The following is a 56492-nucleotide window of genomic DNA, read 5'->3' as shown; positions in this document are numbered from 1 at the left end:
GCTACAAGCTCTTGCCCGAGCGCAAGCGCGAGGCGCACGAGGCGCATCTGCCCGACGATCATGAGCACGACATCTACGACACGAAGTTCTACGGGCGCCTGCGCGGCTGGGTGACGTGGTGCATCGAGCGGCGGTTCGTCGTGCTGGTGGTGACCGTCGTGCTGTTCGTGATCGCGCTCGCGGGTTTCACGCTCGTGCCGCAGCAGTTCTTTCCGAGTTCGAACCGGCCGGAACTGCTCGTCGACGTGCGGCTGCAGGAAGGCGCTTCCTTCGAAGCCACCCTGCGCGAAGCCAAGCGTCTGGAAAAAGCGCTCGAAGGCCGTGCTGAAATCGATCACGTGGTGAGTTTCGTCGGCACGGGTGCGCCGCGCTTTTATCTACCGCTCGACCAGCAGTTGCCGCAGCCGAATTTCGCGCAGTTCGTCATCACGGCGAAGACGGTGGAGGATCGCGAGAAGTTGTCGCAATGGCTCGAACCGGCGCTGCGCGACAAGTTCCCCGCGATCCGCACGCGCCTCTCGCGGCTGGAGAACGGGCCGCCGGTCGGCTATCCGGTGCAGTTGCGCGTTTCCGGTGACGACATCGCGACGGTGCGCAAGATCGCCGAGCAGGTCGCCGCCGACATGCGCGCCGACGGCCGCACGACCAACGTGCAGTTCGACTGGGACGAGCCGTCCGAGCGCTCGGTACGCTTCGAGGTCGATCAGAAGAAGGCGCGCGAACTCGGCGTCACGTCGCAGGACGTGTCGAGCTTCCTCGCGATGTCGCTCTCGGGATACACCGTCACGCAGTATCGCGAGCGCGACAAGCTGATCGGCGTCGACTTGCGCGCGCCGCTCGCGGAACGCGTCGATCCGTCGCGGCTCGCGACGCTCGCGATGCCCACGCCGAACGGCCCGGTGCCGCTCGGCACGCTCGGGCGCGTCGTCAACGATCTCGAATACGGCGTGATCTGGGAGCGCGACCGGCAGCCGACCATCACCGTGCAGTCGGACGTGAAGGCGGGCGCGCAGGGCATCGACGTCACGAACGCGATCGACAAGAAGCTCGATACGCTGCGCCCGACGCTGCCGGTCGGCTACCGGATCGAGGTCGGCGGGCCGGTCGAGGAAAACGCGAAGGGGCAGACGTCGATCAACGCGCAGATGCCGATCATGGTCATCGTCGTGCTGACGCTGCTCATGATCCAGTTGCAGAGCTTCGCGCGCGTGATGATGGTCGTGCTGACCGCGCCGCTCGGGCTCATCGGCGTGGTCGCGGCGTTGCTCGCGTTCGGCAAGCCGTTCGGCTTCGTCGCGATGCTCGGCGTGATCGCGATGTCGGGGATCATCATGCGCAACTCGGTGATCCTCGTCGATCAGATCGAGCAGGACATCGCCGCCGGCCACAAACGTTTTGATGCGATCGTCGGCGCCACCGTGCGGCGCTTCCGGCCGATCACGCTCACGGCCGCCGCCGCCGTGCTCGCGCTGATCCCGCTCTTGCGCAGCGACTTCTTCGGCCCGATGGCGACCGCGCTGATGGGCGGCATCACGAGCGCGACCGTGCTCACGCTGTTCTATTTGCCGGCGCTCTACGCGGCGTCGTTCCGCGTGAAGGACGACGAGCGCGCGAAACCGGGCGAGGATGCGCCGGAAGGAGTCGAACCATGATGAAGACAGTTGCCTCGCGAGCGGCCGGTTTGGCAACGCTTGCCCTCACCTTCTCGGCGTGCTCGTTCGGTCCGAGCGGCAATCCGCCCGCGATGCCGCAACCCGAGCATTACGGCGCGATTGCGCAGCCGGAGCGGACGGTCACGGCGCAAGGGGCGTCGCAACGGTTCGTCACGGGCGCCAAGCCGGTGCCCGAGTGGTGGAAGCGGTATCGGTCGGACGGGCTGGATGCGCTCGTCGACGAAGGTCTGCGCAACAGTCCGAACCTCGCCGCCGCTGATAAAAGTCTCGCCGCGGCGCGCGAGCAACTGAAAGCGCAGATCGGCTCGTCGCTGCTCCCTTCCATCGATGCCGGCGCGCAGACCTCGCGGCAACGCGGGCTCGGCGTGCCAGACTTCGGCCCGCCGACGGCCCTCTACAACCTCTTCGTCGGCCAGATCCAGGCGCAATACACGTTCGACCTCTTCGGCGCGGCGCGTTATGAGAATGCGTCGCTGGCGGCGCAAGTCGACCAGCAGTCGTTCCAGCTCGATGCCGCCCGCCGCGCGCTCGCCGCGAACATCGTGACGGGCGCGATCGGCGCGGCTGCGTTGCGCGCCGAAATCGACACGACCGAGCGTCTTGTTGCCCTCGCCGATGACGATGCCCGCGATGCGCGCCGTCGTTACGAACTCGGCTCGGCATCGCGTTCGGAGGCGTTGAATGTGGAGCAGAACGCGGCGTCGCTTGCCGCGTCGTTGCCGGGCTTGCGCGCGCAATGGCTCGCGACGCGCCATGCGCTGGCCGTGCTGCTCGGTCGCACGCCGGACCAGGCGCCCGACGATCTCGACTTCGCGAGCCTCGCCGTGCCGGAAGACGTGCCGGTCGTGGTGCCGTCGGAGTTGCTCGCGACGCGCCCCGACATCCGGGCCGCCGATGCCGCCGTCAAGGCGGCCGCCGCGCAGGTCGGCGTGGCGACGGCGCAGTTGTTCCCGAGCTTGTCGTTGTCGGCGTCGATGGGCAAGGGCGGCTTCAGCTGGCCGACGGCGCTTTCCGGCGCGGGAGCGTTGTGGAGCATCGGCGCGTCGCTGTCGCAGCCGATTTTTCACGGCGGCGCCCTGCTCGCCCAGCGGCGCGCGGCGCTCGACACCTACGACGCCGCCGTGCTCCAGTACAAGCAGACGGTGCTCGCGGCGTTCCAGAACGTCGCGAACACGCTGGCGGCGCTCGAACAGGACACTCAGGCGCTCGCCTCGAGCGATACCGCGAGCCGCGCGTCGCAAGGCGCCTTCGACGATGCCGCCGCCCGCGTGCGCCTCGGCGCGATCCCGCCGCGCGCGGCTCGCGCAAGCGAGCAGCAGTACCGCAATGCGCAGTTGAACACGATCAGGTATGCGAGCGCGCGGCTTTCGGATACGGCATCGCTCTTTCAGGCGATGGGGTCGCCGGTGGGTGTTGCGCAGACGGTATCGAAATCGGAATAAGCCGCGTAGGCGAGCATCCTGTGTAATCGCTCGGAACTAGGAAACATCGTTGTAGCCGCTGCGGCTGAATGGGCCTGCGATCAGTGCGACGTTCCGCTTCTGAGCATCGCGAAAGTTGTCCCCAGCCGATGGGGACCAGTCTGTTGAAAAGGTTCTGACAACGACCGTAAGCGCCTGATCCATAAGGCAATATTGGTGACGCTCGAAAGCGATGCATCGACGTTCAGTGAGGGATAAGTTATCCCCTTCGAATGTTGAGAGGGCTGTGGACAAGCTTGGGGCTAGTAGCCTATGCCGTTGATTCACTTCGGTAAAACGAGGGCGGCGCGGTTTGGAGCAACGGCGTACGCGCTTTAAAGGACGCTGGGTTGTCCGCAGATATTGCGACTTTAGCCGTAGATGAATCACACCCCCATGATGCAGAGGCCCGCCACATAAGGCCTTGCAGGCGGTGTGTGGGAAAAATTTCGTTCCCACCGCCCCGGAATTGGACGACGCATCGCCCATGTTGTACGGTCGGCCACGCCCTACAATCAGTTGGGCGTTGTGAGTCCAACGCGCCCCTCTCGCTACCCTCAACTCCCCTTATACTGCGCCGCGCTAGCAGGCGTCGGCGACAAAGCCTTCGGCGCCGCAGCCTTGGGCGCCGAAGCCCCACCCTGATCCGCCGGCATATAAGAAGGCGCCGCCTTCGCCTTCTGCTGCTGCCCTGCGGGCGGCGCATTCGGCGCGGTACGAATATCCGCAAGCATCTGCTGACACGGAAGCGGTTTGTTGTTACTCGGCGCGATCAGCGGAATCAGCGCGGCGAACGGGTTGATCAGCCCGAGCCCGACCGCCGCCGCGCCGCGCACCGCGAGCGCACCCGCACTCACCCCCACATGCGGGTCCTTGAACGTCCCCTTCACATACAGCGGCGAGCGCAGCGAAAAAATCCGCAAGCCCTTCGTATGCGGATGAATACCGAGATCCATCGCTTCGGTCTTCAGGTCGATGGTGCCATCGACGTTGATCACGGCGTCGTCGGTATCGAGGGCGAACACGCGCGAGTCCAGCACGCCATCGGTCACCACGAAGTCCGCCGCCGCGCAGTTGATCTTCACGTCGCGCTTGCCCCACAGTTTTTCGTAGACCACGTTCGCCACGTTCAGCCCGGCCGCTTCCATGTACAAGCGGCTCACGGTGCCATCGGTGATCAACGCCTTCACTTCCCCATTCGATGTCGCCGCAAGCGCCGCCGGCGAATTGCCCGTCGCCGAAAGCGCCGCGTCGCCGTTCACTTCGCCGAGCGCCGACTGCATCGTCTTCACGTTCGGAAAGAGCTGCTTCAACTTCAGGTGACGCGCCTGCGTCGAGATGCGGCCCTTGAGCGGCATCGCGCTGCCGTCGAGGTGGATATTCGACGCAAGCGACCCGCCCGCCACGCCAAATTTCAGCGGCTCCAGCGACAGCACGCCGTCCTTCATGATCACGTGCGTATAAAGATCGGTGATCGGCAGGTCCGGGTCCTTGATGATGCGGCGGCCGGTGAACTTCACATCGGTATCGATCGCCTTCCAGCGGTCGGTCTTGAATTCTTCCGTCGGCAGCGCTTTGCTCGACGGCTGTTTCTTTTCCTCGCCGCGCTTCGCCTTGCTCGCGTTGGAGTCGGCACCGATGATCGGCGCGAGATCGGAGAATTGCAGCAGTCGCGACACCAGTTCGCCCGAGAGCAACGGCCGCGGCTTCCGGCCCGCGTACACCAGCGAGCCGTTGATGTCGCTACCGCCCACGCGCCCGGTGAAATTCTCGTACTTGAAGACGCTGCCCTCTTTCCGGAACTGACCGACGAGCCGCCCTTCGGTCGCATATGGCGGCGTCTCGGGCAGCGTCACGCCGGTGATCGGATAGAGATGCGCCATGCTGACGCCCTGCAGCCACAGCCGCAGATCGAGCGCGGCGAGATGCGCCGGATCGGTCACGGTCCCGACGAGCGCGATATGCGTATCGCCGATCCGCACATCCGCCTGCACGGGGAACGGGCGCGCTGCGTCCTGCACGGCCAGCACGCCGCCGACCTTGCCCTCGCCCGACACGGCCGTCTTGTTATACGTGCCCTTCAACGTCCAGCCGATGCCGTACGGCGGCACCGGCGGCTTCGGCCCTTCCTTGGTCGTGATGCTGTTGGCCGCCGACGTGCTCGCCGGATTCGCTTTCTCGCCGCTCGCGGCCGCAGCGGCGGACGCAGCCGATGCCGCCGATGCCTCCGATGCCGCCGCAGCGGTCGCCTGTTTGTCGAGCTTTTGGGCACCGCTCTTGCCCACCATTTCCGCCGACGATTTCCGCGACGCCTCCTCCTGCTGCTTCATGACCTCGCCGATCGGCACGGCCTGCCCGAGCGTATCGACGACAGCCTGCATATCGGCTTTCGTGACTTCATCGGCATAGGCGATATTGCCTTTGGCGAACGCGATGTCGTGCAGCCGCAGATTCCACGTCGACGGCTCGGTCGATTGCTTGAACTTGAACGTCCAGTTGTTGCGGTTATCCTTCAGGCGCTCCAGATCGACCGCGGGATTGACCAGGTTGATGCTCGGAATCACGATGTCGTGGGCGAGCAGCGGCAAGAGCGCTACCTGAAAATTGATCTCGTCGAGCGTCGCGAAGTAGGGTTGCTTCGCCCACTCGGGATTCGCCACGGTGATTTTCTGCGCGGTAAAGCGTGGCCATGGCACCCAGCGTTTCCAGCCGGTCTCGGTGACTGGCCGCTGCCAGCCGAGTTTCAGATCGCCGGTGATGTGAAATTGCCGGCCGATGGCTTGCGAAACCTTGTCGTCGACCCACGGACGCGCGCGGTTCCAGTCGAAAGTCAGGAAAACGACGACAAGCACCGCGACCAGCAGCGCCAAAATGCCAAAAAACCACGCGACGATTTTTCCGATTTTCCTGCCTTGAACCATGACAGCTCCGACGTTATTTCTCATTGGGCTACGCGCAGCACGTAGCGTGCCCGGCAATACGTGGCGTACTTGCACAGCCGATTCGACGTAAGATCCCTCACCTCACCCGATCCATGATTCCGATGCCCGACTCTTTCGCATCGTCCTCGACACGCGGCGCGCTGGTCGCCGCCTCCGGCATCGAGCGCCGCGACCCGGCGCGCCACACGACCCTGCTTTTCGCAACCGATTTCACGCTGCACGAAGGCGACCGTGCCGTCATCACCGGTCCGTCCGGGTCGGGAAAGAGCGTTTTCCTGCGCGCGCTGGCGCTGCTCGATCCCGTCGATGCCGGCCGAATTCTCTGGCGTGGCAACCCGATCGCGCGGGCAGGCGTGCCGGCTTACCGGCGACGCGTCGCGTATATCGCGCAACGACCCGCGATGCTCGACGGCTCGGTCGAGGACAATCTGCGCTATCCGTTCGGGCTCAAGATCTATCGCGATGTGCATTTCGATCGCGCGGCGGTGGCGCGGCTCGCGTCGGCGGCGAGCCGTGGAGAAGATTTCCTCGACAAGCGCGCGAGCGATCTGTCGGGCGGCGAGGCGCAGATCGCCGCGCTGATCCGCGTATTGCAGCTCGCACCCGACGTGCTGCTGCTCGACGAGCCGACCGCCTCGCTCGATCCCGCGTCGGCGCGCGAAATCGAGGCGCTCGTCGACGCATGGTTCGCCGAGCACGCGGGGCGCGCGAGCATCTGGGTCTCGCACGATCCCGAGCAGGCGCGGCGCGTAGGCGCGCGGCAACTCGCAATGGTCGCCGGAAAACTGACCGAGGGCACGCCATGAACGGTTATCAGAATCTGAGCCTCGTCGATATCGGATTCGCGGCGGCGCTGATCGTCGTCAATGGGGCGCTGTCTGTGGCGCTCAAGCTCGATCTGGAACGCAAGCTCGCGTGGGCGGCGGTGCGCACAGTCGTGCAGTTGCTGCTGATCGGCTATGTGCTCGGCTGGGTCTTCGAATTCGACCGCTGGTATGTCGTGCTGCCGCTGATGGTCGTAATGACGCTGATCGCGGGATTTTCGGCGTCGAATCGCGGACGACGAACGTACGCGGGGCAGCGCGTGGACAGCATCGCGTCGATCTGGGCGAGCGCGTGGATCGTCGGGGCGTTTGGGCTCTTCGTCGTGATTCGCATCCACCCGTGGTACGAGCCGCAATACGCGATTCCGATCCTCGGCATGATTCTCGGCAATACGCTGACGGGCGTGTCGCTCGGGATCGAGCGGATGACGGAGGAACTGACGGCCGGACGCGGCGCGGTGGAAATGTCACTGGCGCTCGGCGCGACGCGCTGGGAGGCGGCGCAGGGGCCCGCTCGGCAGGCCGTGCGCGCAGGCATGATTCCGACGCTCAACCAAATGGCGGTCGTCGGGCTCGTCAGCTTGCCGGGGATGATGACGGGGCAAGTGCTCGCGGGGCAATCGCCGTTGCAGGCGGTGAGGTATCAGATCGTGATCATGTTTCTGATCGCGGCGGCGTCGGCGCTGGGGACGGTCGGGGCGGTGGTGATGACTTATCGGCGGCTGTTTTCGCCAGAGCATCGGTTTTTGGCGGGGAAGCTGGTGGAGCGGGCGAAATAGAACAGGAACGGCAAAAGTATGTCGAATGTCGCTCACACTACGAGCTGAAACATCGACGATGAAAAGATGAAAACGACTGGGAACGAAGAGAAAATGCGCAGCGAAAACAATGCGCCCGAATGGCGCCGCCCGACGAAAAACCCCCGCGAAGGCTGGGCCGGAGCCAGCGAAGCCATCGCGCGCGAAGGCGATGACACGCTCTTTTTGGACGAATGTCCCAATGACAACGACGCCGAACTCACGTGGTAAGCGGGCAAGACCACGTCGGCCCACAGCCCTTTACTCCCCCCGATAAGCGCTCTCCAGCCCCGCAATATCAAGCTTCACCATCTTCAGCATCGCCTGCATGACCCGTGTCGATTTCGCCGGGTCTTCGTCCTGCAGCATCTTCCCGAGCGACACCGGCACGATCTGCCACGACACGCCGAAGCGGTCCGTCACCCATCCGCACTGCTGCGGCTGGCCGCCCTCGACGAGCTTCTCCCAGTACCCATCGACTTCATCCTGCGTCTCGCATTTCACAAAAAACGAAATAGCCGGCGAAAAAGTGAACGCCGGCCCGCCGTTGAGCGCCATGAATTCCACGCCGTCCAGCTCGAACGATACGGACAGCACGCTCCCCTTCTCCCTCGGCCCCGCTTCGCCATAACGCATCACATCGCCGATGCGTGAATGGCGAAACACGCCGGTGTAGAACTGCGCGGCCTCTTCGGCGCGCCCGTCGAACCAGAGGCAGTTGGCGATCTTTTGCATGGCAGTTCCTCAACGGATATGCGTCGGCAGCTTACTGAAACATCTTCGACATCGCTTCCTGCATCTCGGCGGGCGTCACGTCGCGCTTGTGCGTCGCGACCGACCAGCGATGTCCGAACGGGTCCTCGACCTGCCCGTAGCGGTCGCCCCAGAACATGTCGGCGACGGACATCGTCACTGTCGCCCCGGCGGCGACGGCCTGCGCGACGGCGGCATCGACGTCCTCGACGTACATGTGGATCGTCACCGGCGACCCCTTCAGCGACTTCGGCCCGAGCGCGCCGCAATCCGGCATTTCATCGACGAGCATCAGCGTCGAATCGCCGATCTTGACCGACGCGTGCATCAGCTTGCCGTTAGGCGCGGGCAACCGGACCAGTTCGACGGCATTGAACGCCTTGACATAGAACGCGATGGCCTCGGCCGCCCCCGCGCACACGAGGTGCGGGGTCAGCGTGTGCATGTCTGCGGGGATCGGCTTGACGGCGGGTGTGGACATGACGGCAACTCCTGTAGAGAAAGGTCGGAAATAGTCGGGATGCGCCCCAGTGCGTTGCCAGGCGCTCCAACACTACGACGTTCCATTCTCCGCAAAATCGACAACCCCGCGACGCCTCCCGCACAAAATTCCACGAGACGGGGCCGGATCACTCGTCGGCGGGCTTTTTTGCGAGCGTATAGATCAGCGCTTCGAGGCGCGCGAAGTTGACGGGCTTCGTCAGGTGATCGTCAAAGCCGGCTTCTCGGCAGCGCCGGATGTCCTCGTCCATGCCGTAGCCGGTGATCGCAACCGACGGCCGCCCCGGCTGCAATCCTTGCCACGCGCGCGCGATATCGAGCCCGCTGCCGTCGGGCAAGCCGATGTCGCTGACGAGCAGGTCGAACGGATCGTTCTTCGCGAACGCAAGCGCCTCGGCGACGGTCGTCGCGACCGACACCTTGTGGCCGAGCACTTCGAGCACCTCCGCCATCGCCGACGACGTGTACTCGTTGTCCTCGACGAGCAGCACGTTCAGCGACCGCACGATATCGTCCGTCTGCGTGGTGGCGTGCGGCGAGCTTTCGTACTCGGGTTCCGCTTTCGCGAGCGGCAGTGTCAGCGTGAAGCGCGCGCCCTTGTCGCGCCCTTCGCTTTGCGCCGTCAGCGTGCCACCGTGCTTCTGCGCGAGCGTGCTGGCGATCGCGAGGCCGAGGCCCAGGCCGCCGAACGCGCGCGTGATCGAATCGTCGGCTTGTTCGAACGCCGAGAAGATGCGCGGCAACGCCTCCGCACTGATGCCGATGCCGCTGTCCTCGACAGCCACTGCAATCGTCGATGCATCAGGGTTCCACGTCCGCACTTCGATTCGTCCGTCGGCCGGCGTGAACTTGACCGCGTTCTTCATCAGGTTCCAGACGATCTGCTGCAGGCGCGCGGCATCGCCGAGCACGAGCGACGCCGCCGCCTCGAAGCGCGTCTCGAGCGCAAGCCCCTTCACTCGCAGGTCGGAGATGGACATGTCGAGCGCGCTCGTCATCAGCGTATCGAGCGCGACGTTCGTGAAATTGAGACTCAGCTTGCCGCGCGCGATGCTCGTCAAATCGAGCAGATCGTCGATCAGACGGGCCTCCAGCTCGACGTTGCGGCGGATCAAATCAAGCGTCGGATGCGCGTCTTCCGGCAACTGGCGCTTCATTTCGAGCAGCCGCACGGCGGCGAGGATCGGCGTGAGCGGCGTGCGCAGTTCGTGCGACAGCACCGCGAGAAAATGGTCCTTCGCGCGGTTCGCGGTCTCAGCCTGCTCCTTCGCGAGCCGCAGCGCGTCGGCGGCCATGTGGGCGTCGGTCGCGTCGCGGATGATCTTCGAATAACCGATCAGTTCGAGATGCTCGGTGCGGATCGCCGTTGTCACGCCCGAAGCGAAGAACGAATGGCCGTCCTTACGCCAGAGCCAGCGGTCGTCGCTCGCGCTGCCCTCGCGGCGCGCGGTGGCGAGTTCCTCTTCGAAGACGCCGCCGTCGCGATCTTCCGGGCTCAGGAACACACTCGCCGAGCGGCCGACGACGTCCTGTGCCGGATAACCCAGAATCCGCTCCGACGCCGCGTTCCACGTGCGGATGCAGCCTTCCTGATCGAGTGTGATGACGGCGTAGTCCTTCAGCGCGTCGACGAGCAGCCGAAAGTGCGTCTCCGTTTCGCGCAGCACGCGTTCAACCGCGATGCGCTGCTGACGCTCCGCGCTTTCGCGCAGAGCACGCCGCACGACGGCCGGCAACCGCTGCAAGCGTTGCTTCAACACGTAATCGGTCGCGCCGCGCTTGAGCATCTCGACCGCGTGCTCTTCGCCGAGCAGCCCCGACACGAAGATGAACGGCGTATCGGGCGCGCGTTCGATCGCGATCGTCAGCGCTTCGATGCCGGAAAAGGTCGGCATGACGAAGTCGGCGAGGATCACGTCGAACGTCTTGGATTCCAGTTGCGCCACGAATTCGGCTTCGTCGTAGACAACCTGCGCATCGACCGCGTAGTCGGCGCGTTCAAGCTGGGCGAGCGTCAGCTCCGCATCGAGCGTGTTGTCTTCGACAAGAAGCAGGTGCAAAGGCTGCATGGTCTAGACGGCCTGGCAGGAAAAAGCTCGCGCGAAAGCGCAGTCGATGATCACCGGCATGCGCGTCATTCGTTCACCGGCGGGCGGCGAAAGCGCATCGAGCCCGGCGGCGGTTCGTTGAGTACGGCCCAGAATACGCCCAGATCGGCGATCGCTTCGACGAATTCCGAAAACTCGACGGGTTTGACCACATAGGCGTTCACGCCGAGCTCATAGCTGCGCACGAGATCCTGCTCTTCCCGCGACGACGTCAGCATGACGACGGGGATGCTCTTCAGCGTGCCATTCGAGCGGATGATTTCGAGCACTTCGAGGCCGTCGATCTTCGGCAGCTTCAGGTCGAGCAGGATCACAGCCGGGTTGCCCGGCACGCGAGCGGTCCAGTTGCCTTCGCTCAAAAGGTAATCGATGGCTTCCTGACCGTCGCGCGCGATGATCACTTCGTTCGCAAGCTGGCTCTTGTCGAGCGCGACGAGCGTGAGCTCGAGGTCGTTCGGGTTGTCTTCGACGAGAAGGATGGGTTTAAGCATGGTCCGGTTTTGACGATGGTTCGGATGCGGCGCGCGGCTTGCGCCGCGCGCCCGTTACTTTCTTGAACACGAGTGGTAGCGAGAAATAGAACGTGGCGCCCTCGCCAACGCTCCCTTCGGCCCAGGTCCGGCCGTCGTGCCGCTCGATGATGCGGCGCACGTTGGCAAGTCCGATGCCGGTGCCGTCGAATTCTTCGGCGCGATGCAGCCGCTGGAACACGCCGAATAGCTTGCCGACGTATTTCATGTCGAAGCCGACGCCGTTATCGCGCACGCCGACGATGGTTTCGGTTGCCGTTGTGTCCGCGAATATCTCAATTTTCGCCGATTCTCGCGTGCGCGTATATTTCACCGCGTTCGAGAGCAGGTTCCGCAGCGCGAGTTGCAGGAACGTGGCGTCGGCGGTGACGCTCGGCAAATCGCCGATCACCCACTCGACGTCGCGCCCGGCGGTATCCGGCGCGAACTCGCCGACGACCGACTTCAGCAACTGGTTCATGTCGACGGTGCCGGGGCGCAGCGCCGCGCGGCCCATCTGCGAGAACATCAGCAGGTCGTCGACGAGCGTGCCAGCGAAGCGCGCCGACTGCAGCATGTTATTCAGAAAGCGCAGGCTCCGGTCCGACATGCGCTCGCCTTCCTGCTCACGCAAGAGGTCGCCGTAGCCCGCGATGTGCCGCAACGGCGCGCGCAGGTCGTGCGAGACCGAATACGAGAACGCTTCGAGTTCCTTGTTCGCGCGCGCGAGTTCCGTCGCGAACTGCGCGCGTTCCTCCGCGTGCCGGAGCACGACGTTGAGCATCGCCGCGCGAAATTCACTCGCGATCTCGATTTCGACCGGCCGCCACGCTGGCGACAGATTGCGCACGGTTTCCACCCACGGGCTGAAGTCGGTGCGCGGCGCGTTCGCACCGTCGGCGGCGCGCAGCTTGATCGGCTCGCCCGCCCATTCGATCGTGCGGATCACCTCGGGCCGGAACCACAGCAAATAATTGCGGAAGATCTGCGAGACCGGAACGGCCAGCACGCCGCACGCGGTCTCGGTGTGCTCGGCGGCGCGCGGCCAGGCTTGCGGGAGCGCGTCGGTCGCGTAGATGCCCGTCGTGCTCTCGGCGAGCCACAGCGTGAGCGCGCGGATCGTGTCCTCGTCGGGCGTGGCGCCGAAGAGCGTCACCTTGTCGTCGACGACGATCGCCGCACCCGTCGCCGACGCGAAGCCTTGCATGTCGTCGGGCGCGGCGCGCAGGCCTTCGACGAAGTCGTCGTGCTCGCCCATCGCGCTGATCAGATGCGACACCGTGCGGCGCAGGCTGAGCAGATAGTTGGCCTCGGCACGCTCTTCCTTCGCCTCGATCTGCAGCGACAGGATATGCCCCAGATGCTCGACCGCCATCCGTACTTCGAACGGCACGAGGCGAGGGTCGTGATCGTGGCAGGAAATCAGGCCCCACAAGTGCCCGCGCACGACGATCGACACCGACATCGACGCATGCGTGCCCATGTTGCGCATGTATTCGAGATGGACGGGCGAAAAGCTGCGCAGCGTCGCGTAGCTGAGATCGGTCGGGCGGCCGGTGACGGGGTTCACCGCCGGCACGAGGCGCGCAGGCGTGTAGTCGACATTCGCGACCAGCCGGATGCGGTTGCGCAGATACAGCGCGCGCGCCTGTCGCGGGATGTCGGACGCCGGGAACCACTGGTTCAGGAACGACGCGTAGCTGTCGTCGCGCTCTTCGGCCAGCACGTTGCTGCGGCCCTCTTCGTCGAATCGATACAGCATCACGCGCCCGAAACCCGTGATCGCGCGCACTTCCTGCACGGCGAGGCGCGCGAGCTCGGCGACGGTCGCGACGTCCTGCAGGCTGCGCGTGAAGGTGCGCACGAGCGGATACATCGCGGCGAAGATGTCGTCGTGCAGATGGCGCGCGACTTCCAGCTCGACGATCAGATTGCCGTCATGCCGATGCAGCGTGACGTCGAATTCTGCATCGCTTTCGACGGCGGCCGCGTCGTGCAGCGGATTCTCGACGACGCCCAGATAGAGCGGCGCCGCTTCGAGTTCCGCCGTCGATGCCGCTTGCGCAAGGCGCTCGGCGCTTGATTGGCCGAGCAGCACGCCGATCGGCTGGCCGAGCAGCGCCTCGACCGGCTGGCCGGTGAGCGTCGCGAGGTTGTCGCTCGCCTGGAGGATGTGGAGGTCGTCGGAGACCGTCAGCAGATAGCCGTGCGGCTGGATGCCGCCGGGGATGTGGATCGGCTCGGCGTCGCAGTCGCCGTTCGCGACCCCCGATTCGAGCGTGCGGCGGCGCGCTTCTCCATCGGGCAGCGGTGCGAAGGCGGGACGGCCCTTCGATGGCGCAGGCGAATCCGTGCTCATGCGAGCGCTCCCGGCGCGACACGCGCGCCAGCGAGCCACGCGTGCAGGCCATCGAAGGTCTCGACGGCGGCAGCGACGGCGTCATCGTATTGACCGGCGGAGACGGTCGCGGCGGCCGTCTCGCGGAACGCTTTCCACATGCTGCCCGTGCGCGGGCCATAGCCGTCGAAATAGGCGTTGCCCCGGCCGTGCGTCAGGCCGAAGAGGCCCGCGACGTGCGGCGCGATGAAGCGGCCGCCGAGCGTCGAACCTTCCATCACGTACATCGAGCCGAAGACGCGGGCGGTCGTATCGAGTGCGGGGAGCGTTGCGCTTTCTTTCGCGAGCGGCACGGCGGCGGCGCGATGCTGATCGCCCGTCAGGACGGCAAGGTCGTCGGCGAGCCAGGCGGCCTTGCGGCGCGCGTCGAAAAACGCCTGCAGATGCGCGGGCAGTCGCGCGCCCACCGCGTCCTCCCACACGGCGACGTAGCCGAAAAAACGTTCGAGCAGCGCGACGTATTCCTCGCGCGACCAGTCGTTGCGCATCAGGTCGAGCGCGTTTTCGAGCCGCGTGTGGCACGCGGCGGTTTCATCCTTCAGACGGAGCAGGAGATCGTGTTGCATGTTCCATTCGGTTTCGATGCCTTGGGCTGACATCGGGTTTTGTCCACTACATCTCACGCTGGACATGAAGCACTTTTGCCATGAGACAGGCGCGGTAGCGCAGAGATTTCCGACTGCCGATTTCCTGCAAAGCGCCGCCCATCGCAGCAGTCTTACGTTTTCGTAACACCACTCATCGCCGATTCATTCTACGCAACGGTCGCGCCCTTTGCCACGCACTCACGAATTGTCCGGGTCAACCGGCTCGCTCTTGTCGTCGCTGTTCACGTTCGCATGCTCGTCGCGCTGGGTGCTCTTCTGGTACTCGTCGCCGCCGCGCCGGTCCGTATCGACCAGTCCGCGCTCCACATCGCGATGCGCCTGCTCACCCACGCTGCGCGTGCCCTCCTCGTTCTGCGACTCGACGCTCTGATCCGCTTCGTGCGGCAAAGGTGTGTCGTCCTCGGGCTTTTGTTGATCGGTTGTCGATTGCTTCATGTGAGCCTCCACTTTTGTATTTACTTGCCCGCGCCATCGAGGCCCAGGCGCTTTTTCATCGCGACGGTCAGGCGCTGCCGCTTCTTGCCGTAACCTGCCCACGGATCAGCGCCGAGCGCGTCGAGCCGTTCGTGGACGTTGCGGATGTTCCACTGATCGCCGCTTTTGATTTCATCGAGTTCGTTCCAGTCAATCGTCACCGAAGCGCCCATCCCCGGCCGCGCTCGCAGCGAGAACGCGGCGACTGTGCTTGAGCCCCGGTTGTTGCGCAGATAGTCGACGAAAATCTTGCCCTTGCGGTTCTGCATCCCCATCTTCGCGGAGAAGAGCTTCGGCAGCGTGTTCGCCATGTGCTGCGCGACGGCCTGCGAAAAGCCCTTCACCTCGTCCCAGCCGGCCTGCTTCGCGATCGGCACGACCACGTGAAAGCCCTTGCCGCCACTCGTCTTGCAGAACGACTCCAGCCCGAGCTCGGCGAGCAGTTCCTTCGTGAGCCGCGCCGCCTCGATCATGCGCGGCCAGCCGACGCCCTCGCCCGGATCGAGATCGAAGACCATGCGGTCGGGCTTCTCGATATCGACTGCGACGGCGTTCCACGTGTGCAATTCGACGGTGCCCATCTGCGCCGTACCGACGAGCGCCCCGGCCGATTCGATCGTCAGGAGCGGCGGATGCCCGGGATCGACGTCGGGATGCTGCGTGATGTGCGGGATCGCGAGCCGCGCGCTGTGCTTCTGGAAAAAGAGTTCGCCAGCAATGTCGTCGGGGGCGCGCACGAGCGAGACGGGGCGGTCCTTTAGATGCGGCAACATCCATTCGGCGACCGACTCGTAATATTCGACGATATCGATCTTGCGGATGCCGCTCGTTTTGTCGAGCACACGCTCCGGGTGGCTGATCTTCACGCCCGCGACGGTGGTGGTGTCCTTCCCGGCCGCTTTCTTCGCGGCGGTTTTGGCAGCGGCGCCGGTTTTCTTCGCCGCTTTCTGCGCCTGCTCCGCTTCGACCTTCTGCGCCGACTTCGGCTCTTCCTTGACGATCTGCCGCGCCGGCTTGTCGTCACGCAGACTCACGAACGATGCTTGCCGCACGATGCGCTCCTTGGTCCATTCAGCGAAATTGCATTCCGCGACGAGTTCCGGCTTCACCCAGTGCACGGGCGTACGGCTGCGCTCGATCGGCTCGCGCGCGAACGGCATCTTCGCGGTCTCGCGCTTGTCGAGTTCCTTCTTGATGTCGCGCAGCGTCGATTGGTCGAAGCCTGTACCAACGCGACCGGCATATTGCAGCTTGCCCGTCTCATCGTGGACGCCGAGCAGAAGCGCGCCGAAATGCCCGCGACTGCCCGCCGGCTCCGAATAGCCGCCGATCACGAATTCCTGGCGCCGCCGGCACTTGAGCTTGATCCACGAATTGCTGCGGCCCGACACGTAGGTGCTGTCCTGACGCTTGCCGATGATCCCTTCCAGCGCCATGTCGCACGCGCTTTTGAGCAGATCGTCGGCCTTGAACGCGAAGTCCTGTGAGAAGCGCAGCACCGGATCGTCGACGGGTTCGATGAGCGCTTTCAGGATCGCGCGCCGCTGCACGAGCGGCACGTGGCGCAGGTCATAGCCGTTGAGAAACGGTACGTCGAACCAGTAGACGACGATGTCCTGCGGCCGTCCCACATCGAACGCGTTTTGCAGCGCCTGAAAATCCGGCAAACCGCGATCGTCGAGCACGACTGCCTCGCCGTCGAGCCACGCACTCTCGATATCGAGCTGCTCCAGCGACTTGACCTGCTTGCCGAATTTCGCGGTCCAGTCGTTGCCGTTGCGCGTCCACATCTGCACCGCTTTCGATGCCGCCGCCGACCGGTCGATGCGCGCCAGCACGCGATAGCCGTCGAACTTGATCTCGTAGGTCCAGTCGCCGCTGGGCGGTGCGGCATCGACGAGGGTGGCGAGCTGCGGCTTGAACGTCGCGGGGAGCCTGGCCTGGACCGCCCCTTCGACCGACGGTTCGTGCGACAGCGTGCGCAGTGACGCCGTGTTGCGATTGGCGACGATGTCGGGGCGATCGTCTTTCGTCGGCTTCTTTACCGAAGACGTTTTCTTCGCCGCCGTCTTGCGCTCCGTGCGCTCGACGACCTCGCCACGCTTGTTGCGCGCGCCGAGCGAATCGGTCAGCACGCTGCCCGGGCGTTTGAGCAGGACGTCGTAATCGGTTTCGTTGCGGGCGTCTTCATCGCGTTCCTTGATCAGGAGCCATTGTTCCTTGTCGCCGTTGCCGCGCATATGGCTCTTCACGAGCGTGAAACCGCCGTGCAGCTTTTCGCCGTCGAGCCGGAACTTCAGCTTGCCCTTCGCGTACGATTCGGCCGCTTCTTCGATCGTGCCCGTCTGCGGTTCCCACGTACCGCGATCCCACACGATCACGCTGCCCGCGCCGTAATTGCCCTCGGGAATCACGCCTTCGAACGAACCATAGTCAAGCGGATGGTCCTCGACGTGAACGGCCAACCGCTTCACCGACGGATCGAGGCTCGGACCTTTCGGCACGGCCCACGACTTGAGCGTGCCATCGAGTTCGAGACGGAAGTCGTAGTGCAGACGGCGCGCGTCGTGCTCCTGAATCACGAACGAGAGCGCGTGGGCTTTCGCCTTCGATGCCCTGGCCTTCGCAGCGTTCTTTCTAGCCGCCTTCTTCGACGCGACCGCGCCCGACGGCTCGGACGTCTCGTCGAAGCGGCGCATGCGCTGGTAGGTTTCGAGTTTTCCTGGCATTGGTCGGTTGCGCTCGTTCAGGTGCTATGCGCGCTTGCGGCGTGTTGCGGTCTTCCGGGCGGGGCGCGCGGGAGTCTTTGCTTCCTCGTCATCGTCTGCTGCGGCCGCCGCGCTGCGCTTCGTCGCGGGCTTGCCTTGTTTAAGACTGCGCTTGAGCAAATCGGACAGATCCAGAATCTCCGCCGACGACTTGCCCTCGCCCTTGTCCTCCACTTCCGCCACTTCGGCCGTCTTGCCTTCGTGCACCTTCCGGTCGACGAGCGCCATGATGTCTTCGCGGAACGTGTCGTGATACTTGGCCGGGTCCCAACTGTCGCTCATGTCTTCGATCAGGCGCTTCGCCATGTCCAGTTCCTTGGGCGTGACGCCGGCCTTTTTGGTGTCCTCGGGCGGGAACTTGAACTGGTCGAAGTCGCGCACTTCGTCGGCCCAGCGCAGCGTGTTCAGCGCGAGCGCAGGACCAACCGGGATCAGTGCGGCGAGATGCTGCTTGTTGTGCAGCACGACGCTCGCGATGCCGATCTTGCCCGTGTCCTTCAGCGCGTCGCGCAGGAGCGCATACACTTTTTCGCCCTTGCGGTCTGGCGCGAGGTAGTAAGGCGTATCGAGCGAGAGGAACGAGATTTCCGGGGCCTCGATGAATGCGAGAATCTCGACCGTCTGCGTCGATTCAGGATTGGCCGAGCGGATTTCCGCGTCGGTCATCACGACGTATTTGCCTTTCTCGTATTCGAAGCCTCGGACGATGTTATCGCGCGTGACTTCCTTGCCGGTGTTCTTGTTGACCTGCTTGTAACCGATGGGGTCCATCGACCGCTTGTCGAGCAGATTGAAGCCGACTTTCTCAGACTGCGTCGCCGGATAGAGTTGCACGGGCACGTGGACCAGCCCGAAGCTGATCGCGCCTTTCCAGATCATGTGCGGCATCGCGATTCCTCGCTCGAACCTGTGTCGGTGCGCGTTGGGTTGTCGTGAAGGGCTGCAATCGGGCAGCCCGGGGCGTTCGGAACCCCGCACGAAACGTGCCAGAGAATGAGGGTCGTGGAGGCGCGGTGGGCTGCGCGGAAATGGCTGTCAGGCTGTAATGATTGCCGTTTTTCAGGCAATTTCGTCCGATGCCTCGCTGCTTGGTGACTTTGCCGGTCTTTCCGAAGGTTACTCGGAGAGGATTAAAAAACAGACCGTTAGTTGCATATAAAAAGCAAAAAAGACCTCCCCGAAGGAAGGCCCGATCTGCTCTGGTTATTTGCGACTCGCGCTGACGGTCAGTTGTGTGCCGTCGCTGAGCGTGACCATCTTGGAACCGCCTGTCGTCGGCATCGTGAAGCGCACGATCTGCGAAAGACGCGTCTCGACCGGACATTGCAACGCCTTGCCGCCCACCGTGACCTTGCTTGTCCCCTTCGGCGCGCGCGCCTGGAAGCTGAGTTGAACGTTTGCCGAACCGTTATCAGCGACCACCGATGCGAAGCGGATCTGCACCTGCCGCACCGCCGCGCCTTCCGCGTTGCGCGCGAGACTCGACACGTTCGGGCAATCGTCGGGGACCGGCTGCGCGCCGCCGGGCGCCGCGCTCTGCCAGGTGAAGTCGTCCGTCTGGCCGGAGCGGATCGTGCGCGTTTCCTGTTCGTTGCCAAACGTTTTCGACGCCATCTTCACGGTGTATTTGATCGGTCCGTCGTTGGCGGCTTCTTCCTGGACCTTGATGCCGGGCGTGGCGAACGCCGATGTGGAAAGAAAAACGCCGCACACCGCGAGCGCCGCGAAACCGGCTCGAGAGCGACAAACGTTCAGACGACGATTCATGCCGGCACCTCCGAAGTGGGTCGTCACGCGAGACGGGTCTGCGCCAAATCGCGCTGCCCGTAGCCGTGAGCCGAACCAGTCTAGCGCGGCGCACGCCTGGCGGCCCTAGGGATAACCCGCGTCGGCCGTCAGGCATATGAAAAGCGCTGATGCCGGTCAAAAACCCGTCAAAACGAGCTTGCCGATCGCACGCCCGTCCTCCAGCAGGCGATGCGCCTCGCGCAGGTTCGCGGCCTCGATGCGTCCGAGGTCGCGGCCGAGCGTCGTCCTGAGCGTGCCTGCGTCGATCAGCCGCGCCACTTCCGACAACAGCTTGTGCTGCTCGATCATGTCCGGCGTGCCGAACATCGAGCGCGTGAACATGAATTCCCAGTGGAACGCGGCGCTTTTCGCCTTCAGGAGCCCGATGTCGAGCGGCTCGCTGTTTTCCACGATCGAACAGATGTGGCCCTGCGGCTTGATGACCGCGGCGGCGGCTGGGAAATGCTTGTCGGAGTCGTTGAAGATCAGCACGTAGTCGACTTGCTCGTGGCCGATCGCTTTCAGTTGCTGCGGGATGTCGTCGAAATGGTTGACGATGTGGTCCGCGCCCAGATCCGCCGCCCATTTCGCCGACTCCGGACGCGACGCGCTCGCGATCACCCTCAGCTTCGCGACCTTCTTCGCGAGCTGGATGCCGATCGACCCCACCCCGCCCGCGCCACCGACGATCAGTACCGACTTGCCCTCGTCCGCGCCTTCCGGCGAGACGCCGAGGCGTTCGAACAGCGCTTCCCACGCGGTGATGGTCGTGAGCGGAAGCGCGGCCGCGCAGGTGAAATCGAGCGATTTCGGCTTCGCGCCGACGATCCGCTCGTCGACGAGATGGAACTCGCTGTTCGCGCCCTGCCGCGTGATGCTGCCCGCGTAGTAGACGGCGTCGCCCGGCTTGAACAGCGTCGCGTCCGGGCCGGCCGCTTCGACGATGCCCGCCGCGTCCCAGCCGAGCACGCGCGGCGTCTTTTCGACAGTGTCCTTCGGCGCGCGAACCTTGGTATCGACCGGGTTCACGGCGATTGCCTCGATTTTCACGAGCAGGTCTCGGCCGGTGGGCACGGGTTTGTCGAGTTCGATGTCGATCAGCGATTCGGGGTTCGAGATCGGGAGATAGCGCGTCAGGGCGATGGCTTTCATGGTGGCTCCGATAGATGTTCTGGAGTCGATCCTAAGCCGATCTTTCCTCTTTGAAAACCGTCATAATCGCTGAAACATTATTCGGCAAAACAAGAAAATGACAGTCCCCGGCGATACTTCCCGCCTCGATCTCCTCGACGTCGCGCTATTCGTGCGCGCGGCTGCGCTGGCGAACGTATCGTCGGCGGGGCGCGAGTTCGGGTTGTCCGCGGCGGCGGCGAGCGCACGGCTCGCCGCGCTCGAACGCACGCTCGGCGCGCGCCTTCTGCATCGCACGACGCGCCGCGTGAGCATGACGCAGGAAGGCGAAATCTTCGCCGCGCATGCGCGGCAACTGCTCGATGCCGCCGATGCCGCCCGCGCATCGGTCGGACGTGCGCTCGCCGAGCCGCACGGACGACTGCGCGTGACGATGCCGTCGTCGCTTGGGCGGCAGCACGTTTCGCCGCTGATTCCCGCGTTTTTGCGACAGTTTCCGGGCGTGTCGCTCGAATTGCGGCTGACGGACCAGCTCGTCGATCTCGTCGACGAAGGCATCGACCTCGCGATCCGCATCGGCGCGCTGAAGGATTCGACGCTCGTTGCCCGCAAGCTCGCGACCAACCGGCGCGTGCTCTGCGCGTCGCCGGCGTATCTGGCCGCGCATGGCACGCCGCGCCATCCGGCCGATCTCGCGCAGCATGAATGCGTGATCCTCGCCGATCAGCGCAACTGGGCCTTCGTCACGCCAGCGGGCACGATCGACGTGCGCGTTTCGGGGCGGCTCGTGACGGACAACGGCGAGGTGATCCGCGATGCGCTCGCGGCGGGCTTCGGCATCGGCCTCAAGTCGACGTGGAGCGTCGCGCCATTGATCGCGAGCGGTGAACTCGTGACCGTGCTCGACGACTATCCGCTCGCGGAAACCGTCGCGATCTGGGCGGTGTATCCGAGCCGCGCGTTCGTGCCGCCGAAGACGCTCGCGTTCATCGACTTCCTGACCGGGCGCTTCGGCGAGCCGCCTTATTGGGATGTCGATCCGGCGCGTGTGATGCGTTGAATCCGGTCAAACGAGCGCAACAGGAACGCTGACGAATCCGCGAAAGCGCGCCCGCGCCGCGCGCTTCGGCTCGCCGGCCACGCGATATTCCGGAAAGCGTTCAATAAACCGCCCGATCGCAATGCGCGCCTCCAGCCGCGCGAGCGACAACCCCGCGCACTGGTGAATCCCGAAGCCGAACGCGAGATGCCGGTTCGGCTCGCGGCCGATATCGAAGCGATCCGGCTCGGGAAACTGCGCAGGATCGCGATTGGCCGCGCCGATGCACAGTGTCACCGGCGTCCCGCGCGCGACGGGCGTGTCGCCGATCGACGTATCCGCGGCCGCGATCCGGTTGCCGAGCTGGTTCGAACTCTCGAAGCGCAGGCACTCCTCGATCGCGCTGTCCAGAAGCGCCGGCTCGCGCCGCAGCCGCTCGCGTTCGCCGGGCCAAGCCGCGAGCAGCACGAGACCGTTGCCGATCAGGTTCGTCGTCGTCTCGTGGCCCGCGTTCAGGATGAAGATGCAGTTGTGCAGCAGTTCGGCTTCATCGAGACGCTCGCCGTCGGCTTCGCCCTGGATCAGGCGCGTGAGCACGTCGTGTTGCGGATCGCCGGGACGCGCCCGGCGCTTTTTCACCAGCACCTTCAGATATTCGATGAATTCGCTCACCGCGCGATTGCCGCGCGCTTCCTGATCCGCCGTCAGCGAGGGCTCCAGCGCGCCGAGAATCGCGAGCGACCAGTCGCGCAGCGGTTCGCGCTCGTCGTGCGGCACGTCGAGCAGGTTGCCGATCACTTCGACCGGAATCGCCGACGCGAAACCGTCGATCAGGTCGAACTGGCCGCGTTCCTGTGCGCGATCCAGCAGGCCGTCGACGAGCGCGATCAAACCCGGCTCCATCGCCGCGATCGCGCGCGCCGTCAACGCGCCCGCGATCAGCTTGCGCACGCGCGTGTGGCGCGGGGCGTCGTTGAAGACGAGGCTCGTCGTGTGATGCGCGTAGAGCGGCGTCGATGGGCCGTACTTCGGGCCGAACTCGACGGTCTTGTCGGAACTGAACGCCTTCGCGTCGCGATACACGGCCTGGATGTCGCGATAGCGCGTGAGGAAGAGCGAACCGTCCGGCATGCGCTTCACCGGTTCGTGCGTGCGCAGCGCGTCGTAGACCGGATACGGATCGGCGTAGAACGAGGCGTCGAGGCGGCGCAGGTCGAATGCCCGAGCGAGTTCGACAGCGGGTGCGGCGGAATTCATCGATGTCTCCGGTTCGATCGTTTTTGCGCATCATAGCGGCCGTGCGCGCAGGTCCGCCATCGGTCCGCACCATTACAATGGATGGTCTCGCCTCCACGCATTTTTACAGCGCTCTCCATGAACCTCGTCGTCCAAAGCCCTTCCCCGATCGCCGACGCGCATCTCAAGCCGCTCGCCGCCCTCGCCCGCTCGACGCAAACCGCGCGCGCCGACGACACGCTCGTGCGCTTCATCGGCGCCGATCCGCTGCAGCGCCCCGACATCGACGCGTACTGCGGCACGCACGCGCTCGACTACGCGTTCGTCGCGCCAGGCGCGGGTCTTGCGGATTTCGGCCTCGTCGCGATGGACATGGATTCGACGCTGATCACGATCGAATGTATCGATGAAATTGCGGACTTTTGCGGACTGAAGGCGGAAGTCGCGGCGATCACGGAAGCGTCGATGCGCGGCGAGATCAAGGACTTCAACGAAAGCCTGACGCGCCGCGTCGCGCTGTTGAAAGGCCTCGACGCGAACGCTCTGGAACGCGTTTATGAGGAACGGCTGCACCTGTCGCCGGGTGCGGAGACGATGCTCGCGGGAGCGCGCGCGGCCGGGTTGAAGACGCTGCTCGTCTCAGGCGGCTTCACGTTCTTCACCGAGAAGCTGAAAGCGCGCCTCGGCCTCGATTTCACGCGCGCAAATACGCTCGAAATCGTCGACGGGAAGCTGACCGGAAAGGTGATCGGCGAGATCGTGAACGCCGAGGTCAAGGCGCGAACGCTGCGCGAAACGTGCGCGACGATCGGCATCGATCCGCAACGCGCCATCGCGATGGGCGACGGCTCCAACGACCTGAAGATGATGGCGGAAGCAGGGTTGTCGGTGGCGTTTCGGGCGAAGCCGGTGGTGCGGGAGGCGGCAAGCGTGGCGTTCAACTTCGTCGGGCTGGACGGCCTGCTACGTTTGTTCTGACGCCTCCCTCATATTGAACGCGCTTTTAAGCGAACGCCTTCCCCATCGCCCGTTCGATATCGCCGCGCAAATCGGCCTCATCCTCCAGTCCGACGAAGAACCGCACCAGCACGCCCTCGTGCGGCCACTTCACCGCGGTGCGCATCGCGCCGATCTTGTAAGGCATCGCGAGGCTGTGCGAGCCGCCCCAGCTCCAGCCAATGTCAAACAACTCCAGCGCTTCCACGAACGCATCGACCTGTTGCGCGCTGTAGCGCTTGTCGAACACGAACGAGAAGAGCCCGCCCGCGCCGCCCTTGAAATCGCGCGCGTAAAACTCGTGCCCCAAACAATCGTCGATGGCCGGATGCAGCACCGCCGCGACTTCCGGACGCGTCTTCAGCCACTGCGCCAGCGCCAGCGCGGTGCGGTCGTGCGCGGCGTAGCGCAGGGTCATCGAAGGCAGGCTGCGCAAGACGAGCGAGCAGTCATCCGACGACACGCCGATCCCCAGACGCATCCGCGCGCGCTTCAACTTCATGTGCAACTCGCGCTCGACGGTGATCGTCGCGCCCATCAAAATGTCGCTGCCGCCCGACTGGTACTTCGAGAGCGCCTGCACCGAGATATCGACACCATGCTCGAACGGTTTGAACGCGAGCCCCGCCGAATACGTGTTGTCCATTGCCGTGACGATGCCGCGCGCGCGGGCCACCGCCGCGATCGCGGGCACGTCCTGCACTTCCATCGTCACCGAGCCGGGCGCCTCGACCCAGATCAGCTTCGTGTTGCTCTTGATCAGGTCCGCGATACCCGCGCCGATCATCGGATCGTAGTAGGTCACTTCGATGCCGTAGTCGGCGACGAGCCAGTCCGCGTGCTCGCGATTCGGCGAATACGCGTTATCCGGCACGAGCACGTGGTCGCCCGATTTCACGAAACCGAAGTACACGTTCGATATCGCCGACAACCCCGACGGCTGCAACAGCGCGTGTTCGCCGCCCTCGATCGCGGCGATGCGCTGGGCGAGCGTGATCGTCGTGGGCGTGCCGTGCAGGCCGTAGCGCCACTGCGAGTCGTCGCTCCAGACAAGCTGGCGCATCGCGGCGAGGTTCGGAAAGACGATCGTCGATGCGCGCGTGACGGGCACCGGGAACGCTTCGAAACCAGGAGTCAGGTTGTCGTCGGGATGAACGATGCGGGTCTGTTGTCCGTGCTTCGGTGCCTTGTTGCTGGAGTCGGTCATGGCGTGATGGATTCTGATTACTAGGAGAAAAAACGCCATCGAACAAAGTTCGATGGCGTGTCACGTTTCATTCGATGCAACGCTGCACTGCGCGCCGGTTATTCGCCGATGATCACGTTGCTCGTGCCGCCGACGGCATTGCGCGGCGGAGCTTTCACCGCCGGGGGCGCAGGTTCCAGCGAAGGCGCAGCGGCTTTCGGCTCGCGGTTGGCCGGCACCGTCACGCCCGCCACCGCCGGGCGCAGGTCGAACGGCTGCGGGTCGGAATCGTCGGCATTCATGCGCTCGCCCGAGACACTGCCGTCCGACGCGAACTTGCCGATCCAGTTGCCGGTGATGTGCGTGCCGTCGTTCGATTCCTCGATTTCGAGCGCGTCGCCGTCGCGATCACCCGCGACCAGGATCACCGACGGACTGCCCACGAACTTGTATTCGCCATGAATCCCCGACGCCTCGTCGGTTTTCGCGCCGAGCTTCATCTCGACCTGACGGCCGCCGAGCGTGCCCACATAGCGCGGAAAGCGCGCGTATTCCGGGTTCGGCGCGAGCGGCTTGACGGGCGGCAGCGCGAGCGCGGCGATCGCCTTGTTCGCGCCGATCACGTCGTCGGTTTTTTCGGTGGCGGCCGAAGATGAGCCTCCCGGCGGCATCGGCGAGTTGCAGCCCGCGAGGAGCGATAACGCCGCAAGCGCCGCTATCACGCCTAGTCTTGCCTGACCGATTGCCACCGTGTGCTTCTGCATCATCCGTTTGTTTCCTTGGCTCAAATGCGCTCGAAGATCGCCGCAATGCCCTGTCCGCCGCCGATGCACATCGTCACCAGCGCATAGCGCCCGCCGATGCGCTGCAACTCATACAACGCCTTGACCGTGATCAAGGCGCCGGTCGCGCCGATCGGATGGCCGAGCGAGATGCCCGAGCCGTTCGGATTGACCTTCGACGGATCGAGCTGCAATTCGTTCGTGACCGCGCACGCCTGCGCGGCGAAAGCCTCGTTGGCTTCGATCACGTCGAGGTCGGCGACGGTCAGCCCCGCGCGCTCCAGCGCCTTCTTCGACGCCGGCACCGGGCCGATGCCCATGAACTTCGGATCGACGCCCGCGTGCGCGTAAGCGACCAGGCGCGCGAGCGGCTTCGCGCCGCGCTTTTCCGCGACGCTGCGCTCCATCAGCACGACAGCCGCCGCCGCGTCGTTGATGCCCGACGCGTTGCCCGCCGTCACCGTGCCGTTTTCCTTCGCGAACACGGTCTTGAGTTTCGAGAAATCATCGATAGTCGCGTTCAGGCGGACGTGTTCGTCCTGATCGAAGACGGTGTCACCCTTCTTCGAGGCGATCGTGATCGGCAGGATCTGGTCCTTGAAATAGCCTTCCTTGATTGCGTTCGCCGCGCGCCGGTGCGATTCCAGCGCGAGGGCGTCCTGTGCTTCGCGCGTGATGCCGTACTTGCCCGCGACGTTTTCCGCCGTCACGCCCATGTGGATCTTGTCGAACGGATCGTTGAGCGCGCCGAGCATCATGTCGATGACGCGCGCGTCGCCCATGCGCTGGCCGAAGCGCGCCGACGGCATGATGTAAGGCGCGCGGCTCATGCTTTCCGCGCCGCCGCCGATCGCGATATCGGCGTCACCGAGCAGGATCGACTGCGCCGCCGAGACGATCGCCTGCAATCCCGAGCCACACAGGCGGTTGACGGTCAGCGCGGGCGCGTGCTGCGCGACGCCGCCGTTCAGCGCCGCGACGCGCGCGAGGTACATGTCCTTCGGCTCCGTATGGACGACGTTGCCGAACACCACGTGCCCGACGTCCTCGCCCGACACGTTCGCGCGCGACAGCGCCTCACGCACGACGCGCGCGCCGAGATCGGTCGGGGCGAAGTCTTTCAACGCGCCGCCGAAGTCACCGATTGCCGTCCGCACACCGCTCACCACCACGACTTCACGTTGCATTTTTGTCTCCATCATTGGTTTCTGATACTAATCATCTTATCACTCGGCCAGCGCCCGTTCGACCGTCGCGCGATCGGGAATCGGAGCCACAGCGCCGAAGCCCTGCGTCGACAGCCCGGCCGCCACGTTGGCGTAGCGCGCGGCCGCGAACGGATCGTCGCCCGCGACGATCCGCGCGATGAACGCTCCGCCGAAGCAATCGCCCGCGCCAGTGGCATCGACGGCCTGCACCACGCGGCCCGGCACGACGCGCCGCTCGTCCGGCGTCGCGATATACGCGCCCTCCTTGCCGAGCTTCAGCGCCACGACCTTCGGCCCGAGCTCGAGCAGGAAATCGACGATGGCGTCCTTGTCCGTCAAGCCCGTGAGATCGGTCACGTCGTCCCAGCTCGGCAGGCAGATGTCGGTCGCGCGGATCGCTTCGAGCATCACCGCGCGCGCCCGCGCGAGCGGCCACAGCTTCAGCCGCAGATTGGTATCGAAGCTCACCTTCACGCCGTGGCTGCGCGCGTGATCGATGGCGGCGAACGCCGCGTCGCACGCCGACACGCCGATCGCGAGACTGATACCCGACAGATGCACGACCTTCGCCGCGGCGATTCCCTCGAGCGGCAAGTCTGACGCGGCGTAACGGCTCGCCGCCGAGCCCGCGCGCAGGTAGTCGAAACGATGGCCGTTCGCGCCGTGCGAGACAAAATAAACGCCGGTGGGCGCGTTGTTGTCGATTCGAACCGTCGACGTATCGACGCGCTCCGTGCGCCAGAGGTCGAGCAGCAACTGCCCGAACTGGTCGTTGCCGACCGCCGACACGAACCCCGCCGACGCGCCCTGTCGCGACGCCGCGATCAGGAAGTTCGACACGTCGCCGCCGAAGCCTTGCAGGTAAGTCGGCTCGCCAGCCGTCGACTGATTGAATTCGATCATCGCCTCGCCGAGCGCGAGGACTTGCGGCGTGTCGGACATGGTTACACCTCACCCCAGAGATCGTGGCCGTCGGCGCCGGAGATTTTCACCGACACGAAATCGCCCGCCTTGTAACGCTTCGACGCCTTCGTCGCCGGCGCGATGTACACCACACCGTCAATTTCCGGCGCGTCCGCCGCCGTGCGCCCGACGCCGCCTTCGGCGCTCACTTCGTCAACAAGCACTTTCAGCGTCTTGCCGACCTTGCGCTTCATGCGCGCCGCCGACAGTTCCTCCGCCAGTTCCATGAAGCGCGCGCGGCGCTCTTCGCGGACTTCGTCGGGGAGCGCGCCGTCGAGTTCATTGGCGGTCGCACCTTCGACCGGCGAGTACGCGAAACAGCCCACGCGATCGAGGTCCGCCACGCGGATGAAGTCGAGCAGCGTCTGGAACTGCTCTTCCGTCTCGCCGGGGAAGCCCGCGATGAACGTGCTGCGGATCGTCAGGTCGGGGCACATCTTGCGCCACGCCTGCACGCGCTCGAGCACCTTCTCGGCGTTCGCCGGGCGCTTCATGCGCTTGAGCACTTCCGGATGCGCGTGCTGGAACGGCACGTCGAGATACGGGAGGACGTGACCCTTCAGCGCGCCTTCGGCCATCATCGGAATGATTTCGTCGACGCTTGGATACGGATACACGTAGTGCAGGCGCACCCACGCGCCGTATTGCGCGGCGAGTTCACCGAGCGCGCCGACGAGGTCGGTCATGCGCGTCTTGATCGGCTTGCCGTTCCAGAAGCCGGTGCGGTACTTGACGTCGACGCCGTACGCGCTCGTGTCTTGCGAGATGACGAGCAGTTCCTTCACGCCCGACTTGAAGAGATTCTCGGCTTCGAGCATGACGTCGGCGACCGGGCGCGAGACGAGATCGCCGCGCATCGACGGGATGATGCAGAACGTGCAGCGGTGATTGCACCCTTCCGAAATCTTCAGATACGCGTAGTGGCGCGGCGTGAGCTTGATGCCGGCGGCCGGGACGAGGTCGGTGAACGGATCGTGCGGCTTGGGCAGATGCGTGTGGACCGCGTTCATCACTTCGTTGGTCGCGTGCGGGCCGGTGACGGCCAGCACCTTCGGATGCACTTCCTCGATGAGGCCCGTGCCGCTCGCGCTCTTCTTCGCGCCGAGGCAACCGGTCACGATGACCTTGCCGTTTTCGCTCAGCGCCTCGCCGATGGCGTCGAGGCTTTCCTGCACGGCTTCGTCGATGAAACCGCACGTGTTGACGACGACGAGATCGGCGCCGTCGTAGGTGCCGGAGATTTCGTAGCCTTCGGCGCGCAGCTGCGTGATGATCTGCTCGGAATCGACGAGGGCCTTAGGGCAACCGAGCGAGACGAAGCCGACCTTGGGGGCGGCCGTCGACGGCGTGATGGGGGAGGAAGTCTGCGGCATGGGGGATGGTCCGGCGGATCGCGGTAACGTAACCCCATATTGTACTGCGTGGCTGGATTCGGGCGCCTGCGCCGATCCGTCGCGCAACCTGCGGTGCCTGAAGCGCTGCTCGCCGGCTGATCGGCGCCATGCCGACCGCCTGATCGTCGTCGCCCAGCACCGCCCGCAATGCAAGGTCGATCCTTATTTTTCTGGATTCGGGCTCAGGACCGGACGACAAGGAGCCTGGCCCGGTTTTGACACCGGGCGGCTCCTGTCGATCACGCGCGAAGCTTTACTTCATCACCACTTTCACATCGAAGTACTTGGCGGCGAGCTTGTCGATCGTGCCATCGTCCTTCAGTTCCTTCAGCGCCCGGTTGAGCGACTCCTTCAGCGCCTTGTCGTTCTTGCGCACGCCGAACCCCACGCCCGCGCCGAGCAGCTTCTCATCCGACACAGCCGGCCCCGCGAATGCGAACCCCGCGCCCTGCGGCATCTTCAGAAAGCCCTTCGACGCCGCCTCGGCATCTTGGAACGCCGCATCCAGCCGGCCCGACGCGAGGTCCGCATAGATTTGATCCTGCGCCTGATACGACTGCACATCGACGCCCGCCGGCGCCCACTTGGCCTTCGCGTAGGTCTCCTGGATCGACCCTTGCAGCACGCCGACATGCTTGCCCTTCAAACCATCGACGGTCGGCTGGATGGTGCTGCCCTTCTTCGCGATCAACTGGTTCGGGATCGTGTAGATCGGATCGGTGAAATCGATTGCGGTCTTGCGCTTGTCGGTGATCGTCATGTCCGAGTTGATGCCGTCGAACTTGCGCGCCTGCAGCGCCGGGATCAGGCCGTCGAACGAGTTTTCGATCCACACGCACTTCACCTTCAGCTTCGCGCAGACGGCATTGCCGACGTCGATATCGAAGCCGATCAGTTCGCCGCTCGGTGACTTCGACTCGAACGGCGCATACGACGCCTCGACGCCGAAGCGCATTTCCTTCATGTCGGCGGCGTGCGCGCCGAATGCCGCGCTGGCAGCGAACGCCAGGACAGCGGCCTTGTGATTCAGCCCAAACAGATGCTTCAACTCGGTTTCCTCCAGTGATTATTGCGTCTCGTCCGCGGTCTTCTTGCGACCGTGCACGGAGCATCACAGCGCAAAAATCGCGGCTCAAATGCGCCGCGCCGCGATGGTGCATCGCAACAGACGAGGGGGCGGCGATTGTAGCGCGTGGCTGCAGGCATGCAGCTGCGCAACGTTGGGGATCAGGCGGCAAAAACTGGCAAGCGCGTGTCGCTCACGCGCAAGTGAAAGCGTGGCTCAAGCGAGGGAGGCCAGCGTATCCGCGGTCGTATCGACGACGAGCAAACCCGCGCGCAAACCCGGCTTCACCTTCGGATTCGGGAACACGATGCGCTCCTCGTCGTGCGTCACGCGATAGCGATAATCGCCGTCGCGCGCGAGTTCGGTGCCGCGTGCGAAGGGCGTGAAATTCGGCACATCGCTCGCGACGTCCAGGACGAACTGGTCGCTCTGCTTGTCGATCTGGCCGACGACCGTAAACACGCGGATCGGCCGCTCCGCATCGGCTGTGCCCTCCCCCGCGATCAACCGGCGCAACGCCCGATCCGATGCGGCAAAGCGCGCGAGATCGTTCTGTCCGAACGGCCGCACCTTGCCGAGCTCCAGCGTGCACGACAACGCGCCCGCGCGCTCGGCGGTGAAATGCGTGAATGTGTTCGATTTCTCGCGATGCAGCAGTACGGCTTCGAGATGCGCGTCGCGCAGCCAGTCGAACATCGCGCGGGCGAGCGGCGCGCCCGTGTGCGGCAAGAGTGCGAACTGCTCGAACACCGATGCGCGAATCGCCGTGTGCATGTCGATGTGCCATTTCGGATGCGTGACATCAGTGAAGAACGCGAGCGACGCCGCTTCGAGTTCGGCGGCGCGCGGCGCTTCGCGGCTCGACGGCAGCGCCAGGTGACGGCCGTTGAAGAGGCGGTTGAGGTCGTCGTCAAGATAGCGATCGGCGATCCGCATCGCCGCGATATTGCCGAGAATCACGAGCACGCGCGCGGTGAGCTTCGCCGCGCCGCTCGCGATGTCCGCGACGAGCGTCGAGAGGATTTCGATCGGGGCGGTTTCGTCGCCGTGCACGCCTGCGGAGGCGATCACGCTGTGCGTCGCGTCGTGTTGCGGTTCCAGGCAGAGGATGCCCTCTCCGAGCCACGTCCAGCGCACGCCCGAAGGCGCGACACCTTCGCTCAACGCGGGACGCCTTCCGTCGAGCACGAACGTGAGGAAATCGGCGAGCATGGCGCCCTCAGCGCTGGAAATCATAGATCGAACCGAGGCGGAGGATCGTCGTCAACTCGTCGAGCGCCGTGCGCGACTGGTCGAGCAGTTGCGGGTCCGCGAGATCGGCGGGCGCGAGCTGGTCGCGATAGTGCGTATCGATCCACGCGTCGAGGCGCGCAAAGAGCGTGTCGTTCATCCACACGCCCGCGTTGACGGCCGCGCGTTCGGCGTCGTTCAGCACGACGCGCAAACGCAAACACGCCGGGCCGCCGCCGTTCTTCATGCTCTCGCGCAAATCGAAGACGAGCACTTCGTCGATCGGCGTCGAGCGCGTGGCAAGCGAATCGAGATACTTCGCGACGCGCGCATTCTCGCGGCATTCCTGCGGCACGACGAGCACCTGGCGGCCATCGGCGCCAGTCAGCAACTGGCTGTTGAACAAATACGACGAGACCGCATCCGCGACGCTCACTTCGTCTTCCGGCACTTCGATCGCGGTGAACTTCGCGCCCTGCGCGTCGAGCTTCGAGCGCAGTTCATCGTAGACCTTCGGCTGGTCGAGGAACGCGCGCTGATGGCAGAACAGCGTCTCACGATTGCCGACCGCGATCACGTCGTTGTGAAAGACGCCGGCATCGATCACGTCGGGAAGTTGCTGCGCGAAGACGGTCGAGCGTTCGCCCAGTCCGTGCAGGCGCGCCACTGCGCGGCTCGCTTCGAGCGTCTGTCTTGCCGGATAGCGCTGCGGCTGCGGACCCTGACCATATTCGCTACGGCCATACACAAAAAATTCGACGCCCCGCGCCCCGTACTCGCTGCAGAAACGCGTGTGGTTCGCGGCGCCTTCGTCACCGAGCGCCGGCGTGCCCGGCAACGCATGATGAATGCGAAAGCGCGCTTCGTCAGCGAAGATAGCGCAGAGCGAGCGGCGCGTCTCGCCGTGCTCGATCGCGCGATGCAGCTTGCTCGCGAGATTGGCCGGCGTGAAGTGCACGCGCTCGTCCGACGTATCCGCCGAAGGGCTCACGGTCGCCGCGTTGGCGGTCCACATCGCGGATGCCGAACTCGCCGCCGCGAGCAGTTCGGGCGCCTCGCGCGCGGCGCGTTCGATCACGCTCGTGTCGCTGCCGGTGAAACCCAGTTCTCGCAGCAACTTCAGCGATGGCCGTTCCAGCGGCGGCAGCACGCCCTGATGAAAACCGAGATCCGCGAGCTGCTTCATCTTGCGCAAGCCCTGCTTCGCCGCGGCCTTCGGATTCGCCACCGACTTCTCGTTGTTGCGCGACGCGACATTGCCGAACGACAGCCCCGCGTAGTTGTGCGTCGGGCCGACGAGCCCGTCGAAGTTCGCTTCGAATGCTTGCATCGTGAATCCTTGCCAGTCCGTGGTCTTCAGAATGTGAGGCCGGGCGAGACGCTCGCGGGCATCTGCAATTGCGCGCTTTCGACGGAAGCCATCGGATACGAGCAGTAGTCGGCTGCGTAGTATGCGCTCGGCCGCTGATTCCCCGAGCGTCCGATGCCACCGAACGGCGCCGCCGACGACGCGCCATTGGTCGGCCGGTTCCAGTTGACGATGCCCGCGCGGATCGTGCGCTGGAAGTGCAGCCAGGCGGCTTCGTCGTCGGCGAGGAGACCGGCGGAGAGGCCGTAAGCGGTATCGTTCGCGCGCTCGATGGCTTCGTCGAACGACTTGTAGCGCGTGACCTGCACCATCGGGCCGAAGTGCTCCTCGTCGGGGACGTCGCGTGCGTTCGTCACGTCGAGGATCGCGGGCGAGACGAGGCCGAGACGCGCGTCGCGCTGTTTCATCTCAAGCACGGCCACCGCGCCTTGCTCGATCAGTTGCGCCTGCGCCGCGACGAGCTTCGCCGCCGCACGCGCCGAAACCACCGCGCCCATGAACGGCTGCGGATCGGCATCGAATGCGCCATACTGGATGTTCGACGTCACTTCCGTGAAGCGTGCCATGAAGCGCTCGCCGAACGCATCGTCTGGAACGAAGAGGCGTCGTGCGCACGTGCAGCGCTGCCCCGCCGACAGATACGCCGACTGGATCGTGTGATGCACGGCCGCATCGATGTCCTCGACCTGCGCGACGACGAGCGGATTGTTGCCGCCCATCTCCAGCGCGAGCACGATCTCCGGGCGTCCGCCGAATTGCTTGTGCAGCAGCGTGCCGGTGTCCGAGCTGCCGGTGAAGAAGAGACCGTCGATCTGCCGGTGATTCGCGAGCGCGACGCCCGTGTCCTTCTCCCCCTGCACGAGGTTCAGCACGCCGGCGGGCAGTCCGGCCTGCATCCACAGGTCGACCGTCGCGGCGGCCACGCCCGGCGCCAGTTCCGACGGCTTGAACACGACCGCGTTGCCCGCGATCAGCGCGGGCACGATGTGGCCGTTCGGCAAGTGACCGGGAAAATTGTACGGCCCGAACACGGCCACGACACCATGCGGACGATGCCTCAGCACCGCGACGCCATCGGCCATCGGCGCGCGCTTTTCGCCGGTGCGTTCGTTGTACGACTGCACGGATATCTCGACCTTCGCGGCCATCGTCGCCACTTCGGTGCGCGCTTCCCACAGCGGCTTGCCGGTCTCGCGGCCGATCGTGCTGGCCAGCGCTTCCTTGTTGTCGTTGAGCAGCGTGGCGAACTTCCGCGCGATGCCGACGCGTTCGTCGAACGGCAGTGCCGACCACGCGACAAACGCGCGGCGCGCGGCGGACACAGCGCGGTCGACGTCGGATGCATCGGCGCTCTTGCCTTCCCACACGCGTTCATCGGTCGCGGGATTGTGCGAGGCGAACGGCGCGCCACGGCCTTCGATCCACGCGCCATCGATATACAGCTGATTCGAGAGTTTCATATGCTTGGGTCCAGGTTACTTCACGCGCGGTTGCGACGCGAGCACGCGCACCATGTCGCCTTCTTTCACACGCAGCGCGGCGGCTTCGTCGGCGGTGAGCAGGAACGTACCGTCCTCCGGCACACCCATCGTCGCACCGACGCGAAAATCGTCGAGCGATGTGTTAGATACGAGGCTGCGCGCCTCCGTTTCCGGCGTCCGTTCGCCGAGCCGCACCGTAACCAGCACGCTTTCGCGCACCGTGCGCAAGTCGGCGACCTGGCATTCGAGCACGGGACCCGCATCGAAGATATCGACGTGGTTCTCGTAGCGCAGCCCCTCGGCTTCGAGCATCTTGCGCGCGGGCGCCGTGTCCTTGTGCGTCACGCCGACCGCCTTCTGCGCCTCTTCAGGCAACAGGTCGAGATACACCGGATAGCGCGGCATCAACTCGGCGAGGAACGACTTCTTGCCGTGCGAGCTGAGATAGTCGGCTTCGTTGAAACCGATCTGGTAAAAGTGCGAGCCGACCGCGTTCCAGAACGGCGATTCGATGCGCTCGTCGAAATGGCCGCGCAATTCCGCGCACAGCCGCTGCGGAAAGCGCTCGCGAAACTGCGCGATGAACATGAAGCGCGAGCGCGACAGCAAGCCGCCCACTCCCGCCGTGCGATAACGCGGGCTGAGGAAGAGCGAACACACTTCGGCGTAACCCGTCAGGTCGTGCGAGATGTTGAGCAGCGACATCTTCGTCCACACGCCCAAATCCTTGCTCGCATGCACGACCGTCGATACGCGATAGTTGTAGAACGGCTGTTCGAGCCCGACTTCTGTTTCGATGCCGCAGACGCCCGCGACATCGCCCGTCGCCGTGTCTTCCATCACGAAGAAGTAGCCTGCTTCGTACGGCTCGGCGGTGCCCGCCAGCGTGCGGCGCGCGCGTTCGACGCGAGCGGTCAGCGCATCGCGGTCGGGCTTGAAGGTGGTGAGTCCGGGGCCGGTCTCGTGGGCGAGCGCGACAAGCGCATCGACGTCCCCGGGCTGCACGCAGCGCACGACGATCATTGCAATTCTCCCGAGGCCAGATGCAACGGCACGCAGCGCACCGTATCCTTTTCGTTGACGCCGAGCGCCTCGCGCATCGGCGCGGTGAGCGTCGCGCCATCGGCACGCGTGGGCGGCAGGGTCGCGAGCGCGCAGCGAAACGAATGCGCGCCGCCCGCCGCCACCAGATACTGCATGCCCGACGGCGCCGCGCCTTCGTATACCGTGCGCATCTCGTTGGTCGTGACCGACGCGCTGCGCTCCACCGCGATGGTCAGTACCGGGCCGGCATCGAAGATATCGACGAAACGATCCGGCTCGAAGCCTTCCTCCAGATGGATGTCATAGGCGAGCAGCGCGCCTTCGGCCGGTTCGCCCAGCACGCGCTGCGCTTCGGCGGGCAGAAGCGGCACGTAGAGCGGATAGCTCGGCATCACTTCCGCGATGAACGTGCGGCTGCGTCCGCCCGACTCCAGTTCGACCTGCTCGAAGTCGCGCCCGAAGAACTTGCGCCCGACCGCTTCCCAGAACGGCGAGACGCCCGCGTCGTCGGTGACGCCGAGCATCAGCGAGAACACTTCGTTCGAGAAGCGCTTGCGGTTCGCCGCGATGTACAGCATGCGCGCGCGCGAGAGCAGATGCGCCGCCGCGTCCTGGCTGGCTTCGTCGCGCAGGGCGGGATCGATGTAGAAGCCCGTCAGACGGCTCTTGCCCGTCAGTTCATGCGACATCGTGAGCGCGTGGATCTTGCGGTTCACCTTGAGTTCGCGTGAGGCGTGAATCAGCGCGTCGTTACGAAACGCGTAGAACGGCTCCGAATACCCCGCCGATGCCACGATGCTCGACGTGCCATGCAGCGTGCCCGTCTCCGAATCTTCAAGCACGAAGAGATAGAACTCCTCGCCCGGAAAATCGACTTCCGCGCGAAACGAATCCTCGGAGAGCGCGACGCGCGTTTCGAGCGCGCGGCGGTCGCGCGGCAGCGAGTGCAGCACGGGGTGCGCCGCGCGTGCCATCCGTTCGAGCGCGTCGAGATCGGAGAGTCTTGCCGGTCGGACGAATAGCATCATCGGTTCCAGTGTCTTGAGGTTGCTCTACTTGAATCAGCGCGCCGTTTCAGCGACGCCGACCACTTCGCCGATCGCCTTCTCGATACGCGTGAAACCTTCGTCGAGATCGGCCATCGGCATGACGAGCGACGGCGCGAAGCGCAGCACGTTCGGTCCCGCGATCAGCATGATCACGCCGTTCGCGGCCGCCGCGTTCAGCACGTCCTTCGCGCGATCCTTGAAGGCATCGGTCAGTTCGGCGCCGATCAAGAGGCCCTTGCCGCGGATTTCCTTGAAAATCGAGAAACGCTCGTTGATGCGCGCGAGATGCGCCTTGATCGCCTCACTGCGCTCTGCTACGCCCGCGAGCAGCTTCGGGTCGCTGATCAGCTCGACCACCTTCTCCGCGATCGATGCGCCCAGCGGATTGCCGCCGTAAGTCGTGCCGTGTACGCCGACCTTGAAGTGCGCGGCGATGTCGTTCGTCGTCAGCATCGCGCCGATCGGAAAGCCGTTGCCGAGCGCCTTCGCGGTGGTGAGGATGTCGGGCGTGACGCCGTACTGCATGTACGCGTAGAGCGAACCGGTGCGGCCGACGCCCGTCTGCACTTCATCGAAAATCAGCAGCGCGCCGTGCTGGTCGCACGCTTCGCGCAAGCCTTGAAGAAACGCGGGATCGGCGGGCAGCACGCCACCTTCGCCCTGGATCGGCTCGACGATCACCGCGCACGTCTTCTCGCCGATCGCTTCACGCGCCTGCGCGAGATCGTTGTACAGCAAGTGGCGGATGCCTTGCGGCTGCGGGCCGAAGCCTTCCGCATACTTCGGCTGGCCGCCGACGCTCACGGTAAAGAACGTGCGCCCGTGGAACGACTGCGTGAACGAGATGATCTCGATCTTGTCCGGACCGAACTTCTCGATCGCGTAACGGCGCGCGAGTTTCAGCGCGGCTTCGTTCGCTTCGGCGCCGGAGTTCGCGAAAAAGGCGCGATCGGCGAAGGTCAGGTCGGTCAGGCGTTTCGCGAGACGCAACACCGGCGCGTTCGTGTAGCCATTGCCGATATGCCAGAGCTTTTCGCCCTGCTCGTGCAGCACTTTCAGCAGTTCGGGATGCGCGTGGCCGAGCGCGGTGACGGCGATGCCGCCGGCGAAGTCGACATAGTCACGGCCATCGGTGTCCCAGACACGCGAGCCGAGGCCGCGATCGGGCACGAAATTCGCCGGAGCGAAGACGGGGACCATCACTTCGTCAAAAGTGCCGCGCGTTACGTTGATATCGGTCATGAGCTACTCCTTTGTCTGGTTCGTGCTGCTGCTGCGTTACTGTCGATATTAGGTAATGTCGCGGGTTTCGTCTTGCGCGTTCGCGACATGGTTTGTGGAGTTACCAGCGTCAGCGAGACTCCAGCAACGCCCCGCCGCGCGGCTCGTCACTTCCCTGACCGCGATGTTTCTCGATCCAGTTCCGGCGTTCCTCGCGCGGCGTGACGCCGAACCGGTCGCGATAAGCGTTCGAAAAATGCGCCGCCGATGAAAACCCGCACGCGAGGCTGATCTGCACGACCGATTTGCTCGTGCGCTGCAATTGAGTGCGCGCCTTGGTCAAGCGCAAGTTGAGGTAATACTTCGACGGCATCGCGCCGAGATACTGGCGGAACAGGCGCTCCAGTTGCCGCCGCGAAATTCCGACTAGGCCCGCGATTTCATCGGTCGCGAGCGGGTCTTCGATATTCGCTTCCATCAACTGCAACGCGTCGTTGAGACGCGGATGCCGCTCACCCGGCGCCGTCACGAACGGAATGCGCTGACGCTCCTCGCCCGCGCGCAACACGCCGATCCCAAGCGAATCCGCGATCCGCTCCGACAGGTCGCGCCCGTGATCGCGCGCGATCATCGCGAGCATGAAATCGACGGTGGCCTGCCCGCCCGCGCAGGTCGCGCGGTCGCGATCGATCTCGAAGATCTGCTGCGTGACGATGGACCGCTCGAACTGCTCGGCGAATTGCTGGAACGTCTCCCAATTCACCGCGACGCGATACGCGCTCAGTTGCCCCGCCATCGCGAGCCACCACACGCCGTGGTGAATGCCCGTGACGAGCGGCGTGCGCGTCGCGACGCGCGCGAGGCTCGCGAGAAAGAGCCGGTAGTCGGCGAATTGCTGGTAGCGCTCCGAGACGACGATCAGCCAGTCGCACTGGATGGCGTCGCCGAACGCGGCGTCGGCGGGAAGCTGCGCGCCGCCCGCGAGCGGCACGGGACGGCCGTCCCAGGAACAGATGGTCCAGTCGTAGAGCAAATGGCCGTCGATTTCGTTCGCGAGATGCAGGCTGTCGACGATCGGACCGATGCCGCTCATCGAACACGGCGGCAACGCGACGATCGCAACCGTGATTGGCTTCGACGAGGCGCCCGGATTGACGCTCACCGGCTTATTTCAGGCTGCCGGAGAGGAACTGCTTGAGCCGTTCGCTTTTCGGCGAAGTGAGAACCTCGGCAGGGGCGCCTTCTTCCTCGGTGCGCCCCTGATGCAGGAACATCACGTGATTCGACACATTGCGCGCGAAGCCCATTTCGTGCGTCACGACGATCATCGTGCGCCCTTCTTCCGCGAGCTTCTGCATCACCTTCAGCACTTCGCCGACGAGTTCCGGATCGAGCGCGGACGTGGGTTCGTCGAAGAGCATGACGTCGGGATGCATCGCGAGCGCGCGGGCGATCGCGACGCGCTGCTGCTGTCCGCCCGATAGGTGCGACGGGTACTGCTTCTCCATCCGCGGCGCGAGACCGACTTTCTCCAGATAGGTGCGCGCGCGGTCCTCGGCTTCCTTCTTCGAGAGACCGAGCACGTGCATCGGCGCTTCCATCACGTTCTCGATGGCCGTCATGTGCGACCACAAGTTGAAATGCTGGAACACCATCGCGAGCTTGGTGCGCACGCGCTGCAACTGCTTGTGATCCGCGACGTCGAGGTTGCCCGCGCGGTCGGCCTTCGTGCGCACGGGTTCGCCGTCGACGATGATCTGCCCCGCGTTCGGCCGCTCCAGAAAATTGATGCAGCGCAGGAACGTGCTCTTGCCCGATCCGCTCGCGCCGATGATGCTGATCACGTCGCCCGCTTTGGCGGCAAGCGAAACGCCCTTGAGCACTTCGTTGTCGCCGTAGCGCTTGTGGATGTCTGCTGCCACGAGTTTCGTCGCGGCGTCTTTGGCGGTTGGCTCCAACTCGTTCTCCCGGGTGATGACTGGTGAAAGCAATGTGATTCTAGCCGCAGATCAGCGGCGGCCGGCGCCCAGATAGCCGAGCCAGCGCTTCTCGGCGCGCCTGAACGCGGCGACCAGCGCGAACGATATCGCGAGATACATCAGCGCGGCGATCCCGAACGATTCGAACGATTGATACGTCGCCGAATTCGCGTCGCGCGCGACTTTCAGGATGTCGGGCACGGTCGCCGTGAACGCGACGGTCGTCGCGTGCAGCATCAGGATGACCTCGTTGCTGTAGAGAGGCAAGGCGCGACGCAGCGCGGACGGCAGGATCACGCGGCGGTACATCGTGAAGGTGCCCATGCCGTAGGCGCGGGCCGCTTCCACTTCGCCGTGCGGGATCGCCCGGATCGCGCCGGCGAAGATCTCGGTCGTGTAGGCGCAGGTATTGAGCGCGAACGCGAGGACCGCGCAGTTCATGCCGCTGCGGAAAAACGCTTCCAGCAGCGAATGCGTGCGCACGAATTCGAGGCTGTACATGCCGGTGTAGAGCAGCAGCAGTTGCACGTAGAGCGGCGTGCCGCGAAATACATACGTATAGAGGCGCACCGGCGTCGAGAGCCAGCGGTTTTTCGACACCCGCGCGCATGCGAGCGGCACGGCGGCGGCGAACCCGATTGCGATCGATGCCACCAGCAGCCACAGCGTGATGACGAGGCCCGACGCGCGCATGCCGTCGGAGTAGAGAAACGGGCGCCAGTATTCGGCGAGGATCTGGATCATGGTCGGCGCTCCTGGCTCAGAGTTCGGCGTGCCGCACGCCGATCGAATAGCGGCGTTCGAGCAGCATCAGCACGACGTTCGATACCGTCGTGATCGCAAGGTAGGCGAGCGCGGCGACGAGGATGAAGAGGAACATGTTGAAGGTGCCCTTGCCCGCGTCCTGCGCGGCCTTGACGATGTCGGCGAGACCGATGATCGACACGAGCGCCGTCGCCTTCACGAGCACCTGCCAGTTGTTGCCGATGCCCGGCAGCGCGAAACGCATCATCTGCGGGAACAGGATGCGGCCGAACACGCGCATGCCGCTCATGCCGTAGGCGCTGCCCGCTTCCAGTTGTCCGCGCGGCACGGCAAGGAACGCGCCGCGAAACGTCTCGGTGAAATACGCGCCGTAAATGAAGCCGAGCGTCAGCACGCCCGCCGTGAACGGATCGATGTCGAATTGTTCGAGGCCGAAGGCATCGGTGAGATTGTTGACCGCGATCTGGATGCTGTAAAAGAGCAGCAGCATCAGCACGAGATCGGGGACCGAGCGGATCAGCGTCGTGTAGGCGGTCGCGACGATGCGCAACGGCGCATGCCGCGACAGTTTCGCCAACGCGCCGAGCAACCCGAGCACGACCGATACCGCGAGGGATAACACCGCGAGCGCGATGGTCTGTTTAGCGCCCGCCAGGAGCAACGGGCCGTAGCCGTATAGGAACACGTGCGTCTCCGTCTGATTTCGAATCGGCATCGCCTGAAGTCTTTGGAACTTCAGCGATCGGCGCCGATAGTCGCAAGCGAAAATCAATTGCTCAAATGCGACGGGACGGTTTTATTGCGGTGCAGCACGGCATGCGCGATACGGCGGGCGGGCGCAACGCGTTATCCGGCAAGGCACGGCCCGTGAGGCAGTCATGAAAACCCGCAGACGCCGCGCGTACGGAATCCGCAGGTTTTAGGTCGCTTTTTCGATAGAACTCAATCTCCCTTCACTGGCCCGGCGGCGCGCACGAGTTGCACTACGTGGCCGTTCGCGACCGCGATCTCGGGGCTGTCCTGCAACAGCGGCAGGTATTTTTCGGCGAAAGCGGGGTCGCGCGTCTTCGCTGAAAACATCGCGACTACCGCCGAGGCCACTTCGATGCGTCCTTCAGGCGTGGCTTCCTTGTCATCGAGGACGTCGTCGAGGGCGGCGATCACCGTGGAGAGCGGCGCGAGCCAGCGATACGCGCTGCCGTTGATCACGATCTGCAGGAATTCCCCGGGCGACACCGGCCCGAACTCGGCCTCGTGCTTCGCGCGCAGGTCGGTGAGCACGCTCCGGTGGAGCGCGAGCAAGGGATGGCGCACGTCGTTAAGAAAAGTCGTGGCGGATTGGTCGTTCATGGGGGCGCTCGTGGAAGTGGATCGGCGGCGTAAAGCGTACACGCGTTGCGTCCGGGGCGCTCTAACCCTTGCGCGTCTTGCCGAGATACCGGATGAACTCCGCCGCGGTAAGCGGCGGCGAGAACAGCCACCCCTGGCCGAACTGCGCGCCCCGCGCGTGCAGATAAGCCGCCTGCTCCTCGCGCTCGATGCCCTCGGCGATCACCTGCACCTGCAGCGTCGCCGCCATCTCGATGATGTGCGACGCCACGCTGCTCGACGCCGCGTCCTGCCCGATCGTATCGACGAACGACTTGTCGATCTTCAGCGCATCGACGTGAAAGTTCTGCAGGTGCGAGAGGCTGGAATAGCCGGTGCCGAAATCGTCGATATAGACCGGGTGGCCCGCGTCGCGAAAAGCCTTGATCACTTCCTTCGCGGCTTCGGCGTCGAGAAAGCCGCGCTCGGTCGCCTCGATGCGGATCTGTTCCGGCCGCACCTTCTGACGCGCGACCGACGGCTTCAGGTTGTCGAGAAAGCGCGGCGTCGTGAGGTCGGCGGCGCTCAGGTTGATCGAGACGTAATACTCGGGGTAACGCTTCAGAAATTCGCCGAGTTCGAGCAGCACGGTATCGAGCACCTGATCGGTGATCGCCTGGATCAGTCCGCGATGCTCGGCGAGCGGAATGAAATGATCCGGCCGCACGATGCGGTTATGGTGCTTCCAGCGCACGAGCGCCTCGGCGCCGACGCAGCGGCGCGTCGCAAGATCGACGATCGGCTGGTACGCGACGATGAACTGGTGACGCCGCACCGCGTCGCTCAGTTGCCCGCGCGGCGACATGTGACGCACGATGAAGAACGCCGCCCAGCCCGCGAGCGCGACGCCCGCCGCGACGCCGCCGAGAATCCACCCCCACGGCAGGCTGCGCAGACGCTCGGGAAGCGCCTCGCGCGGCGCGCTCACGACGACCGCGATCGGCATCGTCATCGAGCGGCGCACGACATAGGGCGGGTCGCCGTCGGCGGCGGGATCGGGCGGCTGGCGATACAGCGCGAGCATCGCGGACGGATCGCTGGTCGGCGTCGTCGCGATGACGCGACTCGCCTCCGTGTTGATCACCCCGAGGCCGCTGACTTTCATGACGCCCTTCCCGCCGACATACGCCGACGGGTCCGCCGCGACGTAATAGCCGTCGCGTCCGAACACGAGCGATTCGTCGCCGCTCGGCATATGCAACAGGCCGAACCACGCGATGAGGCCGTCGTGGCCGCGCCAGTCGGGCGGCGGGAGCGCGCGGCCGCCGAGGGCGTCGAGCGCGACGGCGCCGAGCATCGACGAACATTGCCAGCGGCCGCTGTGATCGAAGGCGCCCGCGTCGCGCACGGCGCGGTGTTCGAGCGCGATGCGCCGCAGTTCCTGGAGATAGCCGGCGGAGCACGGCTGGTCGGACACGCGCGCGATTTCGCCGAGCGCGCTCGACAGATGGCGCGTGACGTCTTCGGCCCGCACGAGCGCGGCATCGGCGACGCGGTTGAGGCGCTCGGCTTCCTGGCTGCGCATGGTGCGCTGGGCGAACAGCAAGCCGAGTGCGGCCGGCACGAGTGCCGCGGCCAGCACGATGACGGCGAGAAACACCACCAGGCCCGAGCGTCTGAGTTTTTTCATTGCATGTTGTCGCCCTGCGCCGCCCGACGTGGCAAGAATTCTCCGCGACGCAATTGCCATCCCGATCCCCGCCGCCTTTTTAGCCGCTCGGGATGTGACTCCCTTGGCGGACCGCCAGCGGACCAGTTCAAACGACCTAGTGTAGAGGCCCGCGCCCGCGCGATTCAATGGTTTCTTTTAGCGAAAGTGCGCGCGTTTGGTGGGCTGCCGCACGGCCGGCGCACGCTTTTTCGAGCGTCGGCGAGCGGTGTTGCGCCGTGCGAAAATCCGGAGGCTTTGAGCACGCTTTCCTGTCCCACGATTCAGGATTCGATCGATGAACACACGCATTGCATTTGAGACGCGCGAGCCTTCGATTCGCGACGCGACGCCGGCCGATTTCGACGCGATCGCCCGCATCTACGCGCACTATGTCGAAAACGCGCTCGCGACCTTCGAGGAAGTCGCGCCCGGCGCTGATGAAATGCGCTCGCGCCATGCTGCGGTCGTCGCGGCGCGATTGCCGTATCTCGTTGCCGAAGTCGACGGCGTGGTCGTCGGGTATGCGTACGCGACGGCTTATCGGGCGCGCTCGGCGTATCGGCACACGATCGAAGACTCGGTCTATATCGCCGATGGCAAGCATGGGCGCGGCATCGGGCTCGCGCTTTTGACGGCGCTCGTCGAGCGGTGCGAAGCCGGGCCGTGGCGACAGTTGATCGCGGTGATCGGCAACAGCGGCAATGCGGGGTCGATCGCGTTGCATGCGCGGTTGGGATTCGAGCATATTGGCGTGCTGCGCAAGGTCGGGTTCAAGCATGGGAAATGGGTCGATACCGTTTTGATGCAGCGCGGGCTGGGGGATGCCGGCGGGGGTTGAGGGCGCGTTTGAGTTTGCCGGTAACATGGCGGGTTGATCGGCCGCGGGTCCGTCTGTTCTGGCGACGTGTGCTGACCGGCTGGGCGGGAACTGTCGGGTCGACCGGCGCGAGCGGCAGGCGATCCAGCTCGCTGAGCTTGCCGTTTCCGCTGAGCTTGCTGGTTTTACCGAGCCTTACGGTTCAGTTGAGCCTAACGAGCATTCCGAGCCGCAAGTACTGCTGCCCGGCCAAGCCTGCAAATCGGCCGCCGTACCACGCCGCCCTTTGAATTCACCCCCAACGCCCCACCCGCCTTGCCGACTTACACGCTAGCCGCCCCCGTCACTGCCGAGATCGACATCCGCAAGAGCCGGTTCATCGCGCTCGCGATTCCCGTCGCGGACCGCGACGCCGCGATGCGCGAGCTCGACGCCCTGCGCGCCGCCCACCCGAGCGCCACACACGTCTGCTGGGCGCTGCTCGCGGGCGGCCAGTCGGGCATGTCCGACGACGGAGAGCCTTCCGGCACGGCCGGCCGGCCGATACTGGAAGTGCTGCGCCATCACGAAGTCGACGGCGTACTGGCCGCCGTCGTGCGTTATTACGGCGGCATCAAGCTCGGCGCGGGCGGCCTCGTGCGCGCCTACACCGACGCGATCGCCACCGCGATGCAGCTCGCCGAGCGCATCGAGCGGATCGAGCGCGGCGCGCTGACAATCGAAGTCGATTACGCCGACGAAGCGCGCGTGCGCCGCTGGATCGAGCAGCAAGGCTGTGAGCTGGTCGAGCACGCCTACGACATGACGGTCCGCCTCGTGATCGGAATGCCGCTCGCGTCGCGCGAAGCAGCCGCCGTCGGGCTGCGCGACCTGACGCACGGCCGCGCAACGATCACGCTCGACGAGTGAGGCGCAGATGACGTCGCGCCGCTTTACGCTACGCCTGGAACCGCTCGGACGCACGATCGACGTCGATGAGGACGCGTCGCTGATGGAATCCGCCGCGCGCGCCGGCATCCGCCTCCCCGCATCGTGCCGCAACGGCACCTGCCGCGCGTGCATGTGCCGGCTGGTTGCGGGCGAAGTGCGCTACCGGATCGAATGGCCCGGCCTCACCGCCGAGGAAAAACGCGACGGCTGGGTGTTGCCGTGCGTGGCAACGCCCGCATCCGACGTAACACTCGACCAGCCCGCTGCGACAGCCGAAACACCGGCCGCACGACGCACTCCTTCGCGCGGCTTCTGACGCGGGTAATTCAGGATTTTTCGTCTCCATTCAACGACATACGATGTCAATCCCGAGCCGTACCGAGCGTCCTGCGTCCGATGACGGTTCAGTTCGGCTCTCAAAAAGTGTACAATTGCGCTTTGTCCTATTTTCTGGCAGGGCCAGATCAACCGAGAACTCAATGACTAAAGTACTGTTGAAAGAGAACGAGCCTTTCGACGTCGCGATGCGCCGTTTTCGCCGTACCGTCGAACGCACGGGCCTGATTCAGGAACTCAAATCGCGCATGGCTTATGAAAAGCCGACCACCGAGCGCAAGCGCAAGAAAGCTGCTGCTGTCGCTCGTCTGCGCAAGCAGATCCGTCGCGCCCAGTTGCCGAAGAAGTTTTATTGATGCAAGGCGCCTGATCGCCGTCCTGGATCGAGGCCAGCAGCAGCAAATGGTGGTTTGAGGTTTTGGTTTCAAGATGATCTCCCCGCTGATTTGCCGTGCGCCGCCCTCTTCGGGTTCATCGAGCGATTCGCGCCGATTGTCCATGCCCGGCCTGCCGCCGTAACCAGGCGCCCGCCGCGATGGATCAAGAATGCAAAAAGCCTGCATGACTCACGTGTCATGCAGGCTTTTCGTGTTTGTGGCGCTGTGAGTTTCTGGAACGGGCGTGACACGCGTCACAGAATCAAGCGCGGATAAGCAAAAAGCCCGACTCGATGAGCCGGGCTTTTTGCTTTGAATCTTGGTTGCGGGGGTAGGATTTGAACCTACGACCTTCGGGTTATGAGCCCGACGAGCTGCCAGACTGCTCCACCCCGCGTCTGAAGAATTAAATTATAGCTGAAAAGTGAGGTCGGGCGCAAACGAAACTTCACACCCGCGCAAACATCACGATCTCAGGACGCCAACGCCGGATTGCCGAGCGCGAAGCGTTGATCGTCGTCGCGCGCGGCATCGACGCAGGGTTGATGTTCGCGCGACAGCCGGCCCAACATCGGCAGCAGCACGACGGCGACGAACGCCCCGCCCGCTGCGAGCCAGCCAGGGCCGAAGAACAATTGCGTGTACATCGGTAGGGATTGAAGCGGATCGAGGTTGCCTGACGACATGCGCGCCAGATTCGCGACGACGCTCCCCAGGAACTGCGACACGCCCGTCGCGACGAAATAAGCGCCCATCATGAAGCCGCTCATGCGCGCGGTGCCCAAAATCGGATTGGGCACGTTGAAACACAAAGATCGAACGTTGATTGCGGCGGATATTCGCCGCGCGCGAAAGGCGCGATTATCTCAAGCCGCGGTTGAACGGCCGCGCGCCGCGCGCAAAACAAGATTTTCGACCTTGCGTAAAGATCACGTAACCAGTGCCTCAGCGGCGGCAAAGCCTTCGCGTGCGGGGCGAGGAGACAGCGACCACGATGGCGCAGTCTGGAGGTATTTGACTTCCATTGACTTTCTGACCTCGGCGAAACCGGCAGCGGGCGCACGGTAGCGACTTTCGGGGAACAGGCAGAGCATTGCTCCACATTGCAATTACATTCAGTAAATCACAAGATCAATGCGATTGACCGGCAGCGGCATTTTGTTTTGGATTATCTGCGGGGCCACTCGGGGAATGCCACTACGCGTTCCGATTATTGCTTATACCCTATAAGCCATGATTATACAAAAATAAAACCAGATTAACTCGCCGGACGCCTCACGAATGCCAGCATTACGCCGAAACCGATCATCAGCGTGCCGCTCACGCGATTGAACCATTTGAATCCGCGCGCGCCGTTTGTCACCGAGCCGAGTCGTGCGCCGAGCGCCGCATAAATCGCGATCGCAACCAGTTCGAGCAACAGAAATGTCGCGCCGAGCACGGCGAAACTCATCGCATAGGCCGAGCGGTCGACGAATTGCGGGAAAAACGCCGTGAACACGAGAATCGCCTTCGGATTGCCCGCCGCGACCCAGAATTCCTGCTTCGCGAGCCTGCCGAGTTTGCGCGGCGCGCCGTCGCTCTTCGCGTCCGCGCTATTCGAGGCGACGAGCGCCGGCCCCGAGCGGATCAGCTTCACGCCGATCCAAACGAGGTACGCCGCGCCTGCGAACTTGATCACGGTGAAAAGCGTCTGAGAGGCGAGCAGCAACGCGCCGAGCCCGAGCCCCGCGATCGCGATCATGATGGCAAACGCGACGAGCCGTCCCAACGACGCGAGCACCGACATGCGCACGCCGTCGCGCGCGCCGTTCGAAAGCGACAGCACGTTGTTCGGCCCGAAGGCCATGTTGATCGCGAAGCACGCGGGCACGAAAAGCGAAAAGGTCTGCAGCGACATGGCGTCACCTTCATCCGTGACAAAAACAGAACATAACGCTAGCAGATTCGCGCCCTTGCGTGCCCCAGAAGCAGCGTTAGAACCGGTGCCGGATGCCCGTCGCGATCATCAACTGATTGCGACCGCTCGACGGATCGTTGGTATTGATCACCGCCGGCGCGCCCGACGACGCCCGCTGATAAATCGATTCGAGATAGATGTCGGTGCGCTTCGAGAGCAGGTAGTCGGCCTGCACGGCGCCCTGGTGCCAGTGCGCGCCGTTGCCGTTGGTATAGACGTACATGCCCGCGAGCTGGATCGACGGCGTCAACTGGTACACGCCGTTGATTTCGTAGTTGTTCAGCGCGATCGACGAGGCCGCTTCGCCCGTGTCGGCATTGGTCACGCCCGAGTTGATCGAGCGCGAGAAGGCGCCCGCCAGCGTGAATTCGCCGATCACATAGCTCATGCCGACGCCGAACGTGTTCTGCCGCTCTACGTTCGCCGCGAAGACGGTGTTGTCGGCGCCGGGCAGGGTGAGCGAATCGTAGGCGCCTGTCGTCGTGTTGCCGCGGCCGTTGTTGTGCAGATACGCGGCGCCGGCGGTGAACGGGCCGATCGCGTAGTTCGCGCCGACGCTGTACGCGCGGTTGTTCGCGAACTGCCCCGCCGCGTTCGAAAATGCATACAGGCCGCCGAAGCTGAAGCCGCCGTAGTTTTCGCTCGTGTACTTCACCGAGTTGGCGGCGAGGAACGAGTTGTTGGCGTTGTCGTTGTCGAGGACGTGCGCGAACGCCGTCCCGCCCGTGCCGCCCGTCAGCGTGAAGGGCGCGAAATAGTCGTGGATCGAATCGTATTGATGGCCGAACGTCAGCGTGCCGAGCGTCTCCGTACCGAGGCCGACATAGTACGGGTGATCGTTGAAGCCCTCGCCCGTCGCGACCGAATATCCGCGCTCCAGGCGGAAGATCGCCTTCGCGCCGCCGCCGAGGTCTTCGGTACCCTGCAGGCCCCAGTAGCTGCCGTCGATGACGCCGGAGGTCAGCCGGTACTGCGAATGGTCCCCGACGTTGTTGACATAGGCGAGACCGGCGTCGAGTTCGCCGTACAGCGTGACCGAGCTTTGCGCGGTTGCCGCTCCGCTGGCAAGTGCGAGCGATGTCGCGAAGAAGAAGTGCCGATGGCGGGCGTTCGTGCTGATTGGCATTGCCGTTCCTCCAGTTCGTTGTATGCGATCCCATGGGACTAGCTGCCCGAATGATAGTCATTTTCATTTGCAAAATGAATAATTCCTTACGCCCGTCGGCTAAATCAACGCTTTCCATACAAACTGATTACATAAAGAACGATCGTTTGTGGAATATCGCGATTCGAATGTTCAGTACGCATCAAATAACTCAGAACAATTTCCTACAAAATAACCAGCGACTGTGCATTTCACTTTACGCTGACATTTCCAATAATCAGGTGATTCGCTCCCGTAGGTAAAAAAACCATGAAAAACGATTCCGTCTCGCTCGATCTGCCCCACGATTCCCGCAAGATCCCCTGCCCGGCCGTGGTCCCGCTCTCGTCGATCCTTCCTGAAGAACCGCTCCTGATGATGGGCGCCGGCCCCGTTCCGATCCCCGATGCGGTCGCGAAGGCGAACGGCGTCGTCATCAATCACCTGGGCTCGACCATGGCGACCGTCATCGGCCAAGTGAAGTCGATGGCGCGCTACGTGTTCCAGACGCAGTCGAAATGGGTGATGGGCGTGGCTGGCCCGGGGTCGGCGGCGATGGAAATGGCGGTCACGAACCTCGCCTGGCAGGGCACGCGCGTGCTGTGCGTGTGCAATGGCTTCTTCAGCGAACGGATGGCGGAGATGGCGCGGCGCGTGGGAGCGAACGTCGAGTTGCTGAAGATCGAGAGCGGCCGCGCCGCCAATGCCGACGAAGTCGCGGCGGCGATCGCGCGCTTTCGGCCGGAAATCGTGACGATCGTGCAGGGCGAGACGTCGAACACGGTGTGGAACCGCAACCTCGCGCCGATCGCGGCCCTGGCGCGCGAAGCGGGCGCGCTGGTCGTCGTCGATGCGGTCTGCACGCTCAGCACGATGCCGCTGCCGATGGACGAATGGGGCATCGACGCGGTGATTACCGGCGGCCAGAAAGGGTTGTCGTCGATTCCGGGCGTTTCGCTGCTCGCCTTCTCCGACGCCGCCTGGCAGCGCATCAAGTCCCGTCCCGCGCCGCCCGTGCACTGGTGTCTCGACGCATCGCTCGCGGAGAATTTCTGGCACAACGCGTCGTATCACTACACGGCGCCGGTTTCGGGCGTGCTCGCGTTGCACGAGGCGCTGCGGCTCGTCTGCGCGGAGACGCTGGAGCGGCGTTTCGCGCGTCACCTGAAATGCTCGAACGCGCTGCAGGCCGGTATCGAGGCAATGTCGCTGAAGCTTTACGTGGCGCGTGAGAGCCGGCTGAACTCGGTCGTCGGGATCGAATTGCCGAACGGTCTCTCCGGCGCCGATGTCTGCGCGCATATCTCGCGGCATCATCATGTGGAGATCGCCGGGTCGTTCGGCGCGCCGATCGTGCGGATCGGGCAGATGGGCGAGCAATGTCGCGAGCATCACCTCTTCCGCACGGTCCACGCGCTCGGGCGCACGATGCTGTGTCTGGGCGTCGCGGTCGACCTGCCGGCGGGCGTCGCGGCGCTCGAGCGGTCGCTGGCGGCGGCGTGATTTGAACGTCATGGATATCTCGACCACCAAAGCGATCGTCACCGGTCACACGCGCGGGCTCGGCGAGGCGATCGCCGACGCACTTTTGACGCGCGGCATCGGCGTGCTCGCGATCGCGCGCACGAAGAACGCTGCGCTCGCCGCGCGACATCCGGGCAAACTCGACGAAGTGGAACTCGATCTCGCCGATCTCGCGCGCGTCGAATACTGGCTCGCCGGCGATGCGTTGCAGCGTTTCGTCGCGGGCGCTCAGACGGTTTTGCTCATCAACAACGCGGGCATGCTGCAGCCGGTCGGCACGCTCGAGCAGCAGGACGCCGGCGCAATCGCGCGCGCGGTTAGCCTGAACGTCGCGGCGCCGCTCATGTTTGCAAGCGCCTTCGCGGCCGCGAGCGCAGCTGCGCGGGATCGCCGCATCGTGCATGTTTCGAGCGGCGCGGCGCGCAACGCGTACCCCGGCTGGAGCATCTACTGCGCGACGAAGGCCGCGCTCGACCACCACGCGCGCGCCGTCGCGCTGGACGGCAACCGCGCGCTCTCGATTGCGAGCGTCGCGCCGGGTGTCGTCGATACGGACATGCAAGGGGAAATTCGCGCGACCGGGCTCGAACGTTTCCCGCTGCGCGAAAAATTCGACACGCTCAAGCGCGATGGCTTGCTCGCGACGCCCGCGCAGGCGGCGGAGAAGCTGGTGGATTACGCGCTGAGCGAGACGTTCGGCGCGGCGCCCGTGGTGGATGTGCGCGAGCTTCCCTGACGTGACAGCGCATCCGCGCTCACGTTCTTTGCTCGCGGAATCCAGTGCAGACGAACATCACCGATGGCGTCGATCAGGCGTCGCGCGTGCCCCGCGTGCGACGCGAGCGCGAGTGCGCCAGGGCTGCTCTTGACATCATCGATGACGACCCGGCTGTCGCCATAAATCACGAGCGTCTCCGCTTTCCGATGCAGCGCGGCTTCGAGAACGGAAATCAGCGCGAGATATTCGGCCTTGCTGCTGTCGCCCTGCCCCGCCGCCGCGCTGATTTCGAGCACGTCGCCGTGCGGACTTTTTAGCAACGCTCCAATTCCGATACGCCCCGGATTCGGCAGCGCGGAGCCGTCGAACCAGGCGAGCCACGCGCCGGGCGGATGGTCGTGGTGGTGCTTCGGCTTGAGCGCCCGCGCGGGCCGCTTCTCGCGCGCCTTCGATGCTTCATGCGCCTTCGCCCTCGCCAGCCGCCGCGCATGAACCAACTCGCCGAGCGACTGCGCGCCAGCGGCTTTTTCGAGCGTTTTCACGAGCGCGTCGTGGGCGGAAATCGATGCGCCCTTCGACAAGCGGCGGCTCAGCGCCCGCTCCTTCTTGTACGCGATGGACAGCAATTCCTCGAAATCGAACATAAGCACGCGCCGAATGGACGAACGACGAGCTTAGCAAAAAACCCGGCGGCGCCCGGTCGGCGAGCGGCGCGGACTGCGCCTGCGTTCGTGAGCGCCGGCGGTGCTGCGGTCGTGGCGTACGACGGGCGTTAAAAGACACTGACGGTCGGCGCAGCCCCGGCGCCCGTCAAGCCTGGCGGTTGCGACGCGGCGAAAAGCGGCATCGCAGGCATTGCGATCCGCGCGCGAACCACCGCGACGCGCGATTGCGGCGCCAATCACGTCAGGCCGGGCCGGGCGTCGGCGGAATCTTGCGCGGCAAGCGTCCCGCCGCGATCCGATGCGGCGGCGCCACGCACACGCGCTCAGATGAAACATGACCCGGTCCGTTCGAAGCAGAAATAGCGCGTCGCGGCGGTATCGACGGGACGGTGCGCCGTCATCACCGCGATGCCGCCGTGCTCCACGTGCTCCTCGATGCACGCCGCGATGAGCCGCGCCGATTCGGAATCGAGCGCGGCGGCGGGTTCGTCGAGCAGCCACAACGGCTTGGGTTCGAGCAGCAAGCGCGCGATCGCGATGCGCCGCTGCTGCCCTAGCGACAGCGCACCCGCGAGCCGGTCGGCGCAGGCGGCGAGCCCGAGACGTCCGAGCACGCAGTAGGCGGTGTGTGCATCGGTCGTATCACACGCGACGGCGGCGCCCAGGCGCGCCGCGAACCGCAGGTTCTCGACCACGGTGAGATCACGGCTCAAAGCGTTCGCGTGGCCGACGTAGGCGAACGAGTGGCGCCATTCCCACGCGCGTTTACGCGTGTCGCCGCCGTGCCAGCGGATTGTTCCGGCTGCCGGACGCAGCAGGCCCGCGAGCACGCGCAGGAGCGTGGTCTTGCCACTGCCGTCGGGGCCTTGAATCTGGAGTACCTGGCCTGCATCGGCGTTGAAACTGACATCGCTGAAAACCGTCTCGCCGCCGCGCGAGAACGCCAGGTCGGATACGGTGAGCATCGATGCCGCGTCGCGCTCGGGTTCATCCATTGTCTTTCCTTTTGGCTGGGTTTTATCGCGCGGGGATTTACGTGACTCGTGTCTGCGCGTCCGGAAATCATTGGCTGACCGGTTCGATTTTCCAATCGCATCCGGTTAAATGGTTTGAGAATATTCAAGAAGACCGTCAGCGAGTAGAAAGAATCGTCGCGAACGTTGTCCGGATGGGCTCGGACAAAATACGAGCATAAATCCAATAGATTAATTGTTGTCGCGCTAAAGCGATTCGTCAAGAATTTGTTTATCGACAAATCCCGTTATCGGATTTATCGATGTGGATATCCGGCATTCCCATTGGCGAAATTATGCCGTGCGACCTCCTTGGTTATCGTGAATAAAAAATCGGGTTTATTTCCGAATGCGAGACGGCCGATCGAATCACGACGATTATTGTCGCGGGTCGTCGTGGAACGGGCGTTGCTTGAATGGAATCATGCGGACAGCGCGTCCGTCATTTCATCGAGGAGCACATCATGAACATCCCGGCATCCCCCACTTCGGACGAAGCGAACATCGTCGGCAAGGGTGCAGCGACAGCCGATGGCCCCGGCCCCGACGTCATGGCGGCGAGCACGATCGATGGCAACACCGTGCTCAGCAGCGATGGCGACGACGTCGGATCGATCAAGGAAATCATGCTGGACGTGAGGCGTGGGCGCGTCGCGTATGCGGTGTTGTCGAGCGGTGGCTTTCTCGGCATCGGCGACAAGCTGCTCGCGATCCCGTGGAGCGCCCTCACGCTCGATACCGACCACAAGGTTTTCCGGCTCGCGGCTACCTCGGAACAGGTGCGGAATTCGCCGGGATTCGACAAGAACGCCTGGCCGTCGATGGTCGACAAGCAGTGGGCGAGCTCCGTACACCAGCACTACGGACGCGAGCCGTACTGGACCGATGACCCGAGCAAAAATGGCGCGATACCGCCTGAAGGCATCGACGCGCCGGAAGCCGGCGGCGTGAAGCTGTGAAGCGTGGAATACCGGCGGCGGTTTACTTGCCGATATTAGCGTGGCCGAATCGAAGGTCGGCGAAATCGGTGTCGCCCATGAGCGCGGTCAGCACGTCGTTCGCGAAATCTTCCACCGCGATGTGCCATTCGGTCGAGCCGACCGGAAAATCGTTGGGGCTCGCTTTGCCTTGCGCCCTTCGAATAGCGCCGACGCTCAAACTCAATGCCCGGGCGCGCTGAAAATGCGGATCGTCGGACTCGAAGAGGGGATCGTTGTCTTTTTCCATAAATGCTATTTCGGCACGGCCCCGCGAAACTTTAGCGAGACACGCGAAAAATTTCTGAAGCCGGAAGTATACGGGATGTGTGTGCGGCTCGCTTTTTATTGCCGCACGCGCGTTCGCTATTACGGATGCAACGCGCATGCGCGACTATCAAAATCTCGCGGGAAATTCCGGCATAAAGGCGTATGAAATCCGTCGCAATGCGATCGTCATTCGCTTCAATGGCGGCGCTACGTATCTCTATGACTACGACACGCCGGGACGCATTCACGTTGATGAAATGAAACGGCTCGCGATTGGCGGACGCGGCTTGAGCACGTATATCGCGCGCTTCGGCGGCGAATACGCGCGCAAGCTGGATTAACGGCGTGCGCGGTTACAAGAGAATTTGCACTTCCTGGCCCGGCGCACACATGAAAACAGCCGCTCGAGCGGCTGTCTGATGGGCAATGACTGAATTTGTCGCCAAGGGCCGGCCCATTCAACAGTCGGTCAGGCATTACCTGATCGCCTGCCGATGATCGGAAAAAATACCGAAACGATTGTTGCCGCAACACGCAAACGGGTTCCGCTCGAATTCACTCCCGCTCGCCTGAACCCAAAATTACTTCTTCTCCGTTGACGGCGGCACCGTCGGCGTCGGGAACGGGAACGTGTTGAACATCGTCTTCGCCTGCGACTGCATCTGTTCCTGCATCTGCACGAACATGTTCTTCGACTGCTCGATGTAGCTCGTCATCATGCCCTGCATCATCGGCGCCTGCATGTTCATGAACTGCGACCACACTTCCGGATTGAGCGCGTTGCCGTCGTAGAGGCCCTTGCTCTGGTCGGTGAGCTTCTGCTGGATATCGATGAACGCCTGGATGTTCTTCTCCAGGTACGTGCCCATCATGCCCTGCATGGCGTGGCCGTAGAAGCGGATGATCTGCGAAAGCATCACCGACGAGAACATCGGCAAACCGCCGCTCTCCTCTTCCAGAATGATCTGCAAGAGGATGCTGCGCGTCAGGTCGTCATTGGACTTCGCGTCCATGACCTTGAAGTCTTCCTGGTCGAGCACGAGCTGCTTCACGTCGGAAAGCGTGATGTAGGTGCTCGTTTCCGTATCGTACAGCCGACGGTTTGGATACTTTTTGATGAGTCGTTCGGCGGGTTTCTTTGTAGTAGTAGTGGTCATTTAACGCCTTTAAACGCAAAACCTTACTGCGGTGGCAGCAAACGTGTCTTGCGTTGACGCAAAAGAGCGTTGCCGCCGGTTCGTGTCCGGCAAGTGGCGGCGCGCACGGTTCCAGGCCGCGCGCGCCGCCGCCCGTCAACCCATATGCAGACCGCCGTTCAGCGAGAAGTCCGCACCGGTCGAGAAGCCCGACTCTTCCGATGCCAGCCACGCCACGATCGAGCCGATTTCTTCGGGACGGCCGAGGCGGCGCACCGGAATCGTCGCGACGATCTTCTCGAGCACTTCCGGACGGATCGCCTTCACCATGTCCGTGCCGATGTAGCCCGGCGACACGGTGTTCACCGTCACGCCCTTGGTCGCCACTTCCTGCGCAAGCGACATCGTGAAGCCGTGGATGCCGGCCTTCGCGGTCGAATAGTTCGTCTGGCCGAACTGCCCTTTCTGGCCGTTCACCGACGAAATATTGATGATCCGCCCGAAGCCGCGCTCGACCATTCCGTCGACCACCTGCTTCGTCACGTTGAAGAGGCTCGTCAGGTTGGTGTCGATGACGGCCGTCCAGTCCTCGTGCGTCATTTTGCGGAACACGACATCGCGCGTGATGCCGGCGTTGTTCACCAGAATATCGACTTCGCCGACTTCGGCCTTGACCTTGTCGAACGCGTTCTTGGTCGATTCCCAGTCGCCGACGTTGCCTTCCGACGCGATGAAGTCGTAGCCGTTCGCCTTCTGGTCCTCCAGCCACTTCACGCGGCGCGGAGAGTTCGGGCCGCAGCCCACGACGACCGTATAGCCGTCCTTATGCAGACGCTGGCTGATGCTCGTGCCAATGCCACCCAT

The 56492-nt window shown here is 64.3% G+C and carries 53 protein-coding genes, 1 tRNA gene and 1 pseudogene (1 of these 55 running past the window's edge); 15 read left to right on the top strand and 40 right to left on the bottom strand.

What is annotated here, in order from left to right; genetic code table 11:
* Both AWB65_RS19800 and AWB65_RS19795 read left to right on the top strand, forming a co-directional pair.
* Nucleotides 1-1652: the 3' portion of an efflux RND transporter permease subunit gene (locus AWB65_RS19800; RefSeq protein ID WP_087668755.1), read on the top strand. 1507 nt of this gene lie to the left of the window's left edge; only the last 1652 of its 3159 coding nucleotides appear in the window; its start codon lies beyond the left edge, outside the window; it ends in the stop codon at nucleotides 1650-1652.
* Complete coding sequence (locus tag AWB65_RS19795; protein ID WP_200821748.1) at nucleotides 1649-3115, top strand: efflux transporter outer membrane subunit; 1467 nt, start codon at nucleotides 1649-1651, stop codon at nucleotides 3113-3115. Before AWB65_RS19800 ends, AWB65_RS19795 begins: the two co-directional genes overlap by 4 nt.
* Nucleotides 3116-3690: 575 nt before the next feature.
* Here the strand turns inward: AWB65_RS19795 and AWB65_RS19790 are convergent.
* Nucleotides 3691-6054 carry an AsmA family protein gene (locus AWB65_RS19790; protein ID WP_087668754.1) on the bottom strand — a complete coding sequence of 788 codons (2364 nt, stop codon included), beginning with the start codon at nucleotides 6052-6054 and terminating at the stop codon, nucleotides 3691-3693.
* A gap of 122 nt (nucleotides 6055-6176) precedes the next feature.
* Between AWB65_RS19790 and AWB65_RS19785 the strand changes: the two genes are divergently transcribed.
* The 3 genes from AWB65_RS19785 (at nucleotide 6177) to AWB65_RS19775 (ending at nucleotide 7927) form a co-directional block, all read left to right on the top strand.
* On the top strand, nucleotides 6177-6881 hold the full coding sequence (locus tag AWB65_RS19785; protein WP_235007688.1) for an ABC transporter ATP-binding protein: 705 nt from the start codon (nucleotides 6177-6179) through the stop codon (nucleotides 6879-6881).
* Nucleotides 6878-7678 (top strand): ABC transporter permease, encoded by an 801-nt coding sequence (locus AWB65_RS19780; protein WP_087668752.1) that lies wholly within the window; start codon nucleotides 6878-6880, stop codon nucleotides 7676-7678. Before AWB65_RS19785 ends, AWB65_RS19780 begins: the two co-directional genes overlap by 4 nt.
* A gap of 93 nt (nucleotides 7679-7771) precedes the next feature.
* Nucleotides 7772-7927, top strand: a complete 156-nt coding sequence (locus AWB65_RS19775; RefSeq protein WP_235007687.1) for a hypothetical protein — start codon at nucleotides 7772-7774, stop codon at nucleotides 7925-7927.
* A 30-nt stretch (nucleotides 7928-7957) separates the two neighbouring features.
* On the opposite strand, the gene AWB65_RS19770 is transcribed toward AWB65_RS19775, so the two are convergent.
* From AWB65_RS19770 to AWB65_RS19720, 11 genes are all read right to left on the bottom strand, one after another.
* A complete protein-coding gene (locus AWB65_RS19770; protein WP_087668750.1) occupies nucleotides 7958-8431 on the bottom strand; it encodes a VOC family protein in 474 nt (157 codons plus the stop codon).
* 31 nt (nucleotides 8432-8462) lie between these two features.
* Nucleotides 8463-8930 carry a VOC family protein gene (locus AWB65_RS19765; protein WP_087668749.1) on the bottom strand — a complete coding sequence of 156 codons (468 nt, stop codon included), beginning with the start codon at nucleotides 8928-8930 and terminating at the stop codon, nucleotides 8463-8465.
* Nucleotides 8931-9078: 148 nt separating this feature from the next.
* Nucleotides 9079-11019, bottom strand: coding sequence for a hybrid sensor histidine kinase/response regulator (locus AWB65_RS19760; RefSeq protein WP_087668748.1), 1941 nt, complete (start codon nucleotides 11017-11019; stop codon nucleotides 9079-9081).
* 65 nt (nucleotides 11020-11084) lie between these two features.
* Nucleotides 11085-11549: a response regulator gene (locus tag AWB65_RS19755; RefSeq protein WP_087668747.1), complete on the bottom strand. Its 465-nt coding sequence runs from the start codon at nucleotides 11547-11549 to the stop codon at nucleotides 11085-11087.
* Nucleotides 11542-13926, bottom strand: a complete 2385-nt coding sequence (locus tag AWB65_RS19750) for an ATP-binding protein (protein WP_087668746.1) — start codon at nucleotides 13924-13926, stop codon at nucleotides 11542-11544. Before AWB65_RS19750 ends, AWB65_RS19755 begins: the two co-directional genes overlap by 8 nt.
* A complete protein-coding gene (locus AWB65_RS19745) occupies nucleotides 13923-14564 on the bottom strand; it encodes a biliverdin-producing heme oxygenase (RefSeq protein ID WP_235007686.1) in 642 nt (213 codons plus the stop codon). Before AWB65_RS19745 ends, AWB65_RS19750 begins: the two co-directional genes overlap by 4 nt.
* Nucleotides 14565-14750: 186 nt before the next feature.
* Nucleotides 14751-15008, bottom strand: a complete 258-nt coding sequence (locus AWB65_RS19740; protein ID WP_235007685.1) for a hypothetical protein — start codon at nucleotides 15006-15008, stop codon at nucleotides 14751-14753.
* A 20-nt stretch (nucleotides 15009-15028) separates the two neighbouring features.
* Nucleotides 15029-17776: a DNA ligase D gene (gene ligD / locus AWB65_RS19735; protein WP_087668744.1), complete on the bottom strand. Its 2748-nt coding sequence runs from the start codon at nucleotides 17774-17776 to the stop codon at nucleotides 15029-15031.
* A 24-nt stretch (nucleotides 17777-17800) separates the two neighbouring features.
* Complete coding sequence (gene ku / locus AWB65_RS19730) at nucleotides 17801-18703, bottom strand: non-homologous end joining protein Ku (protein WP_087668743.1); 903 nt, start codon at nucleotides 18701-18703, stop codon at nucleotides 17801-17803.
* A 315-nt stretch (nucleotides 18704-19018) separates the two neighbouring features.
* On the bottom strand, nucleotides 19019-19582 hold the full coding sequence (locus AWB65_RS19725) for a DUF6013 family protein (RefSeq protein WP_087668742.1): 564 nt from the start codon (nucleotides 19580-19582) through the stop codon (nucleotides 19019-19021).
* Between the two features lie 156 nt (nucleotides 19583-19738).
* Nucleotides 19739-20755 carry a zinc-binding alcohol dehydrogenase family protein gene (locus tag AWB65_RS19720; protein WP_087668741.1) on the bottom strand — a complete coding sequence of 339 codons (1017 nt, stop codon included), beginning with the start codon at nucleotides 20753-20755 and terminating at the stop codon, nucleotides 19739-19741.
* A gap of 97 nt (nucleotides 20756-20852) precedes the next feature.
* Here AWB65_RS19720 and AWB65_RS19715 point away from each other — a divergent pair, with 97 nt between their 5' ends.
* Entirely contained in the window at nucleotides 20853-21794 is a 942-nt protein-coding gene (locus AWB65_RS19715; RefSeq protein ID WP_087668740.1) for a LysR family transcriptional regulator, read from the top strand.
* A 6-nt stretch (nucleotides 21795-21800) separates the two neighbouring features.
* Here AWB65_RS19715 and AWB65_RS19710 read toward each other — a convergent pair whose 3' ends face one another.
* Entirely contained in the window at nucleotides 21801-23030 is a 1230-nt protein-coding gene (locus AWB65_RS19710) for a cytochrome P450 (protein WP_087668739.1), read from the bottom strand.
* A gap of 117 nt (nucleotides 23031-23147) precedes the next feature.
* On the opposite strand from AWB65_RS19710, the gene serB reads away from it, so the two are divergent.
* Nucleotides 23148-23987: a phosphoserine phosphatase SerB gene (serB, locus tag AWB65_RS19705; protein WP_087668738.1), complete on the top strand. Its 840-nt coding sequence runs from the start codon at nucleotides 23148-23150 to the stop codon at nucleotides 23985-23987.
* Nucleotides 23988-24012: 25 nt separating this feature from the next.
* On the opposite strand, the gene AWB65_RS19700 is transcribed toward serB, so the two are convergent.
* From AWB65_RS19700 to AWB65_RS19615, 18 genes are all read right to left on the bottom strand, one after another.
* Complete coding sequence (locus AWB65_RS19700; protein WP_087668737.1) at nucleotides 24013-25212, bottom strand: cystathionine beta-lyase; 1200 nt, start codon at nucleotides 25210-25212, stop codon at nucleotides 24013-24015.
* Between the two features lie 98 nt (nucleotides 25213-25310).
* A complete protein-coding gene (locus AWB65_RS19695) occupies nucleotides 25311-25955 on the bottom strand; it encodes a hypothetical protein (RefSeq protein ID WP_087668798.1) in 645 nt (214 codons plus the stop codon).
* 20 nt (nucleotides 25956-25975) lie between these two features.
* Complete coding sequence (gene bktB / locus AWB65_RS19690; protein WP_087668736.1) at nucleotides 25976-27160, bottom strand: beta-ketothiolase BktB; 1185 nt, start codon at nucleotides 27158-27160, stop codon at nucleotides 25976-25978.
* Nucleotides 27161-27199: 39 nt separating this feature from the next.
* Nucleotides 27200-28123, bottom strand: a complete 924-nt coding sequence (locus AWB65_RS19685; RefSeq protein ID WP_087668735.1) for a sugar kinase — start codon at nucleotides 28121-28123, stop codon at nucleotides 27200-27202.
* Between the two features lie 2 nt (nucleotides 28124-28125).
* Nucleotides 28126-29517, bottom strand: a complete 1392-nt coding sequence (gene rimO, locus AWB65_RS19680; protein WP_087668734.1) for a 30S ribosomal protein S12 methylthiotransferase RimO — start codon at nucleotides 29515-29517, stop codon at nucleotides 28126-28128.
* A 274-nt stretch (nucleotides 29518-29791) separates the two neighbouring features.
* Entirely contained in the window at nucleotides 29792-30577 is a 786-nt protein-coding gene (locus AWB65_RS19675) for an ABC transporter substrate-binding protein (RefSeq protein ID WP_143281806.1), read from the bottom strand.
* Between the two features lie 243 nt (nucleotides 30578-30820).
* Nucleotides 30821-31840 carry a succinylglutamate desuccinylase gene (gene astE, locus AWB65_RS19670; RefSeq protein WP_087668733.1) on the bottom strand — a complete coding sequence of 340 codons (1020 nt, stop codon included), beginning with the start codon at nucleotides 31838-31840 and terminating at the stop codon, nucleotides 30821-30823.
* On the bottom strand, nucleotides 31824-33164 hold the full coding sequence (gene astB, locus AWB65_RS19665; RefSeq protein ID WP_087668732.1) for an N-succinylarginine dihydrolase: 1341 nt from the start codon (nucleotides 33162-33164) through the stop codon (nucleotides 31824-31826). Before astB ends, astE begins: the two co-directional genes overlap by 17 nt.
* A gap of 26 nt (nucleotides 33165-33190) precedes the next feature.
* Nucleotides 33191-34663, bottom strand: coding sequence for a succinylglutamate-semialdehyde dehydrogenase (astD, locus tag AWB65_RS19660; RefSeq protein ID WP_087668731.1), 1473 nt, complete (start codon nucleotides 34661-34663; stop codon nucleotides 33191-33193).
* A 15-nt stretch (nucleotides 34664-34678) separates the two neighbouring features.
* Nucleotides 34679-35707 (bottom strand): arginine N-succinyltransferase, encoded by a 1029-nt coding sequence (gene astA / locus AWB65_RS19655; protein WP_087668730.1) that lies wholly within the window; start codon nucleotides 35705-35707, stop codon nucleotides 34679-34681.
* Nucleotides 35704-36753, bottom strand: coding sequence for an arginine/ornithine succinyltransferase subunit alpha (aruF, locus tag AWB65_RS19650; RefSeq protein WP_087668796.1), 1050 nt, complete (start codon nucleotides 36751-36753; stop codon nucleotides 35704-35706). Before aruF ends, astA begins: the two co-directional genes overlap by 4 nt.
* A 36-nt stretch (nucleotides 36754-36789) precedes the next feature.
* Nucleotides 36790-38019, bottom strand: a complete 1230-nt coding sequence (locus AWB65_RS19645) for an aspartate aminotransferase family protein (protein ID WP_087668729.1) — start codon at nucleotides 38017-38019, stop codon at nucleotides 36790-36792.
* A gap of 109 nt (nucleotides 38020-38128) precedes the next feature.
* Nucleotides 38129-39091, bottom strand: coding sequence for a GlxA family transcriptional regulator (locus tag AWB65_RS19640; RefSeq protein ID WP_235007693.1), 963 nt, complete (start codon nucleotides 39089-39091; stop codon nucleotides 38129-38131).
* 73 nt (nucleotides 39092-39164) lie between these two features.
* A complete protein-coding gene (locus AWB65_RS19635; RefSeq protein WP_087658516.1) occupies nucleotides 39165-39956 on the bottom strand; it encodes an ABC transporter ATP-binding protein in 792 nt (263 codons plus the stop codon).
* 51 nt (nucleotides 39957-40007) lie between these two features.
* On the bottom strand, nucleotides 40008-40721 hold the full coding sequence (locus tag AWB65_RS19630) for an ABC transporter permease (RefSeq protein ID WP_087668727.1): 714 nt from the start codon (nucleotides 40719-40721) through the stop codon (nucleotides 40008-40010).
* A gap of 16 nt (nucleotides 40722-40737) precedes the next feature.
* Nucleotides 40738-41427 (bottom strand): ABC transporter permease, encoded by a 690-nt coding sequence (locus AWB65_RS19625; protein WP_087668795.1) that lies wholly within the window; start codon nucleotides 41425-41427, stop codon nucleotides 40738-40740.
* A gap of 257 nt (nucleotides 41428-41684) precedes the next feature.
* On the bottom strand, nucleotides 41685-42092 hold the full coding sequence (locus tag AWB65_RS19620) for a hypothetical protein (protein WP_087668726.1): 408 nt from the start codon (nucleotides 42090-42092) through the stop codon (nucleotides 41685-41687).
* 61 nt (nucleotides 42093-42153) lie between these two features.
* Nucleotides 42154-43740, bottom strand: coding sequence for an EAL domain-containing protein (locus AWB65_RS19615; RefSeq protein WP_087668725.1), 1587 nt, complete (start codon nucleotides 43738-43740; stop codon nucleotides 42154-42156).
* 316 nt (nucleotides 43741-44056) lie between these two features.
* Between AWB65_RS19615 and AWB65_RS19610 the strand changes: the two genes are divergently transcribed.
* From AWB65_RS19610 to rpsU, 4 genes are all read left to right on the top strand, one after another.
* On the top strand, nucleotides 44057-44599 hold the full coding sequence (locus AWB65_RS19610; RefSeq protein ID WP_087668724.1) for a GNAT family N-acetyltransferase: 543 nt from the start codon (nucleotides 44057-44059) through the stop codon (nucleotides 44597-44599).
* Nucleotides 44600-44893: 294 nt separating this feature from the next.
* Nucleotides 44894-45487 carry an IMPACT family protein gene (locus AWB65_RS19605; protein WP_087668723.1) on the top strand — a complete coding sequence of 198 codons (594 nt, stop codon included), beginning with the start codon at nucleotides 44894-44896 and terminating at the stop codon, nucleotides 45485-45487.
* A gap of 7 nt (nucleotides 45488-45494) precedes the next feature.
* A complete protein-coding gene (locus AWB65_RS19600) occupies nucleotides 45495-45824 on the top strand; it encodes a 2Fe-2S iron-sulfur cluster-binding protein (protein WP_087668722.1) in 330 nt (109 codons plus the stop codon).
* Nucleotides 45825-45987: 163 nt separating this feature from the next.
* Nucleotides 45988-46200, top strand: coding sequence for a 30S ribosomal protein S21 (rpsU, locus tag AWB65_RS19595; protein WP_006999077.1), 213 nt, complete (start codon nucleotides 45988-45990; stop codon nucleotides 46198-46200).
* Nucleotides 46201-46541: 341 nt separating this feature from the next.
* On the opposite strand, the gene AWB65_RS19590 is transcribed toward rpsU, so the two are convergent.
* The 4 genes and pseudogenes from AWB65_RS19590 to AWB65_RS19575 form a co-directional block, all read right to left on the bottom strand.
* Nucleotides 46542-46618: transfer RNA gene (locus tag AWB65_RS19590), tRNA-Met, on the bottom strand.
* Between the two features lie 76 nt (nucleotides 46619-46694).
* Nucleotides 46695-46997 (bottom strand): annotated as a pseudogene (locus AWB65_RS19585) (MFS transporter); the annotation flags it as partial.
* Nucleotides 46998-47479: 482 nt separating this feature from the next.
* Complete coding sequence (locus tag AWB65_RS19580) at nucleotides 47480-48121, bottom strand: LysE family translocator (protein ID WP_087668721.1); 642 nt, start codon at nucleotides 48119-48121, stop codon at nucleotides 47480-47482.
* A gap of 76 nt (nucleotides 48122-48197) precedes the next feature.
* Nucleotides 48198-49307, bottom strand: a complete 1110-nt coding sequence (locus AWB65_RS19575) for a porin (RefSeq protein ID WP_087668720.1) — start codon at nucleotides 49305-49307, stop codon at nucleotides 48198-48200.
* A gap of 288 nt (nucleotides 49308-49595) precedes the next feature.
* On the opposite strand from AWB65_RS19575, the gene AWB65_RS19570 reads away from it, so the two are divergent.
* On the top strand, nucleotides 49596-50828 hold the full coding sequence (locus tag AWB65_RS19570) for a pyridoxal-phosphate-dependent aminotransferase family protein (protein WP_087668719.1): 1233 nt from the start codon (nucleotides 49596-49598) through the stop codon (nucleotides 50826-50828).
* A 10-nt stretch (nucleotides 50829-50838) separates the two neighbouring features.
* Entirely contained in the window at nucleotides 50839-51585 is a 747-nt protein-coding gene (locus AWB65_RS19565) for an SDR family oxidoreductase (protein ID WP_087668718.1), read from the top strand.
* Here the strand turns inward: AWB65_RS19565 and AWB65_RS19560 are convergent.
* The gene (locus tag AWB65_RS19560; RefSeq protein ID WP_087668717.1) at nucleotides 51525-52211 is read right to left on the bottom strand and encodes a ribonuclease HI family protein; all 687 of its coding nucleotides are present in this window, start codon (nucleotides 52209-52211) and stop codon (nucleotides 51525-51527) included. The genes AWB65_RS19565 and AWB65_RS19560 overlap by 61 nt on opposite strands.
* Before the next feature lie 344 nt (nucleotides 52212-52555).
* Nucleotides 52556-53227 (bottom strand): heme ABC exporter ATP-binding protein CcmA, encoded by a 672-nt coding sequence (gene ccmA / locus AWB65_RS19555; RefSeq protein WP_087668716.1) that lies wholly within the window; start codon nucleotides 53225-53227, stop codon nucleotides 52556-52558.
* Between the two features lie 482 nt (nucleotides 53228-53709).
* Between ccmA and AWB65_RS19550 the strand changes: the two genes are divergently transcribed.
* Nucleotides 53710-54204, top strand: a complete 495-nt coding sequence (locus tag AWB65_RS19550; protein ID WP_087668794.1) for a PRC-barrel domain-containing protein — start codon at nucleotides 53710-53712, stop codon at nucleotides 54202-54204.
* 22 nt (nucleotides 54205-54226) lie between these two features.
* Here AWB65_RS19550 and AWB65_RS37000 read toward each other — a convergent pair whose 3' ends face one another.
* Nucleotides 54227-54610, bottom strand: coding sequence for a hypothetical protein (locus AWB65_RS37000; RefSeq protein ID WP_235007684.1), 384 nt, complete (start codon nucleotides 54608-54610; stop codon nucleotides 54227-54229).
* On the opposite strand from AWB65_RS37000, the gene AWB65_RS19540 reads away from it, so the two are divergent.
* The gene (locus AWB65_RS19540) at nucleotides 54609-54833 is read left to right on the top strand and encodes a hypothetical protein (RefSeq protein WP_087668714.1); all 225 of its coding nucleotides are present in this window, start codon (nucleotides 54609-54611) and stop codon (nucleotides 54831-54833) included. The two genes, AWB65_RS37000 and AWB65_RS19540, sit on opposite strands and share 2 nt — an antisense overlap.
* A 240-nt stretch (nucleotides 54834-55073) precedes the next feature.
* Here the strand turns inward: AWB65_RS19540 and phaR are convergent, their stop codons facing one another.
* Nucleotides 55074-55649 (bottom strand): polyhydroxyalkanoate synthesis repressor PhaR, encoded by a 576-nt coding sequence (gene phaR / locus AWB65_RS19535; protein ID WP_087658499.1) that lies wholly within the window; start codon nucleotides 55647-55649, stop codon nucleotides 55074-55076.
* A 135-nt stretch (nucleotides 55650-55784) separates the two neighbouring features.
* On the bottom strand, nucleotides 55785-56492 hold a 708-nt coding region (locus AWB65_RS19530; RefSeq protein ID WP_087668713.1), incomplete at its 5' end, for a 3-ketoacyl-ACP reductase.

It is taken from the genome of Caballeronia humi, assembly GCF_001544475.1.
In the GTDB taxonomy this organism is placed as follows: Bacteria; Pseudomonadota; Gammaproteobacteria; order Burkholderiales; family Burkholderiaceae; genus Caballeronia; species Caballeronia humi.
Note: the sequence above shows the minus strand (reverse complement) of the source record. Positions and strands in the feature narration are given on the sequence as shown.

What these genes read in the sequence shown, in the direction of transcription:
- AWB65_RS19795 (WP_200821748.1), top strand. Translation starts at nt 1,649, where the DNA reads ATGATGAAGACAGTTGCCTCGCGAGCGGCCGGTTTGGCAACGCTTGCC.
- AWB65_RS19790 (WP_087668754.1), bottom strand. Translation starts at nt 6,054, where the DNA reads ATGGTTCAAGGCAGGAAAATCGGAAAAATCGTCGCGTGGTTTTTTGGC.
- AWB65_RS19785 (WP_235007688.1), top strand. Translation starts at nt 6,177, where the DNA reads ATGCCCGACTCTTTCGCATCGTCCTCGACACGCGGCGCGCTGGTCGCC.
- AWB65_RS19780 (WP_087668752.1), top strand. Translation starts at nt 6,878, where the DNA reads ATGAACGGTTATCAGAATCTGAGCCTCGTCGATATCGGATTCGCGGCG.
- AWB65_RS19775 (WP_235007687.1), top strand. Translation starts at nt 7,772, where the DNA reads ATGCGCAGCGAAAACAATGCGCCCGAATGGCGCCGCCCGACGAAAAAC.
- AWB65_RS19770 (WP_087668750.1), bottom strand. Translation starts at nt 8,431, where the DNA reads ATGCAAAAGATCGCCAACTGCCTCTGGTTCGACGGGCGCGCCGAAGAG.
- AWB65_RS19765 (WP_087668749.1), bottom strand. Translation starts at nt 8,930, where the DNA reads ATGTCCACACCCGCCGTCAAGCCGATCCCCGCAGACATGCACACGCTG.
- AWB65_RS19760 (WP_087668748.1), bottom strand. Translation starts at nt 11,019, where the DNA reads ATGCAGCCTTTGCACCTGCTTCTTGTCGAAGACAACACGCTCGATGCG.
- AWB65_RS19755 (WP_087668747.1), bottom strand. Translation starts at nt 11,549, where the DNA reads ATGCTTAAACCCATCCTTCTCGTCGAAGACAACCCGAACGACCTCGAG.
- AWB65_RS19750 (WP_087668746.1), bottom strand. Translation starts at nt 13,926, where the DNA reads ATGAGCACGGATTCGCCTGCGCCATCGAAGGGCCGTCCCGCCTTCGCA.
- AWB65_RS19745 (WP_235007686.1), bottom strand. Translation starts at nt 14,564, where the DNA reads ATGTCAGCCCAAGGCATCGAAACCGAATGGAACATGCAACACGATCTC.
- AWB65_RS19740 (WP_235007685.1), bottom strand. Translation starts at nt 15,008, where the DNA reads ATGAAGCAATCGACAACCGATCAACAAAAGCCCGAGGACGACACACCT.
- ligD (WP_087668744.1), bottom strand. Translation starts at nt 17,776, where the DNA reads ATGCCAGGAAAACTCGAAACCTACCAGCGCATGCGCCGCTTCGACGAG.
- ku (WP_087668743.1), bottom strand. Translation starts at nt 18,703, where the DNA reads ATGCCGCACATGATCTGGAAAGGCGCGATCAGCTTCGGGCTGGTCCAC.
- AWB65_RS19725 (WP_087668742.1), bottom strand. Translation starts at nt 19,582, where the DNA reads ATGAATCGTCGTCTGAACGTTTGTCGCTCTCGAGCCGGTTTCGCGGCG.
- AWB65_RS19720 (WP_087668741.1), bottom strand. Translation starts at nt 20,755, where the DNA reads ATGAAAGCCATCGCCCTGACGCGCTATCTCCCGATCTCGAACCCCGAA.
- AWB65_RS19715 (WP_087668740.1), top strand. Translation starts at nt 20,853, where the DNA reads ATGACAGTCCCCGGCGATACTTCCCGCCTCGATCTCCTCGACGTCGCG.
- AWB65_RS19710 (WP_087668739.1), bottom strand. Translation starts at nt 23,030, where the DNA reads ATGAATTCCGCCGCACCCGCTGTCGAACTCGCTCGGGCATTCGACCTG.
- serB (WP_087668738.1), top strand. Translation starts at nt 23,148, where the DNA reads ATGAACCTCGTCGTCCAAAGCCCTTCCCCGATCGCCGACGCGCATCTC.
- AWB65_RS19700 (WP_087668737.1), bottom strand. Translation starts at nt 25,212, where the DNA reads ATGACCGACTCCAGCAACAAGGCACCGAAGCACGGACAACAGACCCGC.
- AWB65_RS19695 (WP_087668798.1), bottom strand. Translation starts at nt 25,955, where the DNA reads ATGCAGAAGCACACGGTGGCAATCGGTCAGGCAAGACTAGGCGTGATA.
- bktB (WP_087668736.1), bottom strand. Translation starts at nt 27,160, where the DNA reads ATGCAACGTGAAGTCGTGGTGGTGAGCGGTGTGCGGACGGCAATCGGT.
- AWB65_RS19685 (WP_087668735.1), bottom strand. Translation starts at nt 28,123, where the DNA reads ATGTCCGACACGCCGCAAGTCCTCGCGCTCGGCGAGGCGATGATCGAA.
- rimO (WP_087668734.1), bottom strand. Translation starts at nt 29,517, where the DNA reads ATGCCGCAGACTTCCTCCCCCATCACGCCGTCGACGGCCGCCCCCAAG.
- astE (WP_087668733.1), bottom strand. Translation starts at nt 31,840, where the DNA reads ATGATTTCCAGCGCTGAGGGCGCCATGCTCGCCGATTTCCTCACGTTC.
- astB (WP_087668732.1), bottom strand. Translation starts at nt 33,164, where the DNA reads ATGCAAGCATTCGAAGCGAACTTCGACGGGCTCGTCGGCCCGACGCAC.
- astD (WP_087668731.1), bottom strand. Translation starts at nt 34,663, where the DNA reads ATGAAACTCTCGAATCAGCTGTATATCGATGGCGCGTGGATCGAAGGC.
- astA (WP_087668730.1), bottom strand. Translation starts at nt 35,707, where the DNA reads ATGATCGTCGTGCGCTGCGTGCAGCCCGGGGACGTCGATGCGCTTGTC.
- aruF (WP_087668796.1), bottom strand. Translation starts at nt 36,753, where the DNA reads ATGCTATTCGTCCGACCGGCAAGACTCTCCGATCTCGACGCGCTCGAA.
- AWB65_RS19645 (WP_087668729.1), bottom strand. Translation starts at nt 38,019, where the DNA reads ATGACCGATATCAACGTAACGCGCGGCACTTTTGACGAAGTGATGGTC.
- AWB65_RS19640 (WP_235007693.1), bottom strand. Translation starts at nt 39,091, where the DNA reads ATGAGCGGCATCGGTCCGATCGTCGACAGCCTGCATCTCGCGAACGAA.
- AWB65_RS19630 (WP_087668727.1), bottom strand. Translation starts at nt 40,721, where the DNA reads ATGATCCAGATCCTCGCCGAATACTGGCGCCCGTTTCTCTACTCCGAC.
- AWB65_RS19620 (WP_087668726.1), bottom strand. Translation starts at nt 42,092, where the DNA reads ATGAACGACCAATCCGCCACGACTTTTCTTAACGACGTGCGCCATCCC.
- AWB65_RS19615 (WP_087668725.1), bottom strand. Translation starts at nt 43,740, where the DNA reads ATGAAAAAACTCAGACGCTCGGGCCTGGTGGTGTTTCTCGCCGTCATC.
- AWB65_RS19610 (WP_087668724.1), top strand. Translation starts at nt 44,057, where the DNA reads ATGAACACACGCATTGCATTTGAGACGCGCGAGCCTTCGATTCGCGAC.
- AWB65_RS19600 (WP_087668722.1), top strand. Translation starts at nt 45,495, where the DNA reads ATGACGTCGCGCCGCTTTACGCTACGCCTGGAACCGCTCGGACGCACG.
- rpsU (WP_006999077.1), top strand. Translation starts at nt 45,988, where the DNA reads ATGACTAAAGTACTGTTGAAAGAGAACGAGCCTTTCGACGTCGCGATG.
- AWB65_RS19580 (WP_087668721.1), bottom strand. Translation starts at nt 48,121, where the DNA reads ATGTCGCTGCAGACCTTTTCGCTTTTCGTGCCCGCGTGCTTCGCGATC.
- AWB65_RS19575 (WP_087668720.1), bottom strand. Translation starts at nt 49,307, where the DNA reads ATGCCAATCAGCACGAACGCCCGCCATCGGCACTTCTTCTTCGCGACA.
- AWB65_RS19570 (WP_087668719.1), top strand. Translation starts at nt 49,596, where the DNA reads ATGAAAAACGATTCCGTCTCGCTCGATCTGCCCCACGATTCCCGCAAG.
- AWB65_RS19565 (WP_087668718.1), top strand. Translation starts at nt 50,839, where the DNA reads ATGGATATCTCGACCACCAAAGCGATCGTCACCGGTCACACGCGCGGG.
- AWB65_RS19560 (WP_087668717.1), bottom strand. Translation starts at nt 52,211, where the DNA reads ATGTTCGATTTCGAGGAATTGCTGTCCATCGCGTACAAGAAGGAGCGG.
- ccmA (WP_087668716.1), bottom strand. Translation starts at nt 53,227, where the DNA reads ATGGATGAACCCGAGCGCGACGCGGCATCGATGCTCACCGTATCCGAC.
- AWB65_RS19550 (WP_087668794.1), top strand. Translation starts at nt 53,710, where the DNA reads ATGAACATCCCGGCATCCCCCACTTCGGACGAAGCGAACATCGTCGGC.
- AWB65_RS19540 (WP_087668714.1), top strand. Translation starts at nt 54,609, where the DNA reads ATGCGCGACTATCAAAATCTCGCGGGAAATTCCGGCATAAAGGCGTAT.
- AWB65_RS37000 (WP_235007684.1), bottom strand. Translation starts at nt 54,610, where the DNA reads ATGCGCGTTGCATCCGTAATAGCGAACGCGCGTGCGGCAATAAAAAGC.
- phaR (WP_087658499.1), bottom strand. Translation starts at nt 55,649, where the DNA reads ATGACCACTACTACTACAAAGAAACCCGCCGAACGACTCATCAAAAAG.